At 71.0% G+C, this 54,188-nt stretch carries 54 protein-coding genes and 4 pseudogenes (1 of these 58 only partly in view); 29 read left to right on the top strand and 29 right to left on the bottom strand.

Annotated features, from left to right (window positions below; genetic code table 11):
* Positions 1-41 precede the first annotated feature (41 nt).
* Together ACT3UF_RS06095 and ACT3UF_RS06090 are read left to right on the top strand one after the other, a co-directional pair.
* Positions 42-596, top strand: a complete 555-nt coding sequence (locus ACT3UF_RS06095) for a type 1 glutamine amidotransferase domain-containing protein (protein ID WP_441446193.1) — start codon at positions 42-44, stop codon at positions 594-596.
* A 20-nt stretch (positions 597-616) separates the two neighbouring features.
* Positions 617-919: a hypothetical protein gene (locus ACT3UF_RS06090; protein WP_441446194.1), complete on the top strand. Its 303-nt coding sequence runs from the start codon at positions 617-619 to the stop codon at positions 917-919.
* A 48-nt stretch (positions 920-967) separates the two neighbouring features.
* Here the strand turns inward: ACT3UF_RS06090 and ACT3UF_RS06085 are convergent, their stop codons facing one another.
* From ACT3UF_RS06085 to ACT3UF_RS06075, 3 genes are read right to left on the bottom strand one after another with little or no spacing between them, the layout of a single operon-like run.
* Positions 968-2,611: a glycoside hydrolase domain-containing protein gene (locus ACT3UF_RS06085; protein ID WP_441446195.1), complete on the bottom strand. Its 1,644-nt coding sequence runs from the start codon at positions 2,609-2,611 to the stop codon at positions 968-970.
* A gap of 56 nt (positions 2,612-2,667) precedes the next feature.
* Positions 2,668-2,901, bottom strand: a complete 234-nt coding sequence (locus tag ACT3UF_RS06080; protein ID WP_441446196.1) for a helix-turn-helix domain-containing protein — start codon at positions 2,899-2,901, stop codon at positions 2,668-2,670.
* Positions 2,901-3,380, bottom strand: coding sequence for a DUF2975 domain-containing protein (locus ACT3UF_RS06075; RefSeq protein WP_441446197.1), 480 nt, complete (start codon positions 3,378-3,380; stop codon positions 2,901-2,903). Before ACT3UF_RS06075 ends, ACT3UF_RS06080 begins: the two co-directional genes overlap by 1 nt.
* A gap of 330 nt (positions 3,381-3,710) precedes the next feature.
* On the opposite strand from ACT3UF_RS06075, the gene ACT3UF_RS06070 reads away from it, so the two are divergent.
* From ACT3UF_RS06070 to ppsA, 7 genes are all read left to right on the top strand, one after another.
* A complete protein-coding gene (locus ACT3UF_RS06070; protein ID WP_444592027.1) occupies positions 3,711-4,424 on the top strand; it encodes an alpha/beta hydrolase in 714 nt (237 codons plus the stop codon).
* Between the two features lie 183 nt (positions 4,425-4,607).
* Positions 4,608-6,005, top strand: coding sequence for a hemolysin family protein (locus tag ACT3UF_RS06065; protein ID WP_444608147.1), 1,398 nt, complete (start codon positions 4,608-4,610; stop codon positions 6,003-6,005).
* On the top strand, positions 6,002-7,042 hold the full coding sequence (locus ACT3UF_RS06060; protein WP_441445891.1) for a hemolysin family protein: 1,041 nt from the start codon (positions 6,002-6,004) through the stop codon (positions 7,040-7,042). Before ACT3UF_RS06065 ends, ACT3UF_RS06060 begins: the two co-directional genes overlap by 4 nt.
* Positions 7,043-7,057: 15 nt before the next feature.
* Positions 7,058-8,278, top strand: a complete 1,221-nt coding sequence (locus ACT3UF_RS06055) for an MFS transporter (RefSeq protein ID WP_444608146.1) — start codon at positions 7,058-7,060, stop codon at positions 8,276-8,278.
* 37 nt (positions 8,279-8,315) lie between these two features.
* Positions 8,316-9,638, top strand: coding sequence for a hypothetical protein (locus ACT3UF_RS06050; protein WP_441445889.1), 1,323 nt, complete (start codon positions 8,316-8,318; stop codon positions 9,636-9,638).
* Between the two features lie 190 nt (positions 9,639-9,828).
* Positions 9,829-10,743 carry a pyruvate, water dikinase regulatory protein gene (locus ACT3UF_RS06045; protein WP_441445888.1) on the top strand — a complete coding sequence of 305 codons (915 nt, stop codon included), beginning with the start codon at positions 9,829-9,831 and terminating at the stop codon, positions 10,741-10,743.
* Positions 10,744-10,754: 11 nt separating this feature from the next.
* Entirely contained in the window at positions 10,755-13,154 is a 2,400-nt protein-coding gene (gene ppsA, locus ACT3UF_RS06040) for a phosphoenolpyruvate synthase (RefSeq protein ID WP_444608145.1), read from the top strand.
* On the opposite strand, the gene ACT3UF_RS06035 is transcribed toward ppsA, so the two are convergent.
* Both ACT3UF_RS06035 and ACT3UF_RS06030 read right to left on the bottom strand, forming a co-directional pair.
* On the bottom strand, positions 13,155-13,589 hold the full coding sequence (locus ACT3UF_RS06035) for a hypothetical protein (RefSeq protein WP_299302128.1): 435 nt from the start codon (positions 13,587-13,589) through the stop codon (positions 13,155-13,157).
* A gap of 44 nt (positions 13,590-13,633) precedes the next feature.
* The gene (locus tag ACT3UF_RS06030) at positions 13,634-15,082 is read right to left on the bottom strand and encodes a LarC family nickel insertion protein (RefSeq protein WP_441445886.1); all 1,449 of its coding nucleotides are present in this window, start codon (positions 15,080-15,082) and stop codon (positions 13,634-13,636) included.
* A 45-nt stretch (positions 15,083-15,127) separates the two neighbouring features.
* On the opposite strand from ACT3UF_RS06030, the gene pabB reads away from it, so the two are divergent.
* Entirely contained in the window at positions 15,128-16,897 is a 1,770-nt protein-coding gene (gene pabB, locus ACT3UF_RS06025; RefSeq protein ID WP_441445885.1) for an aminodeoxychorismate synthase component I, read from the top strand.
* Here the strand turns inward: pabB and ACT3UF_RS06020 are convergent.
* Together ACT3UF_RS06020 and ACT3UF_RS06015 are read right to left on the bottom strand one after the other, a co-directional pair.
* Positions 16,833-18,095 carry an MFS transporter gene (locus tag ACT3UF_RS06020; RefSeq protein WP_441445884.1) on the bottom strand — a complete coding sequence of 421 codons (1,263 nt, stop codon included), beginning with the start codon at positions 18,093-18,095 and terminating at the stop codon, positions 16,833-16,835. The genes pabB and ACT3UF_RS06020 overlap by 65 nt on opposite strands.
* Positions 18,096-18,129: 34 nt before the next feature.
* A complete protein-coding gene (locus ACT3UF_RS06015; RefSeq protein ID WP_441445883.1) occupies positions 18,130-19,197 on the bottom strand; it encodes a MerR family transcriptional regulator in 1,068 nt (355 codons plus the stop codon).
* Between the two features lie 145 nt (positions 19,198-19,342).
* Between ACT3UF_RS06015 and ACT3UF_RS06010 the strand changes: the two genes are divergently transcribed.
* The 4 genes from ACT3UF_RS06010 to ACT3UF_RS05995 are packed head-to-tail and all read left to right on the top strand — an operon-like array spanning position 19,343 to position 22,968.
* The gene (locus ACT3UF_RS06010) at positions 19,343-20,116 is read left to right on the top strand and encodes a hypothetical protein (RefSeq protein ID WP_441445882.1); all 774 of its coding nucleotides are present in this window, start codon (positions 19,343-19,345) and stop codon (positions 20,114-20,116) included.
* Positions 20,116-21,561, top strand: a complete 1,446-nt coding sequence (locus tag ACT3UF_RS06005) for a hypothetical protein (protein WP_441445881.1) — start codon at positions 20,116-20,118, stop codon at positions 21,559-21,561. Before ACT3UF_RS06010 ends, ACT3UF_RS06005 begins: the two co-directional genes overlap by 1 nt.
* Positions 21,562-21,607: 46 nt before the next feature.
* On the top strand, positions 21,608-22,042 hold the full coding sequence (locus ACT3UF_RS06000; protein ID WP_441445880.1) for a hypothetical protein: 435 nt from the start codon (positions 21,608-21,610) through the stop codon (positions 22,040-22,042).
* A gap of 29 nt (positions 22,043-22,071) precedes the next feature.
* Positions 22,072-22,968 (top strand): sugar phosphate isomerase/epimerase family protein, encoded by an 897-nt coding sequence (locus tag ACT3UF_RS05995; RefSeq protein WP_441445879.1) that lies wholly within the window; start codon positions 22,072-22,074, stop codon positions 22,966-22,968.
* A 44-nt stretch (positions 22,969-23,012) separates the two neighbouring features.
* Here ACT3UF_RS05995 and ACT3UF_RS05990 read toward each other — a convergent pair whose 3' ends face one another.
* Together ACT3UF_RS05990 and ACT3UF_RS05985 are read right to left on the bottom strand one after the other, a co-directional pair.
* The gene (locus tag ACT3UF_RS05990) at positions 23,013-23,861 is read right to left on the bottom strand and encodes an aldo/keto reductase (RefSeq protein ID WP_441445878.1); all 849 of its coding nucleotides are present in this window, start codon (positions 23,859-23,861) and stop codon (positions 23,013-23,015) included.
* Positions 23,862-23,950: 89 nt separating this feature from the next.
* Entirely contained in the window at positions 23,951-24,391 is a 441-nt protein-coding gene (locus ACT3UF_RS05985) for a hypothetical protein (protein ID WP_444608144.1), read from the bottom strand.
* Positions 24,392-24,532: 141 nt separating this feature from the next.
* Between ACT3UF_RS05985 and ACT3UF_RS05980 the strand changes: the two genes are divergently transcribed.
* On the top strand, positions 24,533-25,264 hold the full coding sequence (locus ACT3UF_RS05980; protein WP_441445876.1) for a helix-turn-helix transcriptional regulator: 732 nt from the start codon (positions 24,533-24,535) through the stop codon (positions 25,262-25,264).
* Positions 25,265-25,274: 10 nt separating this feature from the next.
* On the opposite strand, the gene ACT3UF_RS05975 is transcribed toward ACT3UF_RS05980, so the two are convergent.
* Together ACT3UF_RS05975 and ACT3UF_RS05970 are read right to left on the bottom strand one after the other, a co-directional pair.
* Entirely contained in the window at positions 25,275-25,937 is a 663-nt protein-coding gene (locus ACT3UF_RS05975; protein WP_441445875.1) for a carbonic anhydrase, read from the bottom strand.
* A gap of 125 nt (positions 25,938-26,062) precedes the next feature.
* Positions 26,063-26,494 carry a VOC family protein gene (locus ACT3UF_RS05970; protein ID WP_441445874.1) on the bottom strand — a complete coding sequence of 144 codons (432 nt, stop codon included), beginning with the start codon at positions 26,492-26,494 and terminating at the stop codon, positions 26,063-26,065.
* Between the two features lie 166 nt (positions 26,495-26,660).
* Between ACT3UF_RS05970 and ACT3UF_RS05965 the strand changes: the two are divergent.
* Positions 26,661-27,530 (top strand): annotated as a pseudogene (locus ACT3UF_RS05965) (P-type ATPase); the annotation flags it as partial.
* A gap of 45 nt (positions 27,531-27,575) precedes the next feature.
* Here the strand turns inward: ACT3UF_RS05965 and ACT3UF_RS05960 are convergent.
* Positions 27,576-28,862, bottom strand: coding sequence for an ISL3 family transposase (locus ACT3UF_RS05960; RefSeq protein ID WP_444608143.1), 1,287 nt, complete (start codon positions 28,860-28,862; stop codon positions 27,576-27,578).
* A gap of 112 nt (positions 28,863-28,974) precedes the next feature.
* On the opposite strand from ACT3UF_RS05960, the pseudogene ACT3UF_RS05955 reads away from it, so the two are divergent.
* Positions 28,975-30,231, top strand: a pseudogene (locus ACT3UF_RS05955) (heavy metal translocating P-type ATPase); the annotation flags it as partial.
* Here ACT3UF_RS05955 and ACT3UF_RS05950 read toward each other — a convergent pair.
* Complete coding sequence (locus ACT3UF_RS05950; protein ID WP_441446323.1) at positions 30,219-31,181, bottom strand: aldo/keto reductase; 963 nt, start codon at positions 31,179-31,181, stop codon at positions 30,219-30,221. The pseudogene ACT3UF_RS05955 and the gene ACT3UF_RS05950 overlap by 13 nt on opposite strands.
* A gap of 97 nt (positions 31,182-31,278) precedes the next feature.
* The gene (locus ACT3UF_RS05945) at positions 31,279-32,250 is read right to left on the bottom strand and encodes a phosphotransferase enzyme family protein (RefSeq protein ID WP_441446322.1); all 972 of its coding nucleotides are present in this window, start codon (positions 32,248-32,250) and stop codon (positions 31,279-31,281) included.
* Between ACT3UF_RS05945 and ACT3UF_RS05940 the strand changes: the two genes are divergently transcribed.
* The gene (locus ACT3UF_RS05940; RefSeq protein ID WP_441446321.1) at positions 32,228-32,983 is read left to right on the top strand and encodes an NADPH-dependent F420 reductase; all 756 of its coding nucleotides are present in this window, start codon (positions 32,228-32,230) and stop codon (positions 32,981-32,983) included. The two genes, ACT3UF_RS05945 and ACT3UF_RS05940, sit on opposite strands and share 23 nt — an antisense overlap.
* An 87-nt stretch (positions 32,984-33,070) precedes the next feature.
* Here ACT3UF_RS05940 and ACT3UF_RS05935 read toward each other — a convergent pair whose 3' ends face one another.
* Positions 33,071-34,189, bottom strand: a complete 1,119-nt coding sequence (locus tag ACT3UF_RS05935; protein ID WP_442331881.1) for an Abi family protein — start codon at positions 34,187-34,189, stop codon at positions 33,071-33,073.
* A 198-nt stretch (positions 34,190-34,387) separates the two neighbouring features.
* Positions 34,388-34,711, bottom strand: coding sequence for a MarR family winged helix-turn-helix transcriptional regulator (locus ACT3UF_RS05930; protein ID WP_442331883.1), 324 nt, complete (start codon positions 34,709-34,711; stop codon positions 34,388-34,390).
* Positions 34,712-34,828: 117 nt separating this feature from the next.
* On the opposite strand from ACT3UF_RS05930, the gene ACT3UF_RS05925 reads away from it, so the two are divergent.
* Positions 34,829-35,611, top strand: a complete 783-nt coding sequence (locus tag ACT3UF_RS05925) for a GNAT family N-acetyltransferase (RefSeq protein ID WP_444598837.1) — start codon at positions 34,829-34,831, stop codon at positions 35,609-35,611.
* A 74-nt stretch (positions 35,612-35,685) separates the two neighbouring features.
* Here ACT3UF_RS05925 and ACT3UF_RS05920 read toward each other — a convergent pair whose 3' ends face one another.
* The 6 genes and pseudogenes from ACT3UF_RS05920 to ACT3UF_RS05895 all read right to left on the bottom strand — a co-directional run bounded on the left by ACT3UF_RS05920 (position 35,686) and on the right by ACT3UF_RS05895 (position 40,807).
* Complete coding sequence (locus ACT3UF_RS05920) at positions 35,686-37,236, bottom strand: SulP family inorganic anion transporter (protein WP_441444463.1); 1,551 nt, start codon at positions 37,234-37,236, stop codon at positions 35,686-35,688.
* 148 nt (positions 37,237-37,384) lie between these two features.
* Positions 37,385-37,780 (bottom strand): MerR family transcriptional regulator, encoded by a 396-nt coding sequence (locus ACT3UF_RS05915; protein ID WP_441444464.1) that lies wholly within the window; start codon positions 37,778-37,780, stop codon positions 37,385-37,387.
* A gap of 26 nt (positions 37,781-37,806) precedes the next feature.
* A pseudogene (locus ACT3UF_RS05910) lies at positions 37,807-37,938 on the bottom strand (DUF1541 domain-containing protein); the annotation flags it as partial.
* Positions 37,939-38,008: 70 nt separating this feature from the next.
* Positions 38,009-38,830 (bottom strand): hypothetical protein, encoded by an 822-nt coding sequence (locus ACT3UF_RS05905; protein WP_444592022.1) that lies wholly within the window; start codon positions 38,828-38,830, stop codon positions 38,009-38,011.
* A 41-nt stretch (positions 38,831-38,871) separates the two neighbouring features.
* Positions 38,872-39,621: a polyprenyl diphosphate synthase gene (gene uppS / locus ACT3UF_RS05900; RefSeq protein WP_441444466.1), complete on the bottom strand. Its 750-nt coding sequence runs from the start codon at positions 39,619-39,621 to the stop codon at positions 38,872-38,874.
* Positions 39,622-39,715: 94 nt separating this feature from the next.
* A complete protein-coding gene (locus tag ACT3UF_RS05895; protein WP_444608142.1) occupies positions 39,716-40,807 on the bottom strand; it encodes an NADH:flavin oxidoreductase/NADH oxidase in 1,092 nt (363 codons plus the stop codon).
* Positions 40,808-40,910: 103 nt separating this feature from the next.
* Here ACT3UF_RS05895 and ACT3UF_RS05890 point away from each other — a divergent pair, with 103 nt between their 5' ends.
* Positions 40,911-41,246, top strand: a complete 336-nt coding sequence (locus tag ACT3UF_RS05890; protein ID WP_345075822.1) for an ArsR/SmtB family transcription factor — start codon at positions 40,911-40,913, stop codon at positions 41,244-41,246.
* A gap of 254 nt (positions 41,247-41,500) precedes the next feature.
* On the opposite strand, the pseudogene ACT3UF_RS05885 reads toward ACT3UF_RS05890, so the two are convergent.
* Positions 41,501-42,568 (bottom strand): annotated as a pseudogene (locus ACT3UF_RS05885) (acyltransferase family protein); the annotation flags it as partial.
* A gap of 188 nt (positions 42,569-42,756) precedes the next feature.
* On the opposite strand from ACT3UF_RS05885, the gene ACT3UF_RS05880 reads away from it, so the two are divergent.
* Complete coding sequence (locus ACT3UF_RS05880) at positions 42,757-44,154, top strand: DUF4241 domain-containing protein (protein WP_345075821.1); 1,398 nt, start codon at positions 42,757-42,759, stop codon at positions 44,152-44,154.
* 33 nt (positions 44,155-44,187) lie between these two features.
* Here ACT3UF_RS05880 and ACT3UF_RS05875 read toward each other — a convergent pair whose 3' ends face one another.
* The 4 genes from ACT3UF_RS05875 to ACT3UF_RS05860 form a co-directional block, all read right to left on the bottom strand.
* Positions 44,188-44,859: a response regulator transcription factor gene (locus ACT3UF_RS05875; protein ID WP_345075820.1), complete on the bottom strand. Its 672-nt coding sequence runs from the start codon at positions 44,857-44,859 to the stop codon at positions 44,188-44,190.
* A complete protein-coding gene (locus ACT3UF_RS05870) occupies positions 44,856-46,115 on the bottom strand; it encodes a sensor histidine kinase (protein ID WP_345075819.1) in 1,260 nt (419 codons plus the stop codon). The genes ACT3UF_RS05875 and ACT3UF_RS05870 overlap by 4 nt, the downstream gene beginning before the upstream one ends.
* 114 nt (positions 46,116-46,229) lie before the next feature.
* Positions 46,230-46,784, bottom strand: coding sequence for a TetR/AcrR family transcriptional regulator (locus tag ACT3UF_RS05865; RefSeq protein WP_345075818.1), 555 nt, complete (start codon positions 46,782-46,784; stop codon positions 46,230-46,232).
* 34 nt (positions 46,785-46,818) lie between these two features.
* Positions 46,819-48,321, bottom strand: coding sequence for an MFS transporter (locus ACT3UF_RS05860; RefSeq protein WP_345075817.1), 1,503 nt, complete (start codon positions 48,319-48,321; stop codon positions 46,819-46,821).
* Positions 48,322-48,567: 246 nt separating this feature from the next.
* Between ACT3UF_RS05860 and ACT3UF_RS05855 the strand changes: the two genes are divergently transcribed.
* From ACT3UF_RS05855 to larB, 4 genes are all read left to right on the top strand, one after another.
* The gene (locus ACT3UF_RS05855) at positions 48,568-48,753 is read left to right on the top strand and encodes a hypothetical protein (protein WP_345075816.1); all 186 of its coding nucleotides are present in this window, start codon (positions 48,568-48,570) and stop codon (positions 48,751-48,753) included.
* A 118-nt stretch (positions 48,754-48,871) separates the two neighbouring features.
* On the top strand, positions 48,872-50,224 hold the full coding sequence (locus ACT3UF_RS05850; protein WP_444608141.1) for a lactate racemase domain-containing protein: 1,353 nt from the start codon (positions 48,872-48,874) through the stop codon (positions 50,222-50,224).
* Positions 50,221-51,168, top strand: a complete 948-nt coding sequence (larE, locus tag ACT3UF_RS05845; protein WP_444608140.1) for an ATP-dependent sacrificial sulfur transferase LarE — start codon at positions 50,221-50,223, stop codon at positions 51,166-51,168. Before ACT3UF_RS05850 ends, larE begins: the two co-directional genes overlap by 4 nt.
* Entirely contained in the window at positions 51,161-51,916 is a 756-nt protein-coding gene (gene larB, locus ACT3UF_RS05840) for a nickel pincer cofactor biosynthesis protein LarB (protein WP_444608139.1), read from the top strand. The genes larE and larB overlap by 8 nt, the downstream gene beginning before the upstream one ends.
* Positions 51,917-51,944: 28 nt before the next feature.
* On the opposite strand, the gene ACT3UF_RS05835 is transcribed toward larB, so the two are convergent.
* Together ACT3UF_RS05835 and ACT3UF_RS05830 are read right to left on the bottom strand one after the other, a co-directional pair.
* Positions 51,945-52,307 (bottom strand): type II toxin-antitoxin system death-on-curing family toxin, encoded by a 363-nt coding sequence (locus ACT3UF_RS05835; RefSeq protein ID WP_441444470.1) that lies wholly within the window; start codon positions 52,305-52,307, stop codon positions 51,945-51,947.
* Entirely contained in the window at positions 52,304-52,507 is a 204-nt protein-coding gene (locus ACT3UF_RS05830; protein ID WP_441444471.1) for a CopG family transcriptional regulator, read from the bottom strand. Before ACT3UF_RS05830 ends, ACT3UF_RS05835 begins: the two co-directional genes overlap by 4 nt.
* Positions 52,508-52,619: 112 nt before the next feature.
* Between ACT3UF_RS05830 and ACT3UF_RS05825 the strand changes: the two genes are divergently transcribed.
* From ACT3UF_RS05825 to ACT3UF_RS05810, 4 genes are all read left to right on the top strand, one after another.
* Entirely contained in the window at positions 52,620-53,249 is a 630-nt protein-coding gene (locus ACT3UF_RS05825; protein ID WP_442331880.1) for a TetR/AcrR family transcriptional regulator, read from the top strand.
* A complete protein-coding gene (locus ACT3UF_RS05820) occupies positions 53,246-53,608 on the top strand; it encodes a DMT family transporter (RefSeq protein WP_441444473.1) in 363 nt (120 codons plus the stop codon). Before ACT3UF_RS05825 ends, ACT3UF_RS05820 begins: the two co-directional genes overlap by 4 nt.
* The gene (locus ACT3UF_RS05815; RefSeq protein WP_441444474.1) at positions 53,605-53,925 is read left to right on the top strand and encodes a DMT family transporter; all 321 of its coding nucleotides are present in this window, start codon (positions 53,605-53,607) and stop codon (positions 53,923-53,925) included. Before ACT3UF_RS05820 ends, ACT3UF_RS05815 begins: the two co-directional genes overlap by 4 nt.
* A gap of 248 nt (positions 53,926-54,173) precedes the next feature.
* Positions 54,174-54,188, top strand: partial view of a LacI family DNA-binding transcriptional regulator gene (locus tag ACT3UF_RS05810; RefSeq protein ID WP_444608138.1) — the beginning only. 990 nt of this gene lie beyond the right edge of the window; the window shows 15 of its 1,005 coding nt (coding positions 1-15); it begins with the start codon at positions 54,174-54,176; its stop codon lies off the right edge, out of view.

The following is a 54,188-nucleotide window of genomic DNA, read 5'->3' as shown; positions in this document are numbered from 1 at the left end:
ATACGGTCGCCTCACCGACCCCCCCGACGTGAGGAGACGCCATGAACAGCACCCTCGAAGGACGCAAGATCCTGCTGTTGACCAGCAATTTCGGTACGGAGACCGACGAGATCACAAAGCCGCTCGCGACGCTTCGCGAGGCGGGTGCGACCGTCACCGTCGCCGCTCCGGAGACCGGCGTGGTCACGACCCTGGAGCGCGATCGCGAGCCCGGCCCGGAGGTTCCGGTCGACGCGACCCACGACTCCGTGAAGGCCGCCGATTTCGACGCCCTGGTGCTGCCCGGCGGCACCCTGAACGCCGACTCGCTGCGCGCAGACGAGACCGCACAGTTCCTGGTGCGCTCCTTCGCCGCCGACGGCAAGCCGATCGCAGCGATCTGCCACGCGCCGTGGCTGCTCGTCGAGACAGGCCTGGCCGACGGTCGCGAGCTCACCTCCGTCCCCACCATCCGCACCGACCTCACCAACGCGGGCGGGAAGTGGACCGATGAGGAGGTGGTGATCGACGACTCCGCCGGCTCCCGCCTCATCACCTCACGCACCCCCGATGACCTCGCCGCCTTCAACGCGGCGATCATCAACTCCCTCAGCTGACCCGCCTCCAGGAGGAAGCCATGACACAGCCGCAGAATCCGCAGAATCCCGCCGAGGATCCTGAGCTCGACCAGATCGCCGCGACCAGCGAGGACGAATATGCGCGCGGAGCCGACGAGGGGCCCGGTGAGGTGAGCATCGACGACGCACTGGAGACCGACCGGGTCCTCGCCGAGGGGCCGGAGTCCCGCAACGCCGACGGCTACGGCTTCGACGCCGACCGCGACCGCGGAGGCGATGACTCGACCGCCGCTGAACAGGGCAACCGGGATGAGGACCGCATGGAGGCCGAGACCGCTGAGCAGGAGCTGCCCGAGCTCTGAGGCTCCGGCCGTCGAAGCTCAGCGGGTCGAGGCTCAGTGGGTCGAGGCTCAGGCGGCCAGCGCCGCGAGGATCCTCTCGTCGACCGCATGCCGCGCCCGCAGGTGCTCACCGACGTCATAGGAGAACGACGAGTAGGTGAGGGTGCCGCCCTCGTCGATCAGGGCCTTCGCGCTGGGCCGGTCGGTGAGCTCTGCGAGCCAGGTCAGCGCCCGATGATCGGCCATGGCCTGCGCAAAAACGCGGTGCCGGAGGGAGAGCCAGGGGCTGCCGTCGGGCCCGGGGTAGACCGCGAAGGCATCGCCGCCGAAGAAGGGTCCGCCGGCACAGGTGTCCTCGAAGGGGTCGATCGGGCGCAGCGAGAACTGCGTCCACCAGAAGTTGTACCCCCAGTGCAGGAAGCCGGGGGCGTCGAAGGCGAAGAGCTGCCGGCCCAGCACCCGGTTGCGCACCGACGGCAGCGAGATGAACCGGTTGGCGACGTCCCGGCCCTGGGAGACGCAGTAGTACACCCAGGGGCGCCTGCCTGCCTCGAGGAACGGGCCCGCGTGGTTCGTGGCGACGATCGGAGTGTCCACGACGCCCTGTTCGGCGAAGACCAGGGAGCTGAGCGCGTCGACCACCTGGGCGCCCTCAAGCAGATCTGCGACCTGGCCCTTCGCCGCCCGGTAGGACCCCAGCTGATTCTGGTGCGGCTCATCAGAGATGTGCCACAGGACCTGCCCGTCCCAGTGCTCCTCGAGATGGGCGCGCAGGGCAGGGATCATCGCCTCCAGCAGCCGACGGTAGTCAGGGGAAGTGGCCGAGACATGCCAGCCGAAGCGATGCTCGAGGCCTGAGGCCGTCTCCACCTGGATCGCGGGGGTGTGCTGGGCACCCCACTGCGTGAACAGGTGCGCGATCTCGATGCCGGTGAAGCCCAGCTCCCGGCAGATCCCCAGCCAGCGGTCCAGCCGGGAGAAGTCGAACGCATAGGAGCCGTCCAGTTCACGGATCCCGATCAGCTGCACGAACGGCCGGGTGTGGCCCTCGGCGGTGTCCAGCGGTGGGGTCCAGGTGGGGGTGAGCACCGAGTTCACGTCCATCGCCCGCGCGGAGGCGAGGAAGGCCTCGATCAGCTCCCAGTGGCGCTCGGAGAACACCTCGACGTCGTAGTAGGTGGAGAGGCTGTCGGCGTGGAACCAGTGGGTGTTGGTGATCGACAGCAGGGGCAGGCGGTAAGGGTGGAGGCGCAACTGCGCGGTGTGCTCGGCGAGGACCTGCTCCCCTGTCTCCCCGCAGAGGGTGATCGTGAGGGCGTGGTCGCCGGCGTCGGCCTCCTCCGTGGCGAGGACGTCGATCCACAGCGACTCCCAGCGGCCGGGGGTCACGTGGACGGAGTCATCGCGGAGCGGCTCGAGCAGGTCCGGGTACTCGCCCGGGGCGGTGACCAGGTAGTGCTCGTCGGCGTTCTCCGGAGCAGGGGAGGAGACGGGGACGCGTCGCACAGCGTGCACCTGGGCACGGTCGGCGAGCGGGCCGGCGAGCCGGACCCGGACTGTGCCGAGGGAGTCCTCCTCGAGCCGGAGCGCCACCTGCACGGACAGCACCTCCCCGAGGAAGCCGGAGGCGTGGGCGCCGCCGATCAGCTCGGCGGGGCGCGGCGCGGTCTCGCCGAGCACCTTCTCCAGGGAATCGGTCAGGACGGACTGCACGGGTACTCCTCATCGAGCGCGGGGATGCGGCCGCCCACCATCCTCACATGCCGACCTCACCCGTCGGAAGGTCTGTCGTCGTCCTTCTCAGAAACCCATTCCAACAGGTCTCCCGGCTGGCATTGGAGCACCTCGCACATCGCTTCCAGGGTGCTGAAGCGCACCGCCTTGGCGCGGCCGTTCTTCAGCACCGCGACATTCGCCGGCGAGATCCCGACGCGCTCCGCGAATTCGCCCACGGAGAGCTTGCGCCGGGCGAGCTCGACATCGATCCGCACCACGATCGGCATCAGATCACCGCCTCCATCTCCTCGCGCAGCATCGTGGCGTGGACCAGCAGCGTGCGCATCACGCCCATCAGCAGTGCCATCCCGACCCCGGCGATCGCCCCCAGCACCAGCAGCAGCATCCAGGCGGGGGGACCGCCGACGGTGAAGGACTGGTAGCCGAGCGTTCCCACGCACACCGCGCTCGCGGCGAGGAAGGCCCCGATGATTCCGTCCACCCAGCGCAGGGAGCCGGCGGCGAAGACCTCACCGCGACGGGTGATGCCGAGCAGGCGCAGCGTGCACACGAGCGCTACCTCGACGCACGCCAGGCCGGCGATCGACAGCAGCAGGATCGGCCAGCGCATGAACGCTTCGGCCGGCAGCTCGGCGGCGAGCACGCCGGAGAGCCAGGGGAGGACCACAAGCTGCAGGATCGCGGTGAGCAGCAGTGCGATGCCCAGCAGTATGCGCAGCAGATCAACGCTCAGACGAGAGAACATGCATCGAGTATCACCGCGTATCTATCGAAAGTCAATCGATGTCAGCGTCTGCGATTAATCCATTGCGGTCGCCGGCGGGACGTCCTACGGTGGTCGGACACTCGAGAGGAGGTGATCCGAGAAGTGATTTCTTCTAGGACCTGTGAGGTGGCTCGCCGCTGAGGCGACCGTTCATCCGGACGCGCAGCGAATACCACCGAGCTGCCGGGACCCCCAGGGGTCGGATCTCGTCCATCCGACCAGCGCACCGCGCGACCTGGGGGTCTTCCCCTGCCCGCTGGCCTGCCGTCCTCTCCGCTGGCCCGCCGCCGTGCCCATTAGCCTGCTGTCATGACGAATGCACCCCAGTACGCGCCGATCGAACTGATCGCGACCCGGATCGACGAGGATGCCGCGCTGCGCTCGACCGGCGCTGGCGCCGACACCGACACCGGCGCCGACAGCCTCGTCGAGTCGCCGATCGTGCTGCTGCTCCACGGCCTGGGCAGCCACGAGGGCGACCTCGCGGGACTGGTGCCCTACCTCCCGCCGCACTTCACCTACGTCTCCCTGCGGGGCATCTACTCCTATGTGCAGGGCTACGCCTGGTTCGAGATGCCGGTGGATCCGGAGCGCCCGGAGTCGCTGCAGACCTCCGCCGCAGCGGTCGAGGCGTGGATCGCCGCGCAGAGCGCACCCGTCGTCGGCGCGATCGGCTTCTCCCAGGGCGGAGCGCTCGCGCTGCAGTTGCTGCGTCGCGATGCGAAGGCGCTGGGCTTCGTGGTGAACCTCTCCGGTTTCCCGTTCCCCGCCGCGATGCCCGGCGATGCCGCGCTCGCCGAGGCCGCGCCGCCCGCGCTGTGGGGCCACGGCGGTATGGATCCGCACTTCGACGCCGAGCGGGAGGAGCAGGTCCGGACGTTCATGAGCGCACACACCCGCCTCGAGGAGGAGCGTCGGCCGTACCTCGCGCACGCCGTGGACGAGATCGAGCTGCGGGCGATCGCCGCATTCCTGCAGCGGCGGGCCGACGAGCATCGGGACGAGCATCGGACCGAGCGCTGAGTGGCCCCGCACACCTGCCCCCACTCTCAGGAATCGGGTTGTAGCATTCCGTCATCCCCCTTCGAGAGCCGGAGCGGGGCATGAGGAGCACCAGGAGATCATGAGCGCCGCCAGCGACGCCCCGAGTGACAGTCCCAGGCCTTCGGGCCTGAGTACAGATGCATCATCCGGGGGGATCCGTCCATGGACCTGATCGGTCCCCTCATATCCTTGGCGGTCGGCCTCATGCTGATCGCCGCCTGCGGCGGATTCGTCGCCGCCGAGTTCTCCCTGATCACCGCGAACCGCAATGAAGTGGAAGCGGCCGCCGCCTCCGGCGACAAGCGCGCCAGCGGTGTCCTGCAGGGGATGAAGACTCTCTCCACGCAGCTCTCGGGAGCACAGCTCGGGATCACCGTCACCAACCTCGGCATCGGCTTCCTCGCCGAACCCGCTATCGCCGCCCTGATCGGTCCCCTGCTGGTAGATGCGGGTCTGGGAGCGGTCGCTGCGCGGTCCATCTCCGTGATCATCGCGCTGGTGCTCGCCACCGGCGTCACCATGATCTTCGGCGAGCTGGTGCCCAAGAACCTCGCGATCGCGGAACCGCTGCGCACCGCGCGCTATGTGGTCGGCTTCCAGCGGCTGTTCACGACGATCTTCCGCCTCCCGATCCGTCTCTTCAACGGCAACGCCAACGCCGTGGTGCGTGCACTCGGCGTCGAGCCGCAGGAGGAACTCAGCTCTGCTCGCAGCGCTGATGAGCTCTCCGTGCTGGTCAAACGCTCGGCCGACGAAGGCGCCCTTGCCGAGGAGACCGCCTCCCTGGTCCAGCGCACCCTCGCCTTCGGTGACCGTCGCGCCCACGACGCGATGGTCCCGCGCGGCCGGATGGACTCCCTGGAGGCAGACCATTCAGTCGCGGACCTGCTCGAGCTGGCCCGTCTCACCGGCCACTCGCGCTTCCCGGTGCTCGACGACGAGAACGAGGTCATCGGCGTCGCCCATATCCGGCACGGCCTCGCCATCCCCTTCGACGAGCGGCCCGGCACCAGGGTCGACTCCGTGATGGGCACCGCGACCTTCGTCCCGGACACGGTTCCGCTGGACGACCTGATGGACACCCTGCGTGCCGGTGGTCTGCAGATGGCGGTCGTGGTCGACGAGTTCGGCGACCATGCCGGGCTGATCACCCTCGAGGACCTGGTCGAGGAGATCGTCGGCGAGGTCCGCGATGAGCATGACGAGGAGATGGACGACACCCCGGAGGCCGACGGCTCCTGGGACCTCGACGCGCGCATGCGGCCCGACGAGGCCACCGACAGGCTCGGGGTCACCGTGCCCGAGCACGAGGACTACGACACCCTCGGCGGACTGATCACGATGGAGCTGGGCCGGCTCGCAGAGGTGGGGGACGAGGTCCTCGTGGACACCGACCCCGCCCCTGGAGAGGACCCTGCCCGGCTGCGGATCGAGGTCACCGAGGTGGATGGCCGCCGCATCGAGACCGTGCACGTCAAGGTCGAGCCCGCCGCGACTGAGGACGACGGCGAGCGGGACCGCGAGAAGCACCAGAAGCACGAGAAGGAGGAGCGCCGATGAGCACCATGACCGGACTCGCCCTGACCCTGTTCCTGCTGATCTTCAACGCCTTCTTCGTGGGGGCCGAGTTCGCGCTGATCTCCGCTCGCCGCTCGATCATCGAGCCCAAGGCACTCGACGGGAAGTGGGCCGCGAAGGTCACCATCTCCGCGATGGAGCAGGTCTCGCTGATGATGGCCGGCGCGCAGATGGGCATCACCGTGTGCTCCCTCGCGCTCGGCGCGATCAGCGAACCGGCGATCGCCCATCTGCTCGAGGTGCCCTTCGAGGCCATCGGCGTGCCGAGCGCGCTGGTGCACCCGATCTCCTTCGTGATCGCGCTGTCGCTGATCACCTACCTCCACGTCGTCTTCGGCGAGATGGTGCCCAAGAACATCGCCCTGGCCGGGCCCGAGCGGATGGCGCTGATCCTGGCGCCGATGCTGATGGGCATCGTCACCCTGATCAAGCCCGTTCTGTGGCTGCTGAACTCCTGCGGCAACCTCGTGCTGCGCATGCTTGGAGTAACACCGAAGGCTGAGGTGACCAGCGTCTTCACCCGCAACGAGGTGGCGGCGATGGTCAGTGAATCCCGTGAGGGCGGTCTGCTCGAGCACAACGACGAGGCGCTCCTGCTGGGAGCGCTCCGCTTCGAGGCCCGCAGCGTCGCCAACCTGGTGATCCCGCTGGACCAGGTCTCGAGCCTGCCCCAGGGGGTCACCGCGGCGGAGGCCGAGGCCGCCGCCGTCGAGGGGTACTCCCGGTTCCCGGTGAAGGCGGCCGACGGCATGCTGATCGGCTACGTCCACATCAAGGACCTGCTGGACTCCGTGCAGGAGCAGCGCGAGCACCCGATCCCCGCCGAGCGCATCCGCACCCTGCCCGTGATCAGGTCCGACGAGCCGCTGCGACAGGCGCTCACCGCGATGCAGGATTCGGGGGCCCACCTGGGCGCCGCCACCGATGAGGCCGGTACCGTGATCGGCATCGTCACCCTCGAGGACATGCTCGAGGAGCTGGTGGGCCAGATCCGCGACGACTCGCGCATCGCCGCCTGAACCTGAGGAGCTCCCGTGCACGGCTCTCTGTCCCGCCGCCGCTGGGCGCTGTATGCGCTGTTCCTGCTGCCCGGACTCAGCATGTCCGCGTGGGTCACCCGCACGCCGGCCGTGCGGGACCTGCTGGAAGCGTCCACTGCGCAGATGGGGCTGGTGCTGTTCGGACTCTCCGTCGGCTCCATGGCCGGGATCCTCTCCTCCGGTCCGCTGGTGATGCGATGGGGAGCCCGGCCGGTGGTCGCGGGCGGCTCCTCGCTGATCGTGCTGGCCATGCCGGTCATCGCCATCGGCGCCGCGAGCGGCATGCCGCTGCTGACTGCGCTGGGCCTGGCGCTGTTCGGGGCCGGCATGGGCGGCGGCGAGGTCGCGATGAACGTCGAGGGGGCCGACGTCGAGAAGCAGGGCGGTCGCCCGTTCCTGCCCGCCCTTCACGGCTGCTTCAGCCTCGGCACGGTGATCGGTGCGGGCCTCGGCATCCTCGCCAATGCGACGCGATTCTCCGTGGTCGCCCATCTGGTGCTGATCGCCGTGCTCGGCGCCGGGCTGCTGGTCTGGGCGCTGCGCGCGATCCCCGCGGGGACCGGCCTGGTCACCGCCGCCGAGCGCGCTGAAGCGGCCGCGACCCCCGCCCCGGCGCTCTGGAAGGACACCCGCCTGGTGCTCATCGGCGGCATCGTGCTGGCGATGGCGCTCGCCGAGGGCACCGCCAACGACTGGCTGCCGCTGATCATGGTGGACGGGCACGGCTTCGGAGCCACGATGGGCTCGACCGTGTTCGCCCTCTTCGCCGCCTCCATGACCATCGGCCGCTTCTGCGGCGGCCCGATCGTCGCCCGCGTGGGCCGCGCCCGGGTGCTCATGGTCAGCGCGCTCTTCGCGGCTCTCGGCCTCGCGCTGATCGCCTTCGTGGACAGCCAGCCGGTCGCCGTCGCCGCCGTGGTGCTCTGGGGCCTCGGCGCCTCGCTCGGCTTCCCGCTCGCCCTCTCCGCCGCCGGGGACTCCGGCCCGAACCCCGCTGCCCGCGTGGCCCTGGCCTCGACGATCGGCTACCTCGCCTTCCTCGTGGGCCCGCCCACGCTCGGCCTGCTCGGCGAGGAGGTCGGCCTGCGCGGCGCCCTGGTGGTGCCGCTCGCGGTGGTGCTGGTGGGCGTGGCCCTCAGCCCGGCGGCGGGGCCCCGGGTCCGTGCAGCGGACGCGCCGCAGCCCCGGGCGAGCGTGGGGACGCTCGAGGGATGACGCCGCCGCGGCGGAGCCCGTCGGGCAGGATGGGCTGATGCAGAACATCGCCGACTCCCGCTGGCGGGTGCTCCCGGTCGGCCGCGCCGTGACGCTCCAGAGAACCGCGATGGAGGCGCTGTTCTACGGCCTCATCGGCCTGCTGGGGCTTTTCGGGGTCGCCGTGATCAGCGGGCTCGTCGTCGAGGAGCTGTTCGCCGGGTCCGAGGCAGGGACCACCATCGACCTGGTCAGCCGCGCCTCGCTGGTCGGTGTCCTGGTGCTCGGGGCGATCGGCCTGCTCCTGCTGGGACTGCTCGGGTCCCTCGAGGGCCCGCTCATGGCCCGCGCCCTGGCTGCGGCTGTGCGGCGGGGCACCCCGGCGACCGAGGTCCCGTTCCCGACCCAATGGAAGGCGGCGCGGGAGAGCAGCGCCACGGCGTACAAGGGCATCGCGATCGCGATGCTGGCGATCCTGGGGCTGCTCTACGTGATCGCCGTCTTCGCCATGCTGGAGAGCGTGGACGTGGTGGGCCTGGCGGTCGTCGGCGGCGGCGCGGTGCTGCTCGCGGCGATCTGGGCGGGGATCCCGCTCACCGGAAAGGTCTTCACGCGCTGGCAGCGCGGGTTCGCGGACGAGCTGCCCGAGCGATGGACCCAGCCGCATCGGATCATCGCCGCCGGGCGGGAGCTGACCGAGGCGGGGAGCTCCGCGCCGCTGCCCGGACGTGGGGTGCGGATGCTCAGCAATGCGCTGGCCACCGTCGTGGTCCTCGCCACCATGGCCTGGTTCGTGGCCTTCCAGCTGGTGGTCGCCGTCGCCTATCCGGACGCCACCCGCACGGCCAGCCGGCAGCTGGGGGAGCGGGCGGAGCTCGATCCCGCCGGGGAGCGCCTGGTGGACCTGCTGACGATGGCGGAGGGGATCGTGGCGGCGATCGGTGTCCTGGCCTTCGCCGGGATGGTGGGCTGCGCCATCATCCTGCGGCGCCTCGAGCACAGGGAGCTGCGCCGCGCGCTCGGGGACCCGACGGGAGCGTCGCCGCAGCACGCCCTGCTCAGCCGCGCCATGTCCCGCACCTCCCTGCCGGTGCTGAAGGTGGTCTTCGCTCTCGCGGGCGCGACGGCAGCGCTCGGCGTCGCGCTCTGGTTCGTCGACCTGGTGGCGGAGCTGCCGGACTGGGACTTCTACGCGGCCGCCGGTCCGCAGCTGCGGGCGGCGGCGCCGCTGGGACCCTGGATCCTGCTCGGGGCGCTGGGTCTGATGGGGCTGGGGATCGTGGTGGGTAGCCTGCTCGATGCACGGGACCGGATTCTGCGGGACGAGCTGGTGCAGCGCTGGCCGGTGCGGCCTGCAGAGCCGTCCGAGGGATCCGAGTAGCCCCAGCCCCCGCACGATGCGCGATCGGGCTCGGGTGAGCGCGCACGTCGGCGAACTCGCGCAGGGCTGACGTGAGCCGTGCCATCTTCCTGGGCGAAGACGCCCCGTCCTCTTCTTCCCGGTTACGGTGAGCCCAGCACATCGTCGTGTCCCCGGTGCTCCGCCACCGGGCCCAGAGCAAGGGGCACCTGTGAATGCAGCTCTTCCGATCCCGCCGCCGCTGCCTCCCGCCGCGCGGCGCCAGGGCCAGGGTGCCCGGAAGTCCCAGAAGCCCGAGGACTCTGCCGTCCCGGTGTTCTTCATCTCCGACTCCACCGGCATCAGCGCCGAGACCATGGGCAACGCCCTGCTGCTGCAGTTCCCCTCGGTCCCCTTCGAACGGCGCCTGATGCCCTTCGTGCGCACCGTCGAGGAGGCGCGCGAGGTGCGTGCCGACCTCGATGCGGCGATGGACGGCGAGGTGCAGCCGCTGGTGTTCCTCACCGTGGTCGACGAGGCGGTGCGCGAGGAGCTGAGGGCCACCAAGGCACCGGTCATCGACTTCGTCAGCGGCCACCTCGCCCAGCTCGAGGATCGCCTCGGGGTCACCGGCGACCACGCCCCGGCCCGGCTGCACGGAGTGGGCGACTCCCGGCGCTACAACCGTCGGATGCAGGCGGTCGAATTCGCGATCGAGCACGACGACGGCCAGTCTGTCCGCGCGATCGAGAAGGCGGATGTGGTGCTCATCGCGCCCTCCCGCTGCGGCAAGACCCCCACCAGCATGTACCTCGCGCTCATGCACGGGATCTTCGTGGCGAACTATCCGCTGGTCGATGAGGACCTCGGTGGCGAGGTGCTGCCGGAGTCGATCGCCCGGATCGCCGATCGCTGCTTCGGGCTGCTCACCTCCCCGCAGCGGCTCAGCGCCGTGCGCAGCGAGCGCCGCGCCGACTCCCGCTACGCCTCCCTCGAGCAGACGCGCTGGGAGCTGTCCCGGGCCCGCCGCGTCTATGACATGCACGGGATCCCCTTCGTCGACTCCTCGAACAAGTCCGTCGAGGAGATGTCCACCCTGATCCTCCAATCGCTCGCCCGCCGCGGAACCACCCCCCGCGCACAATGAAGGAGCACGCCATGACCCAGAGCATCCGTTGGTTCTCCGAGCTCGGCATGAACGACCTCGAGCAGGTGGGCGGCAAGAACGCCTCCCTCGGCGAGATGGTCTCGAACCTGACCCGCCTCGGGGTGCAGGTGCCCGACGGCTTCGCCACCACGTCCCGGGCCTATCGCGAGTTCCTCGGCGCGACCGGGCTCGCGGAGCGGATCGACGAGCGGCTGCAGGGCCTGGACACCGAGGACACCATCGCGCTGGCCGAGACCGGCCGCGAGATCCGGGAGCTGGTGATCGCCCAGCCCTTCCCCGCGGACCTCGAGGCGGACATCCGCTCCGCCTACCAGCAGCTCGCCGAGGGCAGCGGCGAGGAGGCCTCGTTCGCGGTGCGCTCCTCGGCCACCGCCGAGGATCTGCCGGACGCCTCCTTCGCGGGCCAGCAGGAGACCTTCCTGAACGTGCGCGGGATCGACGCCGTGCTGCTCGCGATCCGCGAGGTGTTCGCCTCCCTGTACAACGACCGCGCGATCGCCTACCGCGTCCACCACGACTTCGAGCACGCCGCGGTGGCGCTCTCGGCCGGGGTGCAGAAGATGGTCCGCTCCGATCTGGGATCCAGCGGGGTCATGTTCACGGTCGACACCGAATCCGGCTTCGACCAGGCCATCTTCATCACCTCCGCCTACGGGCTCGGCGAGGGCGTGGTCCAGGGCGCGGTGAACCCCGACGAGTTCTACGTCTTCAAGCCCGGCCTGCGCGAGGACCGCCCCGCGATCCTCAAGCGCCAGATCGGCGAGAAGGCCACCAAGATGGTCTATGCCCACGGGGAGGGAGCCACCACCGTCGGCCGCACCGTGGAGTTCATCGAGGTGGACGTCGCCGCGCGCAGCCGGCTCTCGCTCACCGATCAGCAGGTGACCGATCTGGCGAAGCAGGCGCTGATCATCGAGGAGCACTACGGGCGGCCGATGGACATCGAGTGGGGGCTCGACGGGGCCGACGGTTCCCTGTACATCCTGCAGGCCCGCCCCGAGACCGTGCAGTCCCGGGCGGGGAACACCGTGGAGAAGTACATCCTCGCCTCCCGCGGTCCGGTCCGCGCCGAGGGACGGGCGATCGGCGCGAAGATCGGCGCCGGCCCCGTGCGGGTGCTGGACACCATCGACCGCATGCACGAGTTCCAGCCCGGCGAGGTGCTGGTCGCCGACATGACCGACCCCGACTGGGAGCCGATCATGAAGCGTGCGAGCGCCATCGTCACCAACCGTGGCGGCCGCACCTGTCATGCGGCGATCATCGCCCGCGAGCTCGGGATCCCCGCCGTGGTGGGCACCGGCTCCGCGACCGCGGAGCTGAAGGACGGTGACGAGGTCACCGTCTCCGCCGCCGAGGGCGACACCGGATTCGTCTACGAGGGGCTGCTGGACTTCACCGTCTCCTCCTCCGAGGTGGACTCGATGCCGCCGGTGGGCACGAAGATCATGATGAATGTGGGCAACCCCGAGCAGGCCTTCGGATTCTCGCGGCTGCCGAACGCCGGAGTGGGCCTGGCCCGCCTGGAGTTCATCATCAACCGGCAGGTCGGCATCCACCCCCGCGCCCTGCTCGAGCTGGACCGGCTCGAGCGTGACGAGCCGGAGATCGCCGCGACGGTGCGCTCCAGGATCGCCGCCTACGACTCCCCGCGGGACTACTTCGTCCAGCGCGTCGTCGAGGGGGTGGCGACGATCGCCGCCGCCTTCGCGCCGGAGCCGGTGATCGTGAGGATGAGCGACTTCAAGTCCAACGAGTACGCGAACCTCCTGGCCGGGACGCTGTTCGAGCCGCACGAGGAGAACCCGATGATCGGGTACCGCGGCGCCTCCCGCTACCTCTCGGCGGACTTCGCGGAGTGCTTCGCGATGGAATGCGAGGCGCTGCGCTTCGTGCGCGAGGAGATGGGACTGAGCAACGTCAAGGTCATGATCCCCTTCGTGCGCACGCCCGCCGAGGGCAAGGGGGTCATCGACCTGATGGCCAGCCACGGCCTGGTGCGGGGCGAGAGGGACCTGCAGGTCATCATGATGTGCGAGATCCCCTCGAATGCCGCGACCCCGGAGCTGTTCCTCGAGCACTTCGACGGCTTCTCGATCGGCTCGAACGACATGACCCAGCTGACCCTGGGCCTGGATCGTGACTCGGCGCTGGTCGCCGACGCCTTCGACGAGCGGGATCCGGCGGTGAAGTTCATGCTCGCCCGGGCGATCGAGGCCTGCCGGGCCGCGGGGAAGTACGTCGGGATCTGCGGGCAGGGGCCGAGCGACCACCCTGATCTGGCCGAGTGGCTGCTGGAGCAGGGCATCGCCTCGATGTCCTTGAACCCGGACACCGTGGTGGACACCTGGCTGCGCCTCGCCGCGCGGGGCGGGGGAGAGGTGCGCTGATCAGCGGTCGGTGCGGCCGCCGCCGGATTCGTGGTCCATCTCCGCGTATTCGGCGGCCTGCGCCTCCTTGCTGAGCACGGGCATCTCCCCGGTGCGGGTGGCGTGGCTGTCGGTGTCGTGCTGGGAGGTGACCGTGGTCAGCAGGAACACGGTGTCCTCGAGGGCCTCCACCGAGTGGCGGAAGTGCGTGAGCGCCTCGATCTGGCCGGTCTGGAGCACCACCGGCTCCTGCGCGGTGACGCGGAGGCTGCCGTGCATCACCTGGATCGAGGCGGCCGGCGGGGAGTTGTGCTCGGGCAGCTGCGCGCCCGCTTTCAGGGCGATCACCGTCTGACGCAGGGGCCCGTCGTGGATCAGCAGCTCGGCATGGCGGCCGTTCGGCGCCTCGCGGGCGATGTCGATCGCCTTGGTCATCGCATCGGTCAGAGCAACCATCGGAAACCTCCTGGTGAGCGTCGTCGGTTCCTCACCAGTATCCGTCAGGAGGACGGATCCGTCAGTCCCGCAGCGGATTCCTTCGCGAGATCGAGCATCGCCCGCTCGCTGACCCCGAGCACCCGGGCGGCCGCGATGACATCGCGGAACTCGGGTTCGCGGCGCACCACAGACCCCTCGGCGTCGCGGGCGATCTTCACGGAGATCCGCTGGCCCTGCACCTCCACCTCGGTGAACTCACGGGTGCGGATGAGCCGATCCACCCGGTGCATCCGCACTCCAAGGGTGCCGGTGCGGTCCATGATCAGCGCTGCCGTCGCGGCCTCTGCCCCGTCGCGGACCAGGGCGTGGATCGTCACTGCAGGACGACCGCGCTTCATGATGATCGGGGTCAGCCAGGCGTCGAGCGCGCCGCACTCGAGCAGCTCGTCGACCACTCCGGGCCAGAGCCGAGGATCGAGGTCGTCGACATTCGCCTCGAGCTGGAGCGCGGCCGCGGGGGTGTCGTGGGCGTCGCCGTTGCCGGATGCAGGCCCGGTCCCGGGGGCAGTGCGGTCGGGCACCCTTCCCACCAGCACGCGCACGACGTTCGGGCGGCCCGGGGTGTCCTTGGTGCCGGCGCCGACGCCGAGGGCCTCGGTGACCAGCGAGGGCTGTGGGCCGGCGGTGCTCGCGAGCCCGCGCAGCAGGGCGACGCCGGTGGGGGTGGCGAGCTCGCCGATGCCGGGGGCGACCCCTGCCGGGACCCGTCGACCACCGTGCTCATGGGGGCCGCCCTGGGCGTGGGCGGGCAGGGCCGCATCGGAGTCGGGGACCTCGACGGGGTGATCGTGGGAGTGATCATGCAGGTGGGAGTGCCCGTGGTCGTGGGAATGCGCGGGGGCGTGACCGCGGGGCGGGAGCAGCTCGCCGGCGACCGTCGGCCAGCCGAGCGCGAGGCGGGCCACTGCCGGGACCGGCACCGGGATGTCACCGTGGGCTGCGCGGATCCGGCCGGAGCCCACCGCGATCACGCTGCCGGCACCCTCGGTGATGCCGAGCTGGCGCCAGGCCTCGCAGGCGCCGATCACGTCGGCCAGGGAGTCCAGCGCCCCGACCTCGTGGAAGTGGACCTCGTCGGCCGGGACGCCGTGGGTCGCGCCCTCCGCCTCGGCGAGGCGGCCGAAGACCGTGAGCGCCAGGTCGATCGTGCGCTCGGGCACGGAGGCGTCCCCACGGGAACGTTCCAGCAGCTCCCGGATCGAGGCCCAGGTGCGGTGGGGCGGATCCTCGACCAGCACCTCCACATCGATCTTCACCGCGCGCTGCCCGCCACGGTCCACCGTGGAGCGGACGAAGCGGACCGAGTCCGGGACCAGGGCGTCCAGCACCCGCTGCACGCCGTCGAGGTCGGCGCCGGCGTCGATCAGAGCGGCCAGCAGCATGTCGCCGGCGATCCCGGCGGTCGCGTCGATGTAGGCGAGACGAGACGAGGACGGCGAGAAGGACTCCATGGCCACGATGCTAGTCGGACCTCCGCATCGGGCATGATTCCCCTCATGACCGTCCCCGCCCCCGTCGCCCGCTTCGACGACGTCGCCGCGGGCCGCAGCCTGCAGTTCGGCCGGGCCGAACGAGTGATCAGCGCCTACCGGCCCGAGGAGGTGCGGCCCGCGCTCGCCGCGGTGCAGGACGCGGTCACCGGCGGGGCCTGGGCCTTCGGGATGGTGGCCTATGAGGCAGCCGCGGGGCTCAATCCGGATGTTCGCGTCCGGGCGCCGCAGGAGGGCCTGCCGCTGGTGTGGTTCGGGATCGCCGACGCCCCGGATGTGGAGGCGCTGCCGCTGACCACGGGGGAGGGCTTCGAGGTCGCCCCCTGGGTCCCGGACTGGTCCGCAGCGGAGCATGCGCGGCGGGTGGAGGCGGTGCGGGCCGCGATCGCCGAGGGCGACACCTACCAGACGAACCTCACCACGCGCCTGCGCTCGACCTTCCGCGGTGATGCCTTCGGGCTCTACGGGGAGCTCGCGCACCGCCAGCGCGGCGGGCATCACGCCTTCCTGGACCTGGGGCGGCACACCGTGGTCAGCGCCAGCCCGGAGTCGTTCCTCCGCTGGGAGGACGGCCTGCTGCGCACCGCCCCGATGAAGGGCACCGCCGCTCGGGGCCGGACCCCGGAGGAGGACCTCGCGGCGCGGGAGGCGCTGCGGGCGAGCGAGAAGGACCGCGCCGAGAATGTCATGATCGTGGACCTGCTGCGCAACGACCTCGCTCGGGTGTGCGAGGCGGGAAGCGTGCAGGTCACCGAGCTCATGGCCGCTGAGGAGTATCCGACGCTGTGGCAGCTGACCTCGCGCATCCAGGGTCGCGTGCGTGAGGAGGTCGGGCTCGCGGAGGTGTTCGAGGCGCTGTTCCCCTGCGGCTCGATCACGGGTGCCCCGAAGCTGTCCACCATGGGCCTCATCGCCGAGCTCGAGGATGCCCCGCGCGGGGCGTACTGCGGGGCGATCGGGTATCTCGCCCCCGGCCCCTCGCCGCGGGCCCGGTTCAGCGTCGCGATCCGCACCGTGGTGATCGATGGGGCCGACGGCTCCGCGGTCTATGGCGCGGGTGGCGGGGTCACCTGGGCGTCGACCGCGGCGGACGAGTACGAGGAGCTGCTGGTCAAGGCCGCGGTGCTGCCGACCGGCACGCGGGAGCCGTTCGCTCTGCTGGAGACCTTTGCAGTGCTCGATGGCGTCGCGCAGCACCTCGGGCAGCATCTGGAGCGGATGCTGGGCTCGGCGGCGCACTTCGGGATCCCGGCACGGCGGGAGACGCTCGAGGTCGCCGCGCTCGAGGCGGCGGCCGGTTCGGCGGGGGACGTGCTGCTGCGGCTGGCGCTGCGGAGGGACGGATCGCTCGAGGTCAGCTCCCGGCCGCTGGTGGCGACGCCCGGGCCGGTGCGGCTCGCGCTGGATACGGTGCGCACCTCCTTCCCGACGGAGCTCAGCGCGCACAAGACCACGGTGCGGGAGCATTTCGCCGCCGCCCGGAAGCGTCATCCGGGCTCGGAGGACGTGGTGCTGCTCGGCGAGCACGGCCGCGCCGTGGAGACCACCATCGCGACCCTCGCCGCCCGGATCGACGGCACCTGGTGCACCCCGCCGCTGGCCGACGGCTGCCTGGCCGGGGTGGGTCGCCGGCTCGCGCTCGAGCGGGGCGAGCTGGTGGAACGGCCGCTGAATGCCGAGGAGGTGTGCGCGGCTGAGGAGCTCGCGGTGCTCAGCTCGGCCCGCGGGTGGAGGCGCGCGGTGCTGGTGGAGGGGTCGGCGCCGGGTCGGGGCTGACTCCGGCCCGCGAGTCCGTCATGAGGAGCAGGGCGGCACCGCCGGCGAGGGCGGCGGCGAGGAGCAGCGCGAGCGAGGCGCGCCCAGTCCCTGCGAGTGCGGCGAAGGGGCTGTTCAGCAGAGCGGGAGGGGCGAGCTGGACGATGGCCATCAGCGACTGGAAGCGCGTCATCTGACCGGCGGGTGCCCGGCGCAGGAGCATCGGGGCGATGTGGGTGGTGAAGATCGCGGTGCCCACCCCGAGCAGCGCCGCGGCACCGAGCATCGCCGGCAGGGCCAGGGGCAGGGCGAGGAGGGCCAGGGCGCCCATCATCAGCAGCGGTCCACCGATCAGGGCGCGATGCTGGTGCGCCCACGTCCCGGTGAAGGAGATCAGCAGCGTCACCGTGAGGGTGCCCGTGGCCCACGCCGCCTCCAGCAGCCCTGCCTCGGAGCCGCTCCACCCCTGAGCGCGGGCGGCGGAGGGCAGCACCACTGCGACCACCGGCAGCACCGCTGCGCAGACCAGCGCGACCGCCGCCAGCAGCGGCCAGATCCGCAGGGCATGCGCCGAACGGATCCCCTCGGACAGAGCGTGCCAGAGGCTGGTCGGGGGACCCGTGCCCACGGGTGGCGGGGAGGAGGGACGCAGCACCGCGAGCACGACGAGGCTGAGGCCCGCGAGGGCCGCGCATACCGCGAGGAGCACGGCCAGCGGCCAGACCGAGATCGCGATCCCTCCGGCGGAGACCCCGAGGATGCGGGCGATGTGCATGCTTCCTGAGATGCGTGCAAGTGCCCGGGAGAACTGCTCCTCCTCGGTGATCAGCAGCCTCGGGAACACGATCGCTGCGGGCTGCTTGACGGCGGAGATCACGGAGACCGTTCCTGCCGCGACGGCCAGTCCTGCGATGCCGGGGTCCTCGCCGAGGAGAAGGAGCAGACCCAGCAGCACGGTGAGCTGCGCCAGGGTGGTCGCCACCAGCATGCGCCGGGGCCCATGGCGATCGCCGAGGGCACCTCCGAGCAGGAGCAGGCAGAGCGAGGGCAGCACAGACACGGTGCTCACCAGGGCGACGGCAGCCGGCCCGTGACCGGTGGCGAGCCAGATCAGGGCGAAGGCCAGCATCGAGCTGCCGGCGGCGTGGAGGGTGGAGACGGCCCACCAGAGGTGGAATCCGGCGGGCAGGCGCGTGGTCGGAGAGGGTGGGGTGTTCACGCCCTCGAGGGTGGGGGTTCGAGCGACCTGAAGGTCAAGGCCGCATCGGCATCACCAGACAGGTCAGGGTGTCCTGGATCGGGGAGGTGACGCGCACCGGGGTGGTCGGGTCGACGAGGGCGAGAGTGACCTCCGCGCCGGTGCAGACCGCGACCGCGGCGGCCAGCAGCGCCCGGCCGATCAGCACCTCGAGGCCACCGTCGGCTCTCGCGCAGCAGGAGGCCCAGCCGTGCAGCGCCGGTGCCTCGCCGGCGTGGAGGACGGCGGTGCTGCCGTCGACGACCAGGCGCAGCTGCGTGCTCGGCGCCGGAGGGACGAGCAGACCGTGCAGCTCCGCTCGATCGAAGCCCGCCACGGCGCGGGCGGGCGGCTGGGTGGAGACCAGGAGTCCGAGATCGGGGACCGCCCGTTCGATGAGCGCGGCGCGTGCCAGGAGCGTCCCCTCGGCGTCGTGCACGGTCAGGGCTGCGCCCGTGAGGGCGAGATGCACGTCGCCGTGGCGGGCGCAGGCGCGGGCGAGATCGGCGGCGTCCACGACCGAGATGATCGCCCGGCCCGGGGAACCGGAGGCCTCCGCCCTGAGGCGACGATGGGCGAGCCAGTAGCGATCCGTGGCGATCAGCGCGATCTCCGCCGACTCGATCACCCAGATCAGTCCGGACACGTCGTCCGCCGCTCTCTCGGCGACAGGCAGCACCTGGGTGATGGCGGCGGCGAGGGAGGCTCCGGGAACGGTCGCCCGCACCGATCCGGTAGCGCCGGTGGTGGGGTCGAGATGCTCCCGCAGCGCGTGCAGCTCCTGCTCGCGCCGGCGGGAGTTCGTGCCATGGTCCATGAGCAGCTCGGCGAGCAGTCGTGACGCCTCGGATGCCGGTCCGGCGACCACCTCGCGCATCACCGCCAGCGGCACTCCGATCGCGCGCATCCGTCGCAGCAGCACCCCGCCCTCGATCTGCGAGGGGGCGTAGTACCGGTACCCGCTCACCGGGTCCACGTCCGCCGGGACGAAGACCTGCTCGGCGGCGTAATGGCGCAGAGCGCTGGCCGGGACGCCCACCGCCCGCGCGAAGGTGCTGATCGTCAGCAGCTGCTCATCGGACACCTGCGCATCCTGCCATGTGCGGGTGCTGCCGCGAGGGCGGTCGGTCCATGGGGACTACTCCCCATTCCTCTCACCCGCGCCCCGACATACGCTCCTGACCAGGGCCGCATCGCAGCGTGCCCGTGGGCGCAGCGGAAGGCCGGGCATGACAGTCGACGACACGACGGTGGAACAGCGACCGCGGATCACCTCGCTGCCCGGGGACGCGAAGCTGGTGCGGATCTCGGAGCCCTCCTGGGCCTGGGTGCGGGCGATCGCGCTCGAGCAGGAACCGCCGACAGAGATCACCGAGGAGCAGATCGTCGAGCTCGAGCTCGTGGGCCTGCTGGTCGACGCGCCCGGCGAGGACGACGGCCTGGTGATCGACCCGCACTGGCAGCAGTTCCTGCGCTCCGCCCTGACCTCCCCCGTCGGCGTCGAGCTGGTGTGCGTCGACGGCGACCGGGCCTGGACCACCCGGCTCCGCATCGCCGGTCGCGTGGTGGTGATCATCGATCAGTCTCGGGAGGTCACCGCCGATGCCGAGACGATGCAGCTCGGGCGCCGGGCGGACGCCGTCATCCTCGGCCTGAGCACGATCGAGCACCTCAGCGAGACCTTCGAGGCGCTCGTGCCGCAGCGCCCCGCCTTCACCGCCGCCGACCCCGCCCCGGCTCCGGCCGAGCTGGTCGACGCCCCCGCCGTCGCGGAGGTGCAGATGCTCGTGATCGCCTCCCCGGCCCCGGAGCAGACCGTCGTCAGCGGCGGCTCCTGGTACGCCTACGGGCAGGAGGGCGAGCAGCTCGCGGTGCTGGTGCCCGGCGAGGACGGCACCGAGGCCCGCGAGCTCGAGCCCGGCTCCCTCACCTCGGCGATGCGCGCCAAGGTGATCGCGGCGATCGGCCATGTCACCGCCCATGCCGCCGGGAGCGCCGCCTGATGACCTTCTACGGGATGGACACCGAGCAGGTCCTCGGCGAATCCGACGCCCTCGAGCAGGCCGCCCGCCGCCTCGAGGAGGTGCTGGGCGGACTGCAGTCGAGCGTGCAGTCCGTGGCGTGGATCGGGCCCGACGCCGAGGCGTTCCGCGAGCAGTGGGACGCCACCCATCGGCAGGGCGAGAGCATCGTGCTGCCGGGCCTGGGGGAGCGATCCCGGGAGCTGCAGCAGCACGTCGAGGAGCAGGACCGCGCTTCCTCCGTCGACGACGGCGGCTGGTTCGAGGACGCGATGGACTGGCTGCGTGACACCGGCGGGGACATCGTCGACGGCATCCGCGACGGGATCGACTGGCTCGGGGATCGGATCTCGGACGGCACCGACTGGCTCGGCGACCGGATCTCCGACGGGATGGACTGGCTCGGGGACCGGGTCCAGGACGGCCGCGACCTGGTCAGCACCGCCCTCGACGCGATCCAGGGCTTCGAATGGCCGCGCTTCACCGAAGTGGTGGTCGACGGCGCAGCAGGGCTGATCCGCGGGACGGGCGACGTCATCGAGGTGCTCACCGGCATCGACCTCAAGCTCGCCGATGACGGCACCGGCTACGCCGACGCCCCGGTCGCGGTCACCCCTGAGGACTCGGGCCTGGTCCCGCCCGGGGACCTCTCCCAGATCATCGCCAACACCAACCAGACCTACGGGTCCGAGGAGACCGGGGAGGTCTCGATGAGCGTGGTCGGGAATCCACCCACCGGCGTCATCGTGAACATCCCCGGCACCGAGCAGTGGGGGCCGATGGCCGGGGACAACCCGCTGGACCTCACCGGCAACGCCGAGCAGGCCGGCTCGAACGGCTGGTCCGCGGGGTCGCAGGCCACGGCCGACGCGATCGCCCAGCTCTACCGGGACAACCCGAACCTGGAGGGCGTCCCCCTGATGCTCAACGGGCACTCCCAGGGCGGCATGATCGCCGCCAGCCTGGCCGCGAACCCGGAGTTCGCCTCCCAGTACAACCTCACCAACGTGATGACCTACGGCTCCCCGGTGGACAACTACGACGTGCCCGCCGGCGTGCACCAGCTGAACATCCAGCACGGCGGCGACCTCGTGCCGAGGATCGACGCCGAGGGCTCGTACATGGGCCCGGTGGTGCCCGGGCCGCGAGGAATCCCCCTGCCCGTCCCGATCCCGAATCCCGGGGAGCTGCTCGCGAACCAGAACATCGGCTCCGGGAACACCACCACCGTCACCCTGGACAGCCCCAGCTGGAACCCGCTGACCAACCACGGGGGCGGCGAATATCAGAACTCGGTGCAGACGCAGCTGCAGGACCCGAACTCGCAGCTCTCGCAGTATTCGCAGGACCCGAGCCTGCAGCCCTTCCTCACCGGGGATCCGGAGAGCGTCCAGCACTTTACCTCCGGCGTGCACCGCGAGAACTGACGCCGAGGGCGGAGCGGGGGCGGAGGCGATGGTGGATGATGGGCCGATGACAGCCAGCGCCATCGGCCGCAGAGGAGTGCTCGTGGGGATCATCGGCAGCCTGCTCACCGCCTGCGGACTGGGCGGGCGCAGCGATGTCACCGACGTCCAGGAGGCGCTGCGCGTCGCTGTCGAAGCGCTGCCGGAGCACCGGGACGGGAAAGTGCAGTTCCAGGACTCCACCTCTGCCGGCACGACCATCAGCGGAGTGCTGGTGCTGGCCGGTCAGGACCGTGCGCAGATCGAACGGTCGCTGCTCGTCGTCCTGGAGACGGTGAGCGACACCTATGACCAGCAGCCCGGGGTGCGGACGGCCTTCGTGCGGATCGAGGCGCACCCCGAGGGGGATCGCGGCACCCGAGTCATGACGGCCGACGTGGTCGCGGCGAGCTCCGGCGCGAACGTCACCACCGAGGACCTCGCGGCGCACTTCGGGGGATGACCCCCGCCCGATCGATCACAGGAGACCTCATGGCCCATGCTCTCAACCCGACCTCTGCCCTGGACCCCACCTCTGCCCTGGACCCCGCCTCTGCCCTGGACCCCACCTCTGTCCTCAACCCCGCGAAGGCTCTCCACACCTGGTCCCTGTTCCGGACCATGGGCCGGTTCGTCGCGCCCGGCTCCGCCCCGTCGGGCACCCTCGCCGAGAACGACGCCGCAGGCGGCCTGGACCTGCTCGAGCTGCCCGGTCAGCTCGCCGCGCACGGATTCACCAGCGCCCAGCTGTGTCACTTCTACCTGCCCCGCACCGAGCCCGCGTACTTGGCAGAGCTGCGCGACGGGTTCGACACCGCGGGAGTCGACCTCGAGTGCTTCCTGGTGGATGACGGAGACATCGTCCATCCCGAGCATGGCGTCGAGCAGCAGCGCTGGGTCTCGGGCTGGATCGAGGTGGCCGAACGGCTGGGCGTGCCGAGGGTGCGGGTGCCCGCCGGGGACCAGGCGCCGACGCCGGAGACGCTCGCGCTCAGCGCCCGCCGGCTGCGGGCCCTCGCCGCGGCGCATCCGGGCCTCCGGGTGCTCACCGAGAACTGGAAGTCGCTGCTGATCGATGCGCGCACCACCCGGGGGCTGCTGGACCAGCTCGAGGGAGAGGTCGGCCTGCTCATCGACACCGGGAACTGGGACGGTGAGGACAAGTACCAGCAGATCGCGGCGGTCGCCGGGGATGCCGAGTGTTCCCAGGTCAAGGCTCGTGAATCGGCTCCGGGCGTGCTCGATGCCGAGGATCTCACGCGCTCGCTGGAGACGCTGCGAGAGACCGGATACACCGGCCGCCTGTCGCTCGTCTACGCCGGGACGGACGACGACGAATGGGGCCGGCTCGAGGAGATGCACGAGATCGCCCGCACCGTCACCGGCTGAGCTGCTCCCCGCTCATCACTCCTCCGGCTCACCACTCCTCCTGCTCACCACTCCTCGTGCTCCCGGGAGTCCCAGGCGCTCTCCTCACCCAGATCGAGGCTCGCCAGCAGTGCGCGATCCTCCTGGTCCAGGCGGAGAGCGGTCAGATCGAGGTTCAGCCGCTGCCTGCCCGGGTCCGAGGAGCGAGGGATCACCACGATCTCCCGGTCCACGGCCCAGCGCAGCGCCACCTGCGCGACTGTGACCGCGTGCTTCGCCGCGACCCTGCGGATCGCGAACTGCTCCGAGAGCCCTTCCCGGGTCCCGAGCGGTCCCCAGGCCTGGGTGACGATCCCATGCTCCCGGTGGAAGGCATCCGGCTCCTGGCGGGGCAGCGCCGGGGAGAGCTGGATCTGATTGATCTCGGGCCAGTGCCCCGTCGCGTCGAACAGCTCCTGGAGCTGATCGGGGCGGAAGTTCGAGACCCCGGCGTGGAGAACCAGCCCTTCCTCCCGCAGGTCCAGCAGGGTGCGCCAGGTGTCCACGGCGAGTCCGCGGGAGGGATTCGGCCAGTGGATCAGGGCGATCCCCACCCGCTCCAGCCCCAACCGGCGCAGCGATTCGAGGATCCCGGTGCGGGCGGCCTCGCGGCCGTGATCGCCACCTGCCACCTTGGTCGTCACCAGCACTTCGGCGGGATCCACACCGCTGCGGCGCAGACCCTCGCCGACGGCGGTCTCGTTGCCGTACTGGGCAGCGGTGTCGAGCAGTCGGTAGCCGGTGCGCAGTGCGGAGGCGATCACGTCGGCTCCGGCGGGGCCCTGGGCCCCGCCCGTGCCGAAGCCGATCAGCGGGATGCTCGCCCCGTCGGCGAACGTGGTGGTGGGAACCTCGGGGGATGCGGGGGTGCTCATAGGGGCCTCCTGGCCGATGCTGGTGCCGCGCCGTCGAAGCTCACCCTACGTGGGACCGTGAGCCCGGTGATCCCGGTGAGGTGCGACGGTCACGCGGCCGCGTCGACCCGCGGACGGTCGTAGGTCCGGGCGAGCAGCCCGAGGGCGACCGCCGCGACCAGCAGGCCGACATCCCGCAGCGCGACGTCGTAGAACCCGGAGTAGGTCAGCAGGTTCACGATGATGCCGGCGAGCCACGCCGCGACCACCCAGGCGGCCAGGCGGGGCCGAAGCGCGACGGCGATCCCGGCCACGATCTCGACCACGCCCACGGCATACATGGCCGCCTGCGCACTGACGGGCAGGAGCGCCACGAGCCACGGGGCCAGGTACCCCGGCCAGTCGGTGAGCAGGTTGGTGAACTTGTCCAGCCCCATCAGCAGGGGGAGGACGACGAAGCCCAGGCGCAGCACCCAGAATGCGGCGAGGCCGGAGTCCTGACGGGCGCGGGTGAGGAAGGACATCGAGCGGGAGGACGTGAGCACGGACATGGCGAGACTCCTTCTAGAACCAACTGAACCTATTTTTAGAGTCCTCCTGACCCCGCCTGTTTGTCAAGAACTCTTGGTGTTAGAGTTTTGGGCATGAACGGAGCGAGTCGTGAACGGGCAGAAGCATGAGCGGGGCGAGTCATGAGCGGTGAGGGTGAGGTCGGTCCGGACGGCCTGCAGGGACTGAGCGCGCTCGTGGATCCGGTGCGGCGACGGCTGTACGACGCGATCGCTGCGCAGGATGAGCCGCTGACCCGCGACGACGCCGCCCGATCGGTGGGGATGGCGCGGAACCTCGCGGCCTACCACCTCGACCGGCTCGTCGAGGCAGGACTATTGACCACCACGTATGCTCGCCCGCCCGGCGTCGGCGGTCCCGGGGCGGGGCGACCCGCCAAGCGGTATCACCGGGTCCGAGAGGAGCGCACCGTCTCCGTGCCCCCGCGCGACTACGCGCTGCTGGCCGACCTGCTCGCGACCGCGATCGACGAGGACGGCAGCGGGGCGCTGCGGGGCGCCCTCGTCCGCACGGCCGAGGCGGAGGGGCACTCCGCCGGTGCAGCGGACGGGGAGCTCATGGAGGTCCTCGCCGCACGGGGCTATGAGCCGTCCATGGATCCAGAGGGGGACATCATCCTGCGCAACTGCCCCTTCCATCGACTCAGCCGCACCCACACCGAGCTGGTGTGCACGCTCAACCAGACGCTGCTGGGCAGCGCGCTGGAGAGCAGGGGAGAGGATCGGGCGCGAGCGGAGCTGTGTCCCCAGGAGGGTCGCTGCTGCGTGATCGTCCGGGCCGGGGCCGGGGCCGTCGTCGCGCCGGAGAGCCTGCCCCGCAGGACGGCTGATCCGACGCCGTCGGCAGGACTGTGAGGGGCTGGCCTCAGCGGGCGGTGTCGACCCGGCCCACCCAGGAGATCGGGGAGACCCGGCCCTCCTCCAGCTGGTACTGGCAGCCGACGATGCCGAGCTCGCCGGCGGCGACCGCGTCGGAGATGACCTTCGACTGCCGCATCAGGGCGTTGATGGTCTCATCCAGATGGCGCCGCCCCACCGCATCCGCATCGATCAGCTCGGGATCCACATACGGGCTGACCTGCTGAGTCATGAACCACTCCTGCTGAACCGCGGGCTGGATCGACTCGAGCTCCTTGCGGATCGCCGGGGTGACCTCGCTCGGCGCGGCCGTGGTCTGATCGATCGCAGCCTTGACCGCCCCGCAGGAGCCGTGGGCGAGCACCACGATCACGGCGACGCCCAGCTCCGCCACGGCGAACTCCATGGTCGCGGTGGTGTTCGCATTCGCGATCTGGCCGATGTTGCGCACCACGAACAGGTCGCCCAGCCCGCAGTCGAAGAGGATCTCTGCCGCCACCCGTGAGTCCGAGCAGCCCAGGAAGGCTGCGTTGGGCGCCTGGCTCCCGCGCAGCTCGCTGCGCCGGGCGGCACTCTGCTGCGGATGGTTCAGGTCCCCGGCCATGAAGCGTTCGTTCCCCTCCACCAGTGCATCCCAGGCCTGCTGGACGGAAACGCGGGGAGAGGACATGAGGGGCCTTTCGAGAGATGGTGCGCGCCGCAGATCGGTGCGACGGGTGGGAGGTCGGTGCGACGGGTGGGCCGTTCAGGCCCTGCCGCAGACTACTCCCGTGGCCCAGGATGTTGTCGAGATGATCAGCTCTCGGCGGGAGTGGAGATGTTCACCTGCCACACGATGCCGAAGCGATCGGTGAACGAGCCGTAGATATCGCCCCACATCTGCTTCTCGAGGGCCATGGTGATGCTGCCGCCCTCGGAGAGCTTGAGGTACGCGCTGCGCAGCAGGGTCTCGTCGTCCCCCATGAGCGACAGGGTGACGTTGTTGCCCACGATGAAGCCTTCGGGGGACATCCCCTCGATCACATCGGACGCGTAGAGCCTGATCAGCTCGGTGACCTCGAGGGAGCCGTGCATGATCTTGTCGGCGTTCGGGTCATCGGCCGGAAGTCCGCCGAACTCCCCGAAGGTGGCGAACTGCGGGATCGCCCCGAGCGAGTGCCCGTAGAACTCGAAGGCCTCCCGGGTGTTGCCGTCGAAGTTCAGGTAGGGGTGGAGTGCTGCGGGCATGGAGGCCTCCTCGGCGTCGCCCCGACCCGTTGCCGGGCGCTCGTTGCGAGCGTAGACCGCGGGGGCGGCGAGGGGAATGGCCTACGGTCCGGGGGTCCCTTGATGAATACCCCCTGGGGGTATAGCTTGAAAGGAAAGAGTCGGAGCAGCGGGAGAGAGGGCGATCATGGGCTTTAAGCCGGACGTCGACCATGGGCATGCGGGGCATGCGGGGCATGCGGACCATCAGGACCATCAGGACCACCACGACCATGGCGACCACCACGACCACGGCGACCACGTCGCGCAGTTCCGTCGGCTGTTCTGGATCATGCTCGTGCTCGCGATCCCCGTGGTCGCGACGAGTCCGATGGTCGGGCTCATGCTCGGCTACGACCTCCCCGAGAGCGGGCTGATCAGCTGGATCCCGCCGCTGCTCGGCACCGTCCTCTACTTCTGGGGCGGCAGGCCGTTCCTCACCGGCGCGGTCTCCGAGATCCGCTCCCGCGCGCCCGGGATGATGCTGCTGATCGCCCTCGCGATCACCGTCGCCTTCGCCGCCTCCTGGGGCGCCTCGCTGGGGCTGCTCGACGCACAGCTCGACTTCTGGTGGGAGCTCGCCCTCCTGGTCGTGATCATGCTGCTGGGCCATTGGATCGAGATGCGCTCGCTCGCACAGACCGGCTCGGCCCTGGATTCCCTCGCCGCGCTCCTGCCCGACGAGGCGGAGAAGGTCGTGGGCGAGGAGGTCGTCTCGGTCTCCCCATCCGAGCTCGCCGTCGGCGACATCGTCCTCGTGCGGCCCGGCGCCTCGGTGCCGGCCGACGGGCGGATCCTCGACGGCGGCGCCAGCATGGACGAGTCCATGATCACCGGCGAGTCCGCCACCGTGCGGCGGGAGGTCGGGGACGACGTCGTCGCAGGCACCGTCGCCACCGACTCCGGCCTGCGCCTCGAGGTCACCGCCATCGGCGAGGACACGGCGCTCGCCGGGATCCGGAAGCTCGTCGCCGATGCGCAGAGCTCCACCTCACGGGCCCAGCGCATCGCGGATACCGGGCTCTTCGCGGTTCATGGTGAATGACCCTGCTGTAGCGGGTATTCACGCTACGGTTCTCGCGGCGCTGGTCAGCAGGATACGCATCCGGTAGTTCTCGGCGTTGCGGAAGCCGCGGCCAGTGCGTTTGATGTTCTTGATGCCGGTATTCGCGGCCTCGACTCGAGCGGTGGTCGCGCCGGTGACGATGAGGACCTCGATCGCGTCCCACCAGGTCACGACGGTGTCGTAGAGCTTGGTCGCCTCGGGCATATTCGCGATCTGCACGAAGTAGCCCATCCGCATCCGTTCCTCCCAGGCCTGAGCCAGGGTGTCGGTCGCCAATAGGCGGCGGAGCTGCTCCTTGATGCCCCAGGCGGCGGAGAGCTCGTCGGTGGGGTCATCGGTGCGGAACACCGTCTCCAACCGCTCCCAGGCCCGTGGAGTGAGGGTGTCAGCGCCGCGTAGCAAAAGCATCCGGTGGGCCCAGGCCGGGTCGTCCTTGCGGCCGCGACGACCGCGATGGGTGCGGGCTAGGCGTTGACGGACGGTGGTGACCATGTCGTTTCCGAGCTTGACGAGGTGGAACTTGTCGACCGAGACCGCAGCGCGGGGCAGGTAGGTCCGCAGTGCTTTGCGGAACGCGGCCGAGGGATCGATGGCGACGATCTCGATCCGCTCCCGCCAGAGCTCGGAGCGCTGGGCGAGCCAGTCGCCGACGGCGGTGGAGTCCCGGCCGTCGACGATACCGAGGACCTGCCCGGTGGAGAGGTCGACCAGGGTCGTCATCCAGGGCTCGAACCGTCTCCAGGCACCGTCGTCGGTGCGGAACCAGCGCACCGACCGGTAGCGGTGCTCATCGATGCCCAGGCACGTCACTGACACGTCCTCGGCGGTGGGCAGGACCACGGCGGCAGCCGCCAGCGCGGCCTGGACCAGCCACCACGAGACGCCATGGGTCCGGGCGACTTCCGAGGCTGCCCGGCCAGAGGTGATCACCGCGGAGACGATCTGGTTTCGCAGCCGGGTCGTTGAGCGCGCGCGGTGCGGGACCTGGTCGGTGGCTTCCCAGAACGTGCGCCGGGCGCAGGCCGGCTCGAGGCAGAACCAGCGTCGCTTGGCCCACACCACCGCCATCGCCCCGGCCACGGGGACGTCCCGGACGTGCTGGGACCGGCGGGAGTGGACCTTGGTCGCGAGCACTCCGCACGACGGACATCCGGGCGGGACGGTCGAGGCGATCACCACTCGACGGCCTCCGTCGGGCAGGTCGATCGCGTCGATGACGTGGTAGTCGGGCAGGTTGAAGATCGTGCTCGCAGCATCTCGCTGCGAACCAGTATTCTCGTGCACAGGCTCGTGGTCCTCTGGAATGTGGATGTCTAGACAACACCCATCACAGCAGGACCACGGGCCGTTCTACGCCAGCGACGCGACGCTCTCCTTCACCACCAACCGCGAAGAGCCGGATACCGCCGCGGGCTGGCTGTTCTGGTTCGCGCTCGGCGCGGCGATCCTCACCGCGATCATCTGGTTCCTCGTCGGGAGTCCGGACCAGGCTGTGATCAGGGCGATCACCGTGCTCGTGATCGCCTGCCCCCATGCATTGGGCCTCGCGATCCCCCTCGTCGTCTCGATCGCGACCGAGCGCGCAGCCCGCGGCGGAGTGCTCGTCACGGACCGCCTGGCGCTCGAGCAGATGCGCACGGTGGACACCGTCCTCTTCGACAAGACCGGCACCCTCACCCGGGGCGAGCCCGCGCTGACCGGCATCGAGACTGGTGCCGAGCGCTCCGAGGACGAGGTGCTCGCCCTCGCCGCCGCCGCCGAGGCACCGAGCGAGCACCCGCTGGCCCGCGCGATCGTGCGGGCCGCGGACGAGCGCGACCTCGCGGTGAGCGCGGGAGACGGGTTCAGCTCGTCGCCCGCGGTCGGAGTGCGGGCCGTCGTGGACGGCGATGTCATCGAGGTGGGCGGCCCATACCTGCTCGAGCAGCACGGGACTGCGGAGCTGCCCGTCGCCGCACAGTGGCATGCGCAGGGGGCGACCGTCCTCCACGTGCTCGCCAGCGGCGACGTGATCGGCGCGCTGCGGGTGGTCGACGAGATCCGGCACGAGTCCCGCGAGGCGGTCGAGGCGCTGCGCGCCCAGGGCGTGGACGTCGTGATGCTCACCGGTGATGCGCGCGCGGTGGCCGAATCCGTCGGCGCCGAGCTCGGCATCGACCGCGTGTTCGCCGGGGTGCGCCCCGAGGACAAGGCCCGGACCGTCGTCGAGCTCCAGGGCGAGGGGCGGAAGGTCGCGATGGTCGGCGACGGCGTCAACGACGCCCCGGCGCTGGCCCAGGCCGACGTGGGCCTCGCGATCGGCGCCGGCACTGACGTCGCCATCGGCTCCGCCGGGGTGGTGCTGGCCTCCTCCGATCCCCGCTCGGTGCTCTCCGTGCTCGAGCTCTCCCGCGCTGCCTACCGCAAGATGCGGCAGAACCTCTGGTGGGCTGCCGGCTACAACCTGCTCGCCGTCCCGCTGGCGGCGGGGGTGCTGGCCCCGATCGGGTTCATTCTGCCGATGAGCGTGGGCGCGCTGCTCATGTCGGCCTCGACCATCGTGGTGGCGCTGAACGCCCAGCTGCTGCGCCGGCTGGACCTGCGGCCCGAGGCCAGTGCAGAGCGGATGCTCGGGCGGTCAGCGACCGTCTCACTCCCTGCTCACCAGGCGTAGGCCTCCGGGGCCGGCCCGCCCGGGCCGGGGAAGATCGCATCGAGCGCGGCGAGGTCGTCCTCGGACAGGGAGATCTCCATGGCGGCGATCGCCGAGTCCAGCTGCTCCATCGTGCGGGGGCCGATGATCGGACCGAGCACGCCGGGCCGGTGCAGCAGCCAGGCGAGCGCCACCTGGCCGGGGGCGAGATCCCGTTCGGCGCAGAACGCCTCCCAGCGATCCAGCTGGGCGGCCAGCCCGTCGGAGAGGTCGTGGCGGTCCGCGGCGCCGCGGCGCACCCCGTCGGCCGAGCGACCGCCGAGCTTCCCACCCGCGAGCGGGGACCAGGCGATGACGCCCATCCCGTAGTGCTCCGCGGCCGGGAGCACCTCGAGCTCGATATCCCGGGTGAACAGGTTGTACAGCGACTGCTCCGAGACCAGCCCCAGGGAGTGCCGGGCGCGGGCGGATTCATTCGCCTGGGCGAGGTGCCAGCCGGCGAAGTTCGAAGAGCCGACGTAGGTGATCTTCCCCTGCGCGACCAGCAGATCCATCGCCTGCCAGATCTCGTCCCACGGGGCGGTGCGGTCCACATGGTGCATCTGATAGAGGTCGATGTGGTCGGTCTGCAGGCGGCGCAGCGAGGCATCCACCGCGCGGCGGATGTTCAGGGCGGAGAGCCCGCGATCGTTCTTCCCGGGTCCCATCTCGCCGAACACCTTGGTGGCGAGGACGATCTCCTCGCGCCGGCCGCGCGAGGCGAGCCAGCGGCCGATGATCTCCTCGGTCCAGCCGCGGCGCTCCGTGCCGCCGTAGCCGTTGGCGGTGTCGAAGAAGGTCACCCCCTGGTCGAGGGCACGGTCCATGATCGCGAAAGCATCCTCCTCCGCGGTGTGGGGACCGAAATTCATGGTCCCGAGCACGAGCCGGGAGACGGTCGCGCCGGTGCGGCCGAGCTGGGCGTACTGCATATCGCTGATCACTCCTCGTGGGGCGGTGTCGCCGGGGAGCGCGCAGGGACCGCTGCGGGCAAGCCTATTCCCGGAGGTGGGGGTGCGCCAGGGGGAGTCAGGGGAGGCGTGCGATCGCTTCGGCCGACGCCGCCCAGCGGCCGTCGTCCTGCGGCGGGATCGCGGCGATGCCCATCCACAGGGTGAGGGCGTCGAGCCACCGGGACTCCAGCTCGTCGAGGGGTCGGACGGCCTCGTAACCGGCACGCAGGGCGGAGCGGGCCGGGGCGGGCGTCGGCCCCCAGCCGCGGAAGAGCGTGGCGAGATAGGTGCCTGCCTGCGCGAGGTCGGCGACCCGGTGGTCGAGACGGACGTCGTCGAAGTCCAGCACCGCGGCGACCCGACTGTCCTCGACCAGGATGTTCGCGGCGCGGAAATCGCCGTGGATCGGCTGCGGGGGATCCGAGGGGGCAGGCAGGTCGGCGACGAGCTCCGCCAGGCGGGCGGAGGCTGCGGGCACGCGGCCCGGATCGCGGTCGGTCAGCCAGGTGCTCACCCGGCCCGGAAGCGGGGACGGGGCTTTCGACGAGAGGCCCGCGGTGCCGACGTCCGCGAGCGCACCGTGCAGAGCGGCGAGGCAGGCGCCCGCAGCGTGCACGGAGTCGAGGTCGTCCACATCGAGCCAGGTCCCGCCGACCTCCGGCAGCACCGCGAGGGAGAACGGGAGGGAGGGCCCGTCGACCTCGAGCCGCACGCGCCCGTCGCGGCCCGGCAGCGGGGCCGCGACCGGGATGCCCCGGGAGGCGAGGTCCGTGAGCAGGCGCGTCGTGGTGGCGAGGTGTGCGAACCGCTCCGGCGCGCAGGAGAGCTTGACGATCAGCGGGCCGCGATCGGTGCGCACCCAGGCGATCGCATTGCGGTCGCTGAGCGTGAGGCGCGGGACCTCCTGCACAGCGAGATCCCAGTGCTCGGCGAGCACCGCGGTGAGCCAGCGGGTGGCCCCGTCGGCGCCGTCGAGGCCGAAGCGCTCGTTCAGCGCCTGCTCGGCGTCGGCCGTCTCCCACAGCATGGACAGTCCCAGGCTCAGCATGGACCCACGGTACGGCCACGTCGCCACGGTACGGCCACGTCATGCGCCGTCACACGGGAACAGGGGCGAGAGGCGCGGCGTTGGACGGGCCATGACAACACTGGGAATCATCGGAGCAGGCAACATCGGCAGCCAGGTCGCCCGGGCCGCGATCACGGCGGGGTATGACGTGGTGATCGCGAACTCGCGAGGCCCGGAGACCCTCGAGAACCTCGTGGAGGAGCTCGGTAGGAAGGCCCGCGCCGCCACCGCGGCGGAGGCCGGCGCAGCGGGGGACGTCGTCGTGGTGACGGTCCCGCTGAACGCCCTCGGTCAGGTCCCGGTCGAGCCGCTCGCCGGCAAGATCGTGCTCGACACCAACAACTACTACCACGAGCGCGACGGGCGGATCGAGGCCCTCGACAAGGGCGAGACCACGACCTCGCAGCTGCTCCAGGAGCACCTGCCCACCTCGAAGGTGGTCAAGGCCTTCAATCACATCCGCTCCGCGGACATCACCACCGACACCGCCCCTGCGGGCGCACCGGACAGGCGCGCGCTCGCCGTCTCGAGTGACTTCCCCGAGGCAGTGGAGCTCGCGACGAGGTTCTACGACGAGATCGGCTTCGACGCGGTGGACGTGAGCCCGCTGAGCGAGTCCTGGCGCGTGGAGCGCGATCGCCCCGCCTACGTGGTGCGTCAGACCGCTGCGGAGCTGCGCGAGAACCTCGCGGTCGCGAACCGTCTGCCCTGAGCGGTGTATAAGGGTGGGATGGAAGCGGCGTCGATCGCCTCCTTCGTGCCAGCCCTCAGGCAGCAGGCCGTCGAAGGGGAGGTCGGCTCACTGCTGATCGAGCTCCGCAAGCGTGCGCGCGGAGCGCAGGTCTGTGACGGAGACGTACCGTTGCCGCTGCACCCAGCCGCTTCCACGCCCTGAACGCAGATTGTCCAGCGTGTGCTCGAGCGTGACGTGACCCAGCCGATCTCCGTCTTCGCCTGGGCGGGTCAGGAAGAAGACCTGGTGCGCCGGACCTCTCCAGTGCGAGGCGAGACCGGCTTTGATGATGTCGGCGAGGCGCTGGTCCTCATCATGGTGGGTCCCTTTGAGGCGACCGATCTCTTCAGGCGTCCAGGTGACGTTGTCGATTCGCTTCAGCACCTTTGGGACCTCAAGTTGAATAGCTTTCTCGGCGTAGAACCCGAGATGGCTAACATTTCGGAAGTAGCGTTCCGGCTGACAAATGTAGACGCCGTGCTCCAGGTAAAAGTGCCAAGCATCCTTGGCCGGTACCACGACCGCGACGGATTCGGCGGCGGGTGGGCGCTCGTCAAGGAGATCGGGCACGCGGGAGGCTCCACGCACCCATGCCTGGAGATTGGGGTCGATCCAGCTGAGGATGTCCATGGCCTGCTCGAAGCGCTCCTCCAGGGGCTGGTCGAAGATCGCTTGGTGGTGCGCGATGCGGTTTCGCAGAATGCGCAACGCCAGCACAGAGGTGTGGACGGACGCACGCACGAAGCCCTTCGGTCGATGGGGAAAAGCATGGACGAGATGCTTGCGGAATAAATTTTCGTATTTCTTGCCGAAGATCGCCTCCCACAGTCCGAATGTCATCGAGGCGAGCACCTTGTCCCGCGACGCGGTGTCCGCCTTCTTCCCGAGGTGCTTGCAGGCCATCTCATGGAATTTGAGGGCATCCTTGTCGAGGAAGGAAGGGCTGGCGAACCACCAGCCAAGAGCCACGTCGACGCGGGCGCTCTCAGCCACCTCCAGCGGCGCGAGGATCTTGTCGACGGAGTTGCGCAGCGCTACTTCGACATGGGCGATCAGTTCGAAGAACCCGGCGGAGATCGCGACATTCCACTCGTAGAGTCGGAGGGCTGATTCATAGTCGTGGTTCGCCGCTACGAGGTACTCCTCGAAGCGCGCCTCGGACACCCACTGCGGAACCCCGGACATCACTCCCCCTGCTGTAAGCACACGGGGGTGATACGATACGTGCATCGCGCTCCAGAGCGGCCTCTGGTCCTTGAGACTAAGCCACTGGGGCGCTTTTTTGTGCGCTCTGACTTCGAAGTCGAGCCCGTTCCTCGGCGCGCGACCGGCCGCCCGGTCTCGGTATGCACGAAGGGCGGATAGATGAGCCGTTGCGAAGCCTCAGGCCTCGTCGAGGCGAGCCCCGATCGGCTCGAGCAGTGCTGCGAGCGCCTCGAGCTGCTCTTCGGAGAGGTCGCCGAGGATCCGGTCGCGGGCGAGCTCGATGTGAGGGGGAGTGGCGCGCAGCCAGGTCAGCCGGCCCTCCCGGGTCAGGTGAACGTTGATCGCGCGGCCGTCGTCGGTGCAAGCGACCTTCTCGACCAGCCCCCGCTTCTGCAGCCGGGTGACGGCCTTCGAGGCCCTCGGCATGGGGGCCAGCGCGGCGTCGGCGAGCTGGCCCATGCGCAGGGTCGTCTCGGGTGCGGCGATCAGGGCCTGGAGGATCGCGTACTCGAAGTTGATGATCCCGGCGTCCGCGGTGAGCTGCTCGTCCAGTCGGGACGGGAGCTTCTGTCCGATGGTGACGAGGGCGCGCCAAGCGCTGCACCAAGGAGAAATGCCATGAGCACCACCCTCGCCGTCATCGGATCCGGCAACGTCGGATCGGCCGTCGCCGCACTTGCCGCCAAGGGCGGGGCGCAGGTCCAGGTCCTGGGCCGCGACCAGGAGAAGGCCACCGCGCTCGCTGCACAGGTCTCCGGCACCGCCGGCGCTGTCGGCGACGCGATCACGGGCGACATCGTCGTCCTCGCCGTGCCGGACGCGACTGCGGCCGGCCGGAGAGGTGACGTCATGGCAGGGACCGCGATGAGCATGTGCACCGAGCGTCTGCAGCTCGACGCCCCGTGCGACGAGGACCTGGAGGACCTCCACCGCCTCTACTCCGACGCGCGCACCTGGACCCATCTGCCGAGCGGGCGCTTCGCCGAGCTCTCCACCACCGCTGCGGCGCTCGATCGCTGGCTCGCCGACTGGCGCGAGCACGGTCTCGGGGCCTGGGTGGTGAGGGAGGGCGGCGCCGTCGTCGGGCACGGTGGCTGCGCGGTCCGTCAGGGCGCTTTCTGGAACCTCGGATACCGCTTCGCCCCCGAGGTGCAGGGGCGCGGCCTCGCCACCGAGCTCGCGGGAGCGGCCGTCGAGGTGGCGCGCGCGACGCGCCCCGAGCTGCCGGTGGTGGCCTACCTCCTCGAGCACAATCGCGGCTCCGCCGCCGTGGCCGAGAAGGTCGGGCTCACGCTGCGCCACTGCGGTCCCGATGCGGGCAATCCAGACCCGTCGGCTGTGCGCCTGGTGCTCGCGGACCGTGAGCTCGACGCCCGGGAGCTGGCCGCGACGATGCAGTGATCCTGCGTGCTCGCCGATCGCTCGACGAGGCTCTCGTGGACACCGTCCTCGCGGGACGGCGGCCCGGTCCTGGCTCAGTGCCCGGCGCCGAGCTTGCCGGAGAGGCGCTCGAGCCGCTGCTGGCTCGCCCCGTCCAGGCCGATGATGCGCACCTCCTTGCCGTGCACGGCGTACTTCGACTGCACGGCGTCCAGGGTCGCGACGGTGGAGGCGTCCCAGATGTCAGCCGCCGTGAGGTCGACGATGACGGTCGAGGGATCGCCGGCGTAGTCGAACTGGTGGACCAGGTCGTTGCTCGAGGCCCAGAACAGCTGGCCCGTGACGGCGTAGCGACGGATGTCGATGGTGCCGTCGGCGTCCACGTCGGTCTCCCACACCTTCTCGATCCTCACTAGGTGCGCGACCCTCCGGGCGAACAGGACCATCGCCGTGAGCACACCCAGGATCACGCCGACGGCGAGGTTGTGGGTGAGGACGGTGGCGGCGACGGTGACGAGCATGACCGCGGTCTCCGACCACGGCATCAGGCGCAGCGTGGAGGGGCGGATGCTGTGCCAGTCGAAGGTGCCGACGGAGACCATGATCATCACCGCGACCAGCGCCGCCATCGGGATCAGTCCCACGATGTCACCGAGGGCGACGACCAGGATCAGCAGGAACACGCCGGCCAGGAAGGTGGACAGCCGGGTGCGGGACCCGGACTGCTTCACGTTGATCATGGTCTGGCCGATCATGGCGCAGCCGCCCATGCCGCCGAAGAACCCGGCGACCAGGTTCGCGACGCCCTGGCCCCAGGTCTCGCGGGTCTTGTCCGAGGGGGTGTCGGTGATGTCGTCGACCAGCTTCGCGGTCATCAGCGATTCCATGATCCCCACCAGCGCCATCGCGAGCGCGTAGGGCGCGATGATCTGCAGCGTCTCGAGGGTGAGCGGGACGTCCGGGAAGAACAGCTCCGGCAGCGACTCGGGCAGTTCGCCCTGGTCGGAGACGTTCGGCAACGTCCAGCCGGCGGTCACCGCAGCGAGGGTGAGGAGTGCGATCGCGATCAGCGGCGCCGGCACCACAGAGGTCAGCCGGGGCAGGAGCACCATGATCGCGATGCCGGCCGCGACGAGCGGGTAGACGATCAGCGGGATGTCCTCGCCGATCAGGTGCGGCAGCTGGGCGGTGACGATGAGGATCGCGAGGGCGTTGACGAAGCCGGTCATCACGCTGCGAGGGATGAACCTCATCAGCTTCGCCACCCCGAGCAGGGCGAGCACGATCTGCAGCAGCCCGGCGAGGAGCACGGTGGCGATGAAGTAGTCGAAGCCGTGCTCACGGGCCACCGGGGCGATGACCAGGGCGATCGCGCCGGTCGCGGCGGAGATCATCGCGGGTCGGCCGCCCACGACAGCGATCGTCACCGCCATGGTGAAGGAGGCGAACAGGCCCACCTGCGGTGGGACGCCGGCGATGATCGAGAAGGAGATCGCCTCGGGGATCAGGGCGAGCGCGACCACCAGGCCGCCGAGGATCTCGGTCCTGAGCCGACGAGGGTCGCGCAGGGCGCTGCGCACCGTGGCGGGAGGCTGCTGGGAGTGCTGGGGCTCGCTGTCGACGGCTGCTGCGGCAGAGGGGGTCATCAGTGTCCTCGGGGGAGTGGGGGAGCCCCGGAGGCATGGAACGGTTCCGTGAGGGGCTCGCGATCAAACCTCACGTTACGTGAGAGTTGGTCTCGCCGATAGGGGACGCCCGTCACAGCCGCTCAGGTCTCACCCGCCTGCTGTCGGGTCACGCCCCGGAGGACAGCTCCTGCAGTCGCGCGAGGAACTCGTCGGCCATGGTGACCTTGCGTGCGAGGGACGCACGTCGCTCGAGCGCGGACTCCTCGAACTCGCGGAGCTTCTGCCGAACCTCGGCGGAGGCGCCGGGTCGGATGGCGGCCTCGGTGACCTCGAGCAGTTCCCGCATCTGCTCGAGGGTGAAGTCCAGCGGTTTCATCCGGCGTATCAGCAGGATCCTCTCGACGTCCGCCTCGGAGTAGAGGCGGAACCCTCCCGCGGTGCGTTCCGACGGGGTGATCAGGCCGATCTCGTCGTAGTGGCGCAGAGTGCGCAGGCTGAGATCCGTCCGCTCGGCGACCGCGCCGATATGAAGCAGCCGAGGGTCGTCGTCCTTCTCGCTCATGGAGTCAGTGTGCACCATCTCGCGTCTCAGCCGGCCGGCTGCATCTCGCTCTCGACGACCCACTTGTGGTGGGTCATGGTCATCCCGTCGATCTCGAGGTCGACCATGTAGACGGTCTCCTGCATGGAGCTGTCGATGGTCGCCTCGGCGCCACGGACCACGATGATGCGGGATGGCCGACCCTTCGGAGGGGCCCGCGCTCGCGCCGCCCGCGTCGAGAAGGGCTCGCTACAGGCTGCTGCGCAGCGTCGGGATCCGGGGGAGGTGGGTCCCGGTGATCTGCGGCTCCCAGTCCGGCACGTTCCGCCGGGCCACCTCGATGATCTCCGGCGGGGTGATCACGCCGTACTGCGAGTTCGAGGCGTTGGCGGGCCGGGTGAGCTCGCTGACGTGCTGGGAGGACTCCGTCCCGTCCTTCTGGCGGATCACCGGCCCCCACACGTGCACGGCGTCGACGCGCCAGGCGCCCTCCTGAAATCCCCAACGGATCTCGGCCTTCGCGATCCTGGCGGTGCGAGCCTTCACCTGCATGGGGAAGTCCTCCAGCTGCAGGGCGGTGTAGGCGTGCACGAGGACCTGGGTCGTGGTCCCGACGTGCGAGATGCCTGCGGGAGCATGGTGCGGCTCCGACCGTGCGGGGGAGGGTCCGTCGTGGCCCGGGAGTGCTGTGTCCTCACCCCTGTGATCCGATCGCTCGCGAGAGGCGTAGCCCGATTCGTTCATCTGCGGCAGCCAGTCGGGGGTGTGCGCCAGCGCGGCCTCGACGATCACCTGCGGGGTGGTGAGTCCGTAGCTGTCCTCGGTGCCGTCAGCAGGTTCGGAGCTCGTGCTCAGGGCCCTGCGGGACTCCGCTCCGTTCTTCTTCAGGTGCACGCCGTCGAGCTGCACGAAGCTGATGCGCCACTGTCCGTCCTCGAACTCCCAGTAGACGGTCGCCTCTCTGAGGCGAGCGGGGCGACCGTCCACCTCCGTGGTGACGTCCTCCAGTCGCAACGTGGTGAAGGCTTTGATGTGGACTTCGGTCGTCGTCTCGCCCGCCGTGATCGTCATGTGCTCCCCCTCGGAGTCTCCGGTGCGGGCTTCATCCTGCCTCATGGGGTGGCGGAGATGCAGTCCGTCGGGGCCCCGGACCGCTTCGCCGCGAAGAACGTGAGAGCGGCCTCGAGGTCGCTCTCCGTGAACGCCGGCCACGGGCAGGAGGCGACGTGGAGCTCTGCCGCTCTGCTCTGCCACGGGAAGAATCCCGAGGTGCGGCTGTCGCCGCCGGTGCGGATGATCAGGTCGATGTCCTTCACCGGGCCGCCGGCCAGCTGCGCGGTCACGGCAGCGACGGTCAGCTGCTCGACGTCGGCCTCGGGCAGGGCGGAGACGGCGCGCCGCAGCGCCGCGGCCATGTCGGCGCGGGCGTCGTAGCCGATCGCCAGAGTGAGGTGGCCCGGGCGACCGCGGGTCTCCTCCACCGCCTTCCGCAGCGCGCGCTGCGTCGGCCCCGGCAGGAGGCTGAGATCGCCGCTGACGTGGAGCTGCCAGCGCTCTGCGGCGCGCACCCTCTCCGGGATGGTGGTCTCGAGCAGCGCGAAGAGGACGCCGAGCTCACGGGCGTCGCGACGGCGGATGTTGTCGGCGGACAGCACGTAGACGCTGGCGTGCTCGATGCCGCGCGCGGCCAGCCAGCCCAGCAGGCGGGACAGATGCTCGGCGCCGGCCCGGTGCCCGGCGCTCGGGTCGAGGAGGTGCTGAGCGCGTGCCCAGCGGCGGTTGCCATCCATGATGACGCCCACGTGCCGGGGCATCGCCACGGAGCTCGGCGTGAGTCGCGCAGAGACGTCGGGGGCTGTCATGAGTCGATCCTGGAGTCCCGGAGCCCTCCCGGGAAGCGCACGGGCAGGAACGGCGCAGAACCTTCACCGCGCCCGCCCGAGGTGCCGGGACCCCTCAGAGCGCGTAGGAGTACTGCTCGAGGAAGCGCGGAGCGGCTCCGAGCGTGCGGGAGGCGTGGTTCGCCCACGAGGGGTCCCGCAGCATCTCGCGGCCCACCAGCACGGCATCGGCCCGGCCGGAGGAGAGCAGCTCCTCCGCCTGCTCGGCCCGCGCCACGCGGCCGACCGCCGCGACCGGTACCGAGGTGTCCCGGCGCAGTCGCGCCGCATAACGGGTCTGGTAGTCCTCGTCGCGGGGGATCGGGACCACGTCGTTGCCGCCCGAGGAGGCGTCGATCAGATCCACCCCGTGCTCCCCGGCCCAGGCGGCCAGCTGGGCGGACTGCTCGTAGGTCCAGCTCTCGCGCGGGTCCTCGGGGTTCTCCTCGACCCAGTCTGTGGTGGAGATCCGCATCAGCACCGGGAGCTCCTGCGGCCATGCGGCACGGACCGCGTCGACCACCTCGAGCACCAGCCGGGCCCGGCCGGCGAGGTCGCCCCCGTACTCGTCGGTGCGGTGGTTGGTCAGCGGTGAGAGGAAGGAGTGCAGCAGGTAGCCGTGCGCGGCGTGGATCTCCGCGACCTGGAAGCCGGCCTCGAGCGCGCGGCGTGCGGCGTCGCCGAAGGAGCGGACGACCGCGGCGATGTCCTCGCGGCTCATCTCGTGGGGCACCGGGCCGCCCGGGAAGGCGACGGGGCTCGCGCCGTAGGGCATCCAGCCGAGCTCGTCGGTGCCGAGCCAGGCCCCGCCCTCCCAGGGTCGGCCGGTCGAGGCCTTGCGGCCGGCGTGCGCGAGCTGGATGCCTGCGACCGCGCCCTGTGCGCGGATCGCGGCGGCGATGCGTGCGAAGTCCGGGATCTGCGCGTCCTCCCACAGGCCGAGGTCGAAGGGGCTGATGCGTCCCTCGGGGGCCACGCCCGTCGCCTCGAGGATCACCATGCCCGCGCCGCCGGCCGCGCGGGCCGAGTAGTGGGCGAGGTGGAAATCGGTGGGCCGGCCGGCCGATCCGGGCTCGGCCGCCGCGCTGTAGGTGCACATGGGAGACATCCATACGCGGTTCGGGATCTCGAGGCCGCGGAGCTGGAGCGGGGTGAACAGGGTCGTCACGGGAGGAGCCTCCGGAGGGGTCGACGCTAAGTACGAAGGATGCCGTACTACGAGGACGATAGTACTCTCGGGGGACCCCGCGAGAAGAGACCAGGAGGAGACGGTGCGCACACTGCCCCACCCCGATGCGCAGGAGATCGCCCTGGACCAGGTGCTCTCCGCGCTCGCGGACCCGATCCGCCGCACGATCGTCCGCCAGCTCGCCGGTGGCCACGACGACCAGGCGTGCATCGCCTTCGACCTCCCCGTCTCCAAGTCGACCTCCACCCATCACTTCAGGGTGCTGCGCGAGGCCGGGGTCATCTCCCAGCGCTACCGCGGCACCGCGATCCTGAACTGCCTGCGCGACGAGGACCTCGAGTCCCGGTTCCCCGGCCTGCTGGGTGCGGTGCTCGCGGCGGAGCCTGCGCGACCGGCGGCGCCGTCGGGCGACTCCTGACGCCGAGCCGACCCAGCCGGCCCGGCCTCGCCGAGAGTCGGGCGCGGGGCGCGGATCCGGGCGAGCGCCCCGAGCAGCAGCGCGAGCGCCGCGACGCCGCTGAGCGGTGAGGCGCCCGCGACGAGCAGCAGCCCCAGCCCGGCGAGGCCCAGCGCGATCGCCTGCCCGGTGCGGCGGAGCTCGCCCGTCGGCCGCACCGCACGTACCCGCTCGAGCGGGCCGAAGAGCCGGGCCGCCGTCGCCGTGAGCACGATCGAGGCGAGCAGCCACTGCGGCCGGTCCAGCCACCACTGGAGGCTCGAGGGCTCCGGCAGGGTGAGCGCGCCCCAGTGCGCGAGGAGCAGCGTCCCGCCCGCGAGGAGCAGCAGCGCCGAGAGGTTCCACAGGTAGAAGGTCATCGTGCGGGCGGTGACGAAGCCGGTCACGGCCGCGATGTGCGGACGCTCCGCGAGCTCGCGGAGCCGGGGCCGCAGCAGGGAGAGCGCAAGGGTCTGCGCCGCGCCGAGCACCAGCAGGGCGGTGGTGGGCGGGTTCAGGTGCGCGATGAGGTCGGGGGACCAGAGCCCGCTCGCGAAGGCGGCGAGCAGAGCGGTCACGGCCGCTCCCGCGCCCAGCAGCCGGGCGCGGCGGGAGAGGGCCTCGATGCGCCCGTCGGCCAGCAGGAAGCCCGCCTGCTGGAGCGCGAGCCAGACGAAGGCGAGGTTCGCGTACCCGACCGCGTCGATCCCCGTCTCCGCGCGCAGCACGTCCACGATCACCGCGCCGCCGGCCAGGGCGAGCAGCGAGGGCCAGGGCGCCCGCTCATGCGCCCGCAGCAGCGCCGGCAGCAGCGCCTGGGCGCCGAGAAACACCGCGAGGAACCACAGCGGCTCGCGCCAGCGCAGCCCCGCCTCGCCGAGCAGCTCGTCGGGGACGCCGAGGGCGGGCAGTGCGGCGAGGGCCAGAGCGACCGCGGCGATCGGGGCGAGGGCCGGCAGCAGCAGGCGATGCACGCGGGCCGTGACGAAGTCCGTCGCGGAGCCTCCGCGCTCCCGCAGCCGGCGGTGCGCGATGGCGCCGGCGAAGCCGCTGACCACGAAGAACAGCGGCATCACCTGCAGCAGCCAGGTCAGCGGCGGATACCAGGCCGCACCGCGGGTCGCGTACTCGAGCACCGGCCCGGCCGCGCCGGCGGTGACCGCGACCTGGAGCCCGTGGACGAGCATCACGGCCAGCACGCACAGCGCGCGGACCAGGTCGATGCCGCGATCGCGGTGCGAGGGGGCAGGGGTGCGGGCGGGGACGTGCGCGCGGCGCGGGGGCGCGAGATCGATGACGGCCATGGGGCTCCTCCTCGGGTGATGCCGAGGACGCTATGGACGAGGTGCCCCCTGCCGCGTCGCGCGCAGGTGCCGGCAGGGGTGGTCCCTCCGAGCGATCAGCTCAGCGGCGAGACCGGCGCCGCCCCAGCCGTCGGATGACGACCCGTCGGGAGGTGTTCCACGATTCGATGCTGGCTAGAGTCTCCGCCATGGATCTCTCTGCATTCGCCGCCCTGACCCCTGGACCCGCCTCCAACCCGCAGGGTGGCACGCTCACCCTCAGCGTCCACGAGCTCGGTGTCCTCCGAGTGCACTCCGGTCGCCTCGAGGTCGCTGATCCGTTCACCCGTCTGGGAGAGGGCCGGGTGATCGAGGTGTCCCCGGGCGCGTATCCGGTCAGTGTCACGGTGGCCGATGTCTCCGATGCCCAGGACGGCAGCCACCTGCGCGAGGCCTATCTCAGCGTGGTGCTGGCCGACGGTGCGGAGAGGAGCCGCGAGCTGGTCGACGACGCCGAGGTGTTCGTCGATTCCGGTGCCGTCTCCTTCGCCGACCGGGACTCCGTGGAGCGCCTCCTGCCGAAGGATGCCGAGGACCTCGAGGAGCTCTTCGACTCCGGCCGACCGGACAGCTGGTTCACTCTCATGGACGATCCCGAGCATCTGCTGGACGGCACGGCGAACATCATCCTTCCGGGCGCCCAGCACGGGGAGAACGTCATCCTGAGCCATTCCGGATGGGGCGATGGCGTCTACCCCGTCATCCGAGGGCTCGACGAGCGGGGAGGAACGGTCGCCCTCCACATCGATCTCGGCGTGGTGGGCCCCGTGAGGGAACGTCCCGACAGCTCCGAGACGCCGCAGCCTGCAGGTCCGCTGACGGCTCATCTGCTGCTGGACCATCACCCGGCTCACCTCGGCGAGGTGCTGGAGGCCGTCCTGCCCCATCGCGCCCGCGAGCTCACCCGGACGGGGAGCACTGCGGCCGTCTTCGAGACCGCGCACGATGTCATGATGCACATGGGAGTCGCGGGCCGGATCGAGGACCCGGCCCTGCTCCGCGACGCTGCCTGCTCCGACGACAGCGCTGACCTGGTCGAGCGGATCGCTGCACATCGAGGAGCCCTCTCCATCGGCCCGCATTCCGGGGATGATCCGCTGAGCGCGGTCCTCAGCTTCGTCGTCATGCTCGCCGAGGTGCCCCTCCCCATCGCCGTCTGGATCCCGGCGCAGCGCCTCGTGCTCACTCCCGAGCAGTTCATCAGGGATCTCGAGGCGAATGTTCCCCTGGCCTTCCGCGTCCGGCCCGTGGAGGAGGCGGAGACTCCGACGGTCATCACGCGGGGCTTCGCCGCTCTGGGAGGCCGCGAGGTCATCTACTCGGACCCCGGCATGTCGATCACCCGGATGGCCAAGCGTCTCGGGGCGATCGTCGGAGATCTGCGGACGAAGCGGATCGGCGATGTGCCGCAGGCGGGTGCCGAGGCGCGGTTCCTGATCACTGGGTACCAGCTCCAGCCCGCACAGATCCAGGTCGATGGCGCGGACGTGCTCGAGATGGTGGCCCAGAACGGGAGGACGCGAGGGCTCTCCGGCCGGAAGAAGTGACGGCGCCGCTCACCGGGCAGTCCCTCCGAGCGATCAGCTCAGCGGCGAGACCAGGCCGTTGTCATAGGCGAGGATCACCAGCTGCACCCGGTCGCGCACGCCGAGCTTGGTGAGCAGGCGCCCCACATGGGTCTTCACCGTGTGGTCGGAGATGAACAGCCCCTCACCGACCTCCTTGTTGGAGCGGCCCTCGGCGATGAGCATCAGGACCTCCCGCTCGCGGTCGGTGAGCTGGGCCAGGAGCGCCGCATCGCGCGGGGCGCGCGGCCGACGGGCGGCGAACTGCTCGATCATCCTCCGCGTGATCCCGGGCGAGAGCAGCGCGTCACCGGCGGCGACCACCCGCACCGCGTGGACCAGCTCCTCGGGTGTCGCGTCCTTGAGCAGGAAGCCGCTCGCCCCGGCCTGCAGGGCGTCGTGGACGTAGTCGTCGATGTCGAAGGTGGTGAGCATGAGGATCCGCGGCGGCGGGGAGGCGGGGAAGTCGGGTGCCCCGATGCGCCGCGTCGCCTCGATCCCGTCCATCTCCGGCATGCGCACGTCCATGAGCACCACGTCCGGGCGCAGCCGTGCCGCCTGCGCGACGGCCTCCCTGCCCGTGGTGGCCTGGCCGACCACGCGCACATCGGACTGGGCGTCGAGCAGGGCCGCGAAGCCCGCCCGCACCATGGCGGCGTCGTCGGCGAGCAGGACGGAGATCGTCATGCGGGCTCCTGGGGGTGATCGGTGAGCGGAAGGACTGCGGTGACGGTCCAGCCCCCGTCCGGGTCGGGCCCGTGCCGGAGGGTTCCTGCCAGCTGCGAGACGCGCTCCTGCATGCCGCGCAACCCGTTGCCGGAACCTCGAGGGGCGGAGGTCGCCGCGGCGGGGACCCTCTCATTGTGCACGCGGAGCATCACGGCGCCGGGTTCGAAGACCACCTGCAGGTCGATCGGTGCGCCGGGCGCGTGCCGCACCGCGTTGCTCAGCGCCTCCTGCGTCACGCGGTAGGCGGCCAGGTCCACGGAGGCGGGCACCGGCTCCGGCACCTCGTCCAGGTGCAGCTCCAGCTCCGCGCCCGCGCGGCGGAAGCCCTCCACCAGCTCGGGGATCTCGGCCACGCCCTGCAGCGGCGCGAGCGGCGGGGTGTGGTCCTCCGTGCGCAGCACCCCCAGCAGGCGGCGCATCTCCTCGAGGGAGCCGCGGGCGCTGCGGGCGATGTCGTCGAACTCCGCGGCGGCCTCGGGGGAGAGGTCCGGGATCCGGTAGCGGGCGGTGGAGGCCTGCACCTGGGTCAGGGCGGTGCTGTGCGCGACCACGTCGTGCAGCTCGCGGGCGATGCGGGTGCGCTCCTCGACCAGCAGCCGACGCGAGTGCTCCGCGGCGGAGACCTCTCGCTCGCGGTGCAGCTCCTCGCCCACGCGCAGCCTGCTGCCCAGAAGCACCGCCACCAGGGACGCCGCCGCGCTGAGCGAGGCTGCGACGATGAGATCCGTACCGGCCGCCTCCGCCCGCCCCAGCAGCGGTGCGCTCAGCAGCGGGCCAAGGTGCCCGATCGCGAGCGGTGCCGCTCCTGCCTTCCAGCCGTGCAGCGTGGTGATGACCAGCACGAACAATGTGAAGGCGATCATCGCGGGCACCGACCACGGCCACGGCCAGGACGAGGGTCCGTCGCCGAGAGACACCAGCGGCAGGATCCAGGCTGGGAGGCAGGCGAGGACGCTCGCGGTGCGAGGGCGGGGGACGGCCAGCAGGGGCGCGGCGACCAGTGCGGCGCCGAGTGGCAGGGCGAGCACGACGGGGGTGCCGTATCCGTTGGCGTGGATCGGCACCAGCACGCAGAACAGCGCCAGTGCGGCGACCCCCAGCACGATCATCACCGCGGTCCGTCGCCGGAGGAGTTCCGCGGGGGAGGGGGCGGCGGGAGCGATGCCGTCGGCGCCCGCAGAGGGAGCGGTCACGGCGGTCACGGAGCGTTTCACGGCTCGATGCTAGGACGGCGATACGCCGTGCGCATCGCTCGGAAGTACCGTTCCGCGGGGTGCGACCCCGACCTTCGGACGGTCCCTGGCCTCAGCTCTGCATCGAGCGCGGCGTCAGGGCGTCGCGAGGTCGAGCAGGGAGGCCTCGAGCCGCTCGCGGTCGCTGTCGTCGAGGATCGCGCCCCACAGCGGGGCGCTGATGCTCCCGTCGGACGCCGCGATCACCAGGCGCACCACGGCGGGATCGAGCCCGTCGGCATGGAGCTCCTCGCGCCACTGCGTCGCGTCCTGCTGGGCGAGCTCGGCGAGTCCCGGCTCGAACATGAGGTGGGAGGCCAGGGCGATGGAATCGCGCAGCCGGTGGACGTCGCCCGCGTCGGCGAAGCTCACACGGACGTAGGCGCGGGTGAGCCGGCCGGGGGAGGGGGGCTCCGTGGCCGCGCTCGCGTGGACCTGATCCCGGAACTGGGCCATGAGGTCGCTTGCCAGGGTGTGCAGGAGCGCCTCCTTGCTGGGGAAGTGGTAGAGCAGGCCCCCCTTGGAGATGCCCGCCTCGGCGGCGATCTCGGAGACCGGCACCGCCGTGCCCTTCCGGCCCACCAGGCGGATGGCGGTGTCGAGGATCAGTCGCCTGGTGTCCTCCGCGCTGCGCCCTGCTGTGCGTGCCATGGCTCCAGTCTCCCTGATCCTCGCCGCGCCCGCCTCAGCGGGCGGCGGAGGCGGTGGCCCGGGTGTCGGGGATGAGGGCGAAGGCGACGACCGCCGAGACCACCATGACCCCCGCGGCGATCAGCGTGGTCACCTGCATCGCGGAGACGAAGGCGTGCTCGGCGGCCGCGAGGGCGGCGGCGTGGTCGGCGAGGACGGCCGACGCCGAGGACAGCGAGTCCTGCGCCCTCGTCGCCGTCGCGCCGGTGACATCCGGGGGGAGCGTGAGGCCGGAGCGGTAGAGCACGGTCATGACGGATCCCAGCACGGCGATGCCGAGGGCCACGCCCAGCTCGTAGGCCGTCTCCGACACCGATGCGGCGGCCCCGGCCTTCGCCGGACGCACCGCGGAGACGACGGCGTCCACGCTGAGCGTCTCGGCGATCCCGATGCCGAGCCCCAGGGGGACGAGTGCGAGCAGCACCCAGCCCAGCTGTTCGCTGCTCTCGAGCACTGCGAGCAGGCCGAGCCCCGCCGCCCCCGTCAGCAGCGCGAGGGCGATCGCTCGGCCGCGGCCCAGTCGTGCGAGCAGGAATCCCACGAGCAGCACTGCCGCCATGGACGCGAGAGCGACGGGCAGCTGCGCGATGCCGGCCTGGAGCGGGCTGAGGTGGCGGGCCAGCTGCAGGTACTGGGAGAAGAAGAACAGCACGCCGCTGAGCGCGAAGACGGAGGTGAAGTTGACCAGCACCGCGCCGCTGAAGGCGGCGTTGCGGAACAGATCCACCTCGATCATGGGCGAGTCGACATGGCGCTGGCGGCGCACGAAGAGCACGCCCCCGAGGATCCCTGCGGCGATCGCGAGGAGGGTGCCGACGCCGGCGCTCCCGCCGGCGATCTGCTTGACGGTGAGGACGAACGGGATGATCGCCATCATCGACAGGGCGCTGGAGACGAGGTCGAAGCGTCCCGGCGAGGGGTTGCGGGACTCCGGCAGCAGCCACCCGCCGGCGATCAGCACCGCCGCGATGACGGGGAGGTTGATGAGGAACACCGAGCCCCACCAGAAGCTCTCCAGCAGCGCCCCGCCCACCACGGGGCCGAGGGCGATCCCGCTGGCCGCTGCGGCGGACCACAGCGCGATCGCCCGGGTCCGCTCGGCGGGGTCGGTGAAGATGCTGCGGATCAGCGACAGCGTCGAGGGCATGATCGTGGCCCCGGCGATCCCCAGCAGCAGCCGCGCGGCGATGAGCACCTCGGCCGACGGAGCGAACGCTGCGAGGACGGAGGCCGCCCCGAAGGCGGTCGCGCCGAGCAGCAGCAGCCGCTTGCGCCCGATGCGGTCCGCGAGGTTGCCCATCGTGACCAGCAGCCCTGCCAGGGCGAGGGAGTAGATGTCCCCGATCCACAGCACCTGGGTGGCCGTGGGGGAGAGATCCGCCGTGAGGGCGGGCACGGCGAGATAGAGCACCGTCGCGTCGATGGCGAGCAGCAGCACAGCCCCCACCAGGACGGCCAGGGCGGCCCAGCGGCGCCGGGGGCTCATCGTGTCGGTCATCGGTACTCCTCAGAACTGAACCGTCGCGTCGGTACAGTTTCAAGGTCGTCGTGAACGACGGTCAAGGCGGTGCGGCCCGCGCCACACTCCGTCCCGCACAGCCGAGCGTCCGAGGTACCCACCCGACGTCGAGCTCAGCTCCGCCCATCGGACGCGGACCCGGCGGCGTCGTCCGCCGAAAGTCGGTTCACCGGCCCCTGCGCTCCTTGCGATCCTGGCACCACCCGCAACGAGAGGAAGCAGACCATGACCGAGAGTTCGAGAAGGTTCATGACCATGGCGGCCATCGCCGGAGCGCTCATCGCGGGCGTGCTCGCCCTCGTGATGCTCCTCGGCGATCAGCCGCTCGTGGGTGCAGGTCTCGCGGTGATCGCGATCGCCTCGCTCGGCACGCTGCCCCTCGCACGCCGCGGCAATCGCGCCGGCAGCTGAGCGACGCCCGCCTCGGCGGAGAAGGTGCCCGCGCGGGGTGTCGAGCACGCCGGGAGCCCTCATGGCAACAGCCGGGCCCTCCTTGTCCTGGTCAGGCCCGACGGCGCATAGTGGAGCCATGAGCGAGCCGAATGCGACGACGCAGCCCACGATCCACCCGATCCCCGACGGGCTGGCCGAACGTGCCGCCCTCCTCGGCGGCCCGGGCGGTGCGCTCACCGACGAGCAGATCACCGGCTTCGTCGCCGAGCAGCTCGCCGGGCAGGACCTCGAGGGCAGGAGCGTCTGCCTGATCATCCCGGACGGCACCCGCTCCGTCCCGCTGCCCAAGGTGCTGCCCGCGATCCACGACGCGCTCTCCGGCCGCGCCAGCTCCGTCACCGTGCTGATCGCGCTGGGCACCCACGCCGCGATGAGCGAGGCGGCGATCGACACCCTGCTCGGCGCCACCGAGCGCGGCGCGAAGGCCACCTACCCCGAGTGGACCGTCGTCAACCACGCCTGGGACGACCCCACCCAGATCGCCGACCTCGGTGAGATCTCCGCCGAGCAGATCGCCGAGCTCACCGGCGGCCTGCTCACCGACGTCCCCATGCGCGTGCAGATCAACAAGCTGGTCGTCGAATCGGACGTCAACCTCATCGTGGGCCCGGTCTTCCCCCACGAGGTGGTCGGCTTCTCCGGCGGCAACAAGTACTTCTTCCCCGGCTGCTCGGTGCACGACGTCATCGACATCTCCCACTGGGTGGGCGCGCTGATCACCGCCAGCCGCATCATCGGCACCCTCGGCATCACCCCGGTGCGCCAGCTGATCGACGCCGCGAGCGACCTCATCGAGTCCGAGAAGCTCGCCTTCACCATGGACGTCCTCTCCGGCGGGCAGGACCTCAACGCCATCGCCTTCGGCGACCCGCAGGCCGCCTGGGCCGCGATGGCGAAGATCTCCGCGCAGACCCACATCACCTACGTCGACAAGCCCTACAAGCGTATCGTCGCCCTGGTGCCGGAGATGTACGACGACATGTGGACCGGCGCGAAGGGCTTCTACAAGTCCGAGCCCGTCTGCGCCGACGGCGGCGATGTGATCATCTACGCCCCCCACATCACCGAGGTCGCCGCGATGCACCCCGGGATCCGCGACATCGGCTATCACAACATCGAGTACTTCACCAAGCAGTGGGACCGGTTCAAGGACCACCCCTGGGGCGAGCTCGCCCACTCCACCCACGTCACGGGCCTGGGCACCTACGACCCCGAGACGGGGGAGGAGAAGCAGCGGGTGAACCGCTACTTCGCCACCTCGATCTCGAAGGAGGAGTGCGAGGTCTACAACGTCCTGCACATGGACCCCGCCTCCCTCGACATCGAGGCGCTGCGCAACGACCCCGACACCCTCGTCATCGACCACGCCGGCGAGGTGCTCTTCCGCCTCGCCTCCGAGCGCGACGGCGCGGCAGGGCAGGACAAGTGACCACCACCCACCAGCGCACCGCCCCGTCGGGACCGCACGCCCCCCGCTCGCTGTTCTCCCCCGGCCACCCCGGCTTCGAGATCACCGCCATGACCCCGGACGGCCTCACCGGTGAGGCGCTCGCGCTCGCCGATGCGGTCGCGGTCGAGCTCGAGGGCGTGGGCCGGCTCGGCGTCGCCTATTCCGGGGGCGTGGACTCCGCGACCCTGCTCGCGCTCGCCGTCCGGGCGCTCGGGGCCGAGAACGTCGTCGCCCTGCTCGGCGTCTCCCCGTCGCTCGCCCGCCGCGAGCGGCGCCTCGCCCACCAGGTCGCCTCCGTGATCGGGGCCCAGGTGGTCGAGGTCCGCACCCATGAGGGCGAGAACCCCGAGTACCAGAAGAACGACGGCTCGCGGTGCTTCCACTGCAAGGACGAGCTGTTCACCCGCATCGGCGATGACGTCGTCGGCGCGCAGCAGCTGGACGCCGTCGCCTACGGGGAGAACGCCGACGACGCCACCCGCCACGACCGGCCCGGCGCCGGCGCCGCCACCCGGCACCAGGTGCTGCGCCCGCTGTCCGCCGTGGGCATGACGAAGCAGCAGGTCAGAGAGGTTGCGCGGGGCTTCTCGCTCCCGGTCGCGGATAAGCCCGCCGCGCCCTGCCTCGCCTCCAGGATCCCCTTCGGACAGGAGGTCACCCCCGAGAAGCTGCGCCAGATCGACGACCTCGAGGACGCCGTCTACGAACAGGGCTTCAGCGACTGCCGGGTGCGCCATCACGGCGCCGTGGGCCGCATCGAGCTGCCCACCGGCGAGCTCGCCCGCGCCATGGAGCCGGGCATCCGCGCGGCCCTCGTCGCCGCCGGCAAGGAGACCGGCTTCCAGCACGTCACGATCGACCTCGACGGCATCCGCTCGGGCCTGTTCTCCCTCCAGATCGTGGGCAAGGGCGGGCGTGGCTGAGGCCGCAGCGGGCCCGCGCGACCCGGCGGCGGCCGACGGGCCAGCAGCGGCCGACGGGAAGATCGACGGCTTCCTCGACCTCGACCTCGACCGTGCCCGGCGCCGCGGGGCGCCCGAGGCGGTGCTGTGCGATGCCAAGAGCGTCCAGCAGGTCGCCGCGATCGCGGCGGAGTACGCGCGGCTGGACGCCGAGGGCCATGACGGGCTCGGGCCGGTGCTGTTCACCCGCGCCGATGCCGCGCGCGCCGAGGCGATCCTCGCCGCGCTGCCCGGGGCCTTCCATGACGCCGAGGCGCGGCTGCTGGCCTGGCCCGCAGCACCCCCGGAGCCGACGGGAGGCCTGGTCATCGTGGCCTGCGCCGGGACCAGCGACCTGCCGGCGGCCCGCGAGGCGGAGCTGACCGCCCGCTATCTCGGCCGCCCCGCACGGCTGATCGCCGACATCGGCATCGCCGGCCTGCACCGCCTGCAGTCCCGCCAGCCAGAGCTGCGCGAAGCGGCCTGCGTGGTCGTCGCCGCCGGCATGGACGGCGCGCTGCCCACCGTGGTCGCCGGGCAGATCAGCGCGCCCGTGGTCGCCCTGCCCACCTCCGTCGGCTACGGCGTGGCCAGCGGCGGCGTCACCGCCGCGCTCACCATGCTCTCGGCCTGCGCCCCCGGCATCGGCGTGGTCAACATCGACAACGGCTACGGCGCCGGACACCTCGCCGCCCAGATCGCCCGCTGGGCCCCGGCCGCGGGGGAATGACGGTGAGGATCCCGTCAGTGCCGCGCGGTCAGTGCCACCGCGCGAGCGACTCGGCGGTCTCCTGGACTGACGAGGATCCGGTGGCCACTGCGATCACGAGGTCATAGGCCTCATCGTCCGGTGCCTCGAGCGCGATTCCGTTGACACCGTAGAACACCACGACCCCGAGCCACCCCAGCCGCTTGTTCCCATCGAGAAGGGAGTGGTTGCGCACCAGCGACTCCAAGAGTGCGGCGGCCTTCAGGTCGATGGTGGGATAGGCCTCCCGTCCCCAGAGGCTGGTGGTGGGGCGGTGGGCGGCCGAATCCAGCAGCCCAAGCTCCCGCACCGGCCCCACCTGCAGGTCATCGATGAGGGAGAGCAGATCTTCTGTGCTGAGGAAGACGGTCACTGCGCGAGGCGGTCGAGCAGGTCGGCATACCGGGCCCGGCCCTGAGCGGAGAGCTCACCGACGAGCTGCTGGTGCCCTCGGCGGGCCGCTGCCTCGCGGATCGCGCGCACGGTTGCTTCCTGACGGCTGACCCCATCTCGCTCGGCCAGCTCTGCCAGGATCCGCTCATCAGCGTCCGTCAGACGCAGTGTCATTGCCATGCACGACATGGTATCACTGTGGTATCACCCCGGGCGAGGTTGCGGTGACGTTGGGCTCGAAGGGGCGCCTGACACTTGCGTCATCGCACCATCCGAACGGTAAAGTAAGTGGATGATGGCTTCCGTTCCCCGGTCGGCCCGCCCTGCGCACCGGCCCTCCGCCCGCGAGGCGATGCTCGATGCCGCCGAGGCGCACCTCAGCGCGGACGGCACCCTGACCCTCGACTCCGCCGCCCGCGCCGCGGGAGTCAGCAAGCCCGGGCTGATGTACCACTTCCCCACCAAGGAGCAGCTGCTCGCCGCGATCCTCGACCACATGGCCGCCCGCTACGAGCGCGGAATGGCGGCGGCGGTCGCCGAGCTCTCAAGGGATGCCGAACTCCCGAAGCGTGAAGCGCCCGGCCCCGCCGTGAACTCGATCTTCGCCGACGCTCCCGCGACTCAGCGCGTCCTGGCCTACTTGGACTGGGCCTGCACGGCACCGCTCAGCGCTTCTGACCTGGTGATCTTCGCGGACCCTCGCCTCCGTGTCAGCCTCACCGAGCGGTGGCAGGAGCAGATCGTCCGCTGGTTCCACGTTCCCGCGGGAACGCCGGCGGACGAGCGGGCACGGCTGCTGGCGGTGCGGCTGATGGCCGACGGCATCTGGTTCGACCGCGCCGCCGGGTTGCTCGAGACCGATGACGAACAGGCCGCTGCGCTGCACGAGCTCGCCGTGGGTCTGCTGGGGGGTGAGGCATGAGCCCCTGGCTGCTGCTGCTCGGAGCAATCCTCAGCGAGGTGACCGCGACCCTCGCCCTGCGCGGCGCCCTGGACCGCCCGGCCCTCTACGTCGTGGTCGTGACCGGCTACGCGATCTCCTTCGTCCTGCTCGCCCAGGTGCTTCGGCGCGGTATGGGCCTCGGCGTCGCCTACGGGATCTGGGGCGCCTGCGGGGTGGTGTTCACCGCGGCCCTCTCCGCAGTGCTCTTCGGTGAGGCGTTCACGGCGCTCAAGGTCAGCGGCATTGTGCTGATCGCCGCCGGGGTGGTGGTCGTCGAGCTCGGCTCCCAGCGGGCCCGGCGCGCAGAGGCGGCGGTCTCAGAGGAGGCGGTCTCATGAGCTGGCTGCTGCTGGGCGGGGCGATCCTCTCCGAGGTCGCCTCGACCCTCTCCCTGCGCGTCGCCGCCGGCGGCCGACGGGCCTGGTACGCCCCGGTGATCCTCGGATACCTCATCGCCTTCGCACTGCTCTCCGGAGCGCTGCAGGCGGGAATGCCGCTCGGGGTGGCCTATGGCATCTGGGCCGCCGCCGGGATCGTGCTCACCGCTCTGCTCTCCCGGGCGCTGTTCCGCGAGGCGCTCACCCCGATGATGCTCGCCGGGATGGGACTGATCGCGGCCGGGGTGCTGCTCGTCGAGCTGGGCAGCGCGGGCTGACGCCCGCTGGGCGCCGTCGGCCCGCCGTTCTGGCACAGTGGCCGACGAGGCATTGCCCAGCCGCGCTGGGGTCCGGTCCCGCTGCCCGGGGCGCTGCGTGCGCTGACAGGTTGCCGCTGGTTGCCCCTGGCCGGGGTAGGATCATCCGGCAGACAGCAGGCGCAGGTGCCCCGTCCGGAGCACGGTCGGGGTCGGTATGCGCCTCAGCAGACAGGCAACGCCGAGCAGGCGGGGACGGAGCCGGCCAGGTGGCGGACAAGCGC

The organism is Brachybacterium sp. AOP24-D1-21 (assembly GCF_052378665.1).
GTDB lineage: Bacteria > Actinomycetota > Actinomycetes > Actinomycetales > Dermabacteraceae > Brachybacterium.
Note: the sequence above shows the minus strand (reverse complement) of the source record. Positions and strands in the feature narration are given on the sequence as shown.

Excerpts from the sequence above, each read along its gene's own strand:
- ACT3UF_RS05945 (WP_441446322.1), bottom strand. The coding sequence starts at position 32,250 with ATGCTGAGCCTGGGACTGTCCATGCTGTGGGAGACGGCCGACGCCGAG.
- pabB (WP_441445885.1), top strand. The coding sequence starts at position 15,128 with ATGACCGTCCCCGCCCCCGTCGCCCGCTTCGACGACGTCGCCGCGGGC.
- ACT3UF_RS05935 (WP_442331881.1), bottom strand. The coding sequence starts at position 34,189 with ATGTCCGGGGTTCCGCAGTGGGTGTCCGAGGCGCGCTTCGAGGAGTAC.
- ACT3UF_RS05815 (WP_441444474.1), top strand. The coding sequence starts at position 53,605 with ATGAGCTGGCTGCTGCTGGGCGGGGCGATCCTCTCCGAGGTCGCCTCG.
- ACT3UF_RS05970 (WP_441445874.1), bottom strand. The coding sequence starts at position 26,494 with ATGCCCGCAGCACTCCACCCCTACCTGAACTTCGACGGCAACACCCGG.
- ACT3UF_RS05850 (WP_444608141.1), top strand. The coding sequence starts at position 48,872 with ATGAGCGAGCCGAATGCGACGACGCAGCCCACGATCCACCCGATCCCC.
- ACT3UF_RS05920 (WP_441444463.1), bottom strand. The coding sequence starts at position 37,236 with ATGACCCCCTCTGCCGCAGCAGCCGTCGACAGCGAGCCCCAGCACTCC.
- ACT3UF_RS05855 (WP_345075816.1), top strand. The coding sequence starts at position 48,568 with ATGACCGAGAGTTCGAGAAGGTTCATGACCATGGCGGCCATCGCCGGA.
- ACT3UF_RS06035 (WP_299302128.1), bottom strand. The coding sequence starts at position 13,589 with ATGGTTGCTCTGACCGATGCGATGACCAAGGCGATCGACATCGCCCGC.
- ACT3UF_RS05830 (WP_441444471.1), bottom strand. The coding sequence starts at position 52,507 with ATGGCAATGACACTGCGTCTGACGGACGCTGATGAGCGGATCCTGGCA.
- ACT3UF_RS06030 (WP_441445886.1), bottom strand. The coding sequence starts at position 15,082 with ATGGAGTCCTTCTCGCCGTCCTCGTCTCGTCTCGCCTACATCGACGCG.
- ACT3UF_RS05985 (WP_444608144.1), bottom strand. The coding sequence starts at position 24,391 with ATGTCCGTGCTCACGTCCTCCCGCTCGATGTCCTTCCTCACCCGCGCC.
- ACT3UF_RS05990 (WP_441445878.1), bottom strand. The coding sequence starts at position 23,861 with ATGAGCACCCCCGCATCCCCCGAGGTTCCCACCACCACGTTCGCCGAC.
- ACT3UF_RS05915 (WP_441444464.1), bottom strand. The coding sequence starts at position 37,780 with ATGAGCGAGAAGGACGACGACCCTCGGCTGCTTCATATCGGCGCGGTC.
- ACT3UF_RS05860 (WP_345075817.1), bottom strand. The coding sequence starts at position 48,321 with ATGACCGACACGATGAGCCCCCGGCGCCGCTGGGCCGCCCTGGCCGTC.
- ACT3UF_RS06000 (WP_441445880.1), top strand. The coding sequence starts at position 21,608 with ATGACAGCCAGCGCCATCGGCCGCAGAGGAGTGCTCGTGGGGATCATC.
- ACT3UF_RS05825 (WP_442331880.1), top strand. The coding sequence starts at position 52,620 with ATGATGGCTTCCGTTCCCCGGTCGGCCCGCCCTGCGCACCGGCCCTCC.
- ACT3UF_RS05925 (WP_444598837.1), top strand. The coding sequence starts at position 34,829 with ATGAGCACCACCCTCGCCGTCATCGGATCCGGCAACGTCGGATCGGCC.
- ACT3UF_RS06060 (WP_441445891.1), top strand. The coding sequence starts at position 6,002 with ATGAGCACCATGACCGGACTCGCCCTGACCCTGTTCCTGCTGATCTTC.
- ACT3UF_RS05905 (WP_444592022.1), bottom strand. The coding sequence starts at position 38,830 with ATGACGATCACGGCGGGCGAGACGACGACCGAAGTCCACATCAAAGCC.
- ACT3UF_RS06080 (WP_441446196.1), bottom strand. The coding sequence starts at position 2,901 with ATGCCGATCGTGGTGCGGATCGATGTCGAGCTCGCCCGGCGCAAGCTC.
- ACT3UF_RS05875 (WP_345075820.1), bottom strand. The coding sequence starts at position 44,859 with ATGACGATCTCCGTCCTGCTCGCCGACGACGCCGCCATGGTGCGGGCG.
- ACT3UF_RS05980 (WP_441445876.1), top strand. The coding sequence starts at position 24,533 with ATGAGCGGTGAGGGTGAGGTCGGTCCGGACGGCCTGCAGGGACTGAGC.
- ACT3UF_RS06070 (WP_444592027.1), top strand. The coding sequence starts at position 3,711 with ATGACGAATGCACCCCAGTACGCGCCGATCGAACTGATCGCGACCCGG.
- ACT3UF_RS06095 (WP_441446193.1), top strand. The coding sequence starts at position 42 with ATGAACAGCACCCTCGAAGGACGCAAGATCCTGCTGTTGACCAGCAAT.
- ACT3UF_RS05940 (WP_441446321.1), top strand. The coding sequence starts at position 32,228 with ATGGACAGTCCCAGGCTCAGCATGGACCCACGGTACGGCCACGTCGCC.
- ACT3UF_RS06075 (WP_441446197.1), bottom strand. The coding sequence starts at position 3,380 with ATGTTCTCTCGTCTGAGCGTTGATCTGCTGCGCATACTGCTGGGCATC.
- ACT3UF_RS05995 (WP_441445879.1), top strand. The coding sequence starts at position 22,072 with ATGGCCCATGCTCTCAACCCGACCTCTGCCCTGGACCCCACCTCTGCC.
- ACT3UF_RS06010 (WP_441445882.1), top strand. The coding sequence starts at position 19,343 with ATGACAGTCGACGACACGACGGTGGAACAGCGACCGCGGATCACCTCG.
- ppsA (WP_444608145.1), top strand. The coding sequence starts at position 10,755 with ATGACCCAGAGCATCCGTTGGTTCTCCGAGCTCGGCATGAACGACCTC.
- ACT3UF_RS05880 (WP_345075821.1), top strand. The coding sequence starts at position 42,757 with ATGGATCTCTCTGCATTCGCCGCCCTGACCCCTGGACCCGCCTCCAAC.
- ACT3UF_RS05950 (WP_441446323.1), bottom strand. The coding sequence starts at position 31,181 with ATGCAGTACGCCCAGCTCGGCCGCACCGGCGCGACCGTCTCCCGGCTC.
- ACT3UF_RS06065 (WP_444608147.1), top strand. The coding sequence starts at position 4,608 with ATGGACCTGATCGGTCCCCTCATATCCTTGGCGGTCGGCCTCATGCTG.
- ACT3UF_RS06050 (WP_441445889.1), top strand. The coding sequence starts at position 8,316 with ATGCAGAACATCGCCGACTCCCGCTGGCGGGTGCTCCCGGTCGGCCGC.
- uppS (WP_441444466.1), bottom strand. The coding sequence starts at position 39,621 with ATGACAGCCCCCGACGTCTCTGCGCGACTCACGCCGAGCTCCGTGGCG.
- ACT3UF_RS05975 (WP_441445875.1), bottom strand. The coding sequence starts at position 25,937 with ATGTCCTCTCCCCGCGTTTCCGTCCAGCAGGCCTGGGATGCACTGGTG.
- ACT3UF_RS05820 (WP_441444473.1), top strand. The coding sequence starts at position 53,246 with ATGAGCCCCTGGCTGCTGCTGCTCGGAGCAATCCTCAGCGAGGTGACC.
- ACT3UF_RS06090 (WP_441446194.1), top strand. The coding sequence starts at position 617 with ATGACACAGCCGCAGAATCCGCAGAATCCCGCCGAGGATCCTGAGCTC.
- ACT3UF_RS05865 (WP_345075818.1), bottom strand. The coding sequence starts at position 46,784 with ATGGCACGCACAGCAGGGCGCAGCGCGGAGGACACCAGGCGACTGATC.
- ACT3UF_RS06005 (WP_441445881.1), top strand. The coding sequence starts at position 20,116 with ATGACCTTCTACGGGATGGACACCGAGCAGGTCCTCGGCGAATCCGAC.